This is a genomic window from Acidobacteriota bacterium (assembly GCA_033549365.1).
Taxonomy (GTDB): Bacteria; Acidobacteriota; Aminicenantia; order Aminicenantales; family Saccharicenantaceae; genus JAWSUF01.
On sequence record JAWSUF010000003.1, the window covers coordinates 57,672 to 113,024 of the forward strand.

Sequence of the window (55,353 nt, forward strand, 5' to 3'; positions counted from 1 at the left end):
AAGGGCGCTTCGACCACGTAGGTCAACGAGGCCTGCGGCAGCGCTCTTTTCAGAACTTCGACGGCGGGCGTCGTCAGGACGATGTCGCCGATTTTGCGCAGCCGGACAAGAAGGATCCTGTCCAGGGGCAAGGCGTCAGTCCTTGACGGGACGGTCCGGTTCGACGGCCGCTTCGTCGACAAGCATGACGGGGATGTCGTCCCGGACGGGATATACACGGAAACATTTCAGACACTTGAGCCCGCTGTCATCCGCGGTCAACCGGACCTCGGTTTTGCAGACGGGACAAGCCAAAATCTCGAGAAGCCGGGGATCAAGAGCCATGGTTTTCTCCTCGGTTGAATACTAACCGACCCGCCCTCCCCCCGTCAACTGCCGGCGCTATGACGCACACCCCCGGCGCCGGGGCTGTGCACATTTGGGAAGGACATGTTAAAATACGGCCTTGATGCGCGACGGAGCCTTCGGCCTGCCGGTGGAGTGCCCGCCCTACCGGGGACGGGTTCACCCGGACTTCGCCTTCCCCTCCTTCATCGACGCCGTGGCGTCCTTCACCCATTGTCATGCTTCCGATGCCCCTGGAGGGCGCATTCTGCTCGAAGGCCGCAACACGGTCGTCACCGTTCCGATCGAAGTGCCGCCCGGCCGGACGATCGAGACGGTGATCAAGACGTTCCGCACCGCCGGCCTGAAAAAACTCAGAACCTTATGGAGTTCCGGAAAAGCCGTTCGGGCCTGGCGGGGCGCCGTCGCCTGTCTCGCCGCCGGTGTGCCGACTCCGCTTCCCCTGGCCTATCTCGAGCGCCGGCGCCGCGGTCGGGTCGCCGAGTCTCTCTATGTCTCCGCCTTCATCCCTGACTCCGTCGAAATCCGCGGGCTTTTCCGCGAACTCGAACCACTGCGTCTTGCCGCCCTGATCGCATCGCTCGCGCCCTTCCTCGCCGCCTGTCACAATGCCGGAATTCTGCACCGGGACCTCTCCGACGGCAACATCCTCGTACGAGGCGCGCAAACCGGGGACTTCGAATTCTTTCTCATCGACACCAACCGGATCCGGCCCCGGTCGGGCCGGCCGCTTTCCTCTCTCTCCCGGGCCAGGAACCTCGTGCGCCTCGGCGTTCCCGCCGCATCCCGCGCCGCATTCCTCGATGCCTATCCGGCCAAGGGGCGGTCCCCGGGCCTTTTCCGCATTTGGTACCGCCTGAGCAAGGCGGCCTACGCCGGGTTGATCTCTTTCCGGAAAGCCCTCCGTCTGAAGCGAATCGCCGAAGCGTTGAAAATCCAATGAACAACGACGATTTTTCCTGGAACCCGTACGCCGACCAGCCGCACAATGTGGCCCCCAGGTGGGCCCGCCGCCGCCGCCACGTTCGGAACATCGGGGATTACTTCGAACTTGCGGTGAAAAACCTGGCCCGGACGCTCCCTGTCCTCTTCCGCACCCGGGCCCTGCTAAAGACCGTCCACACGCGGCCGGCGGATATCGGCACGGCCATCGGCTGCGCCGTTTCCGAAGCCGGCGGCCGGAGCGGCGAAGCGATCGCCCTGTTGCGCGAGACAGGCGTGCGCCTGACGCTTGTCCGCCTGGCCTCCTGGGAGCCTGAGCGGATGCCGCGGATCGAAGCCTTTATCCGCGATCTCCGGGCCGAGGGCTTTGAGGTCTGCCTGGCGCTACTCCAGCGCCGCCGCGACGTTCTCGATCCCCGAGGGTGGCGGATGTTTCTGGACGAGGCGCTGGGCCGCTTCGCTCCCCTCTGCCCTTACGTCGAGATCGGTCACGCTTGGAACCGGACGAAATGGGGCGTCTGGAGCCATAAAGAATATATCGCCCTGGCCGAACCGGCCTTCGATGCGGCCGCGCGGCATGGGACGCGTCTTGTCGGTCCCGCCGTGATCGACTTCGAATTTCATCTCTATCCCGCGGTCCTGCCGCGATTGCCGTTTGACGTCATCAGTTCCCTTCTCTATGTGGACCGAGTCGGAGCGCCGGAAAACGGACAGTTCGGCTGGGATGCAACGGCCAAGGCGGGACTGCTCCGGGCCGTCGTCGACAAATGCGGCGCGGCCGGGCGCAATCTCTGGGTGACCGAGGTCAACTGGCCGTTGGCCGGAACACACCCCTACTCGCCGGCTGAAGGGAAGCCCAATGTCGGCGAAAACGAACAGGCCGACTTCCTGGTGCGCTATGACGTGCCTCTTCTGGCTTCCGGTTTCGTGGAGCGGATCTACTGGTGGCAGCTTGTCGCTCCGGGCTACGGCCTGGTCGACAGCCGGGAGGAACCCTGGCGGCGGCGGCCGTCTTTCCGCGCCCTGCGGACCCTTGTCAGGCGGATTGATGGAGGGCGTTTCCTCGGAGTCATGGATATCATGAAAGACGGTGCGCGGAGTGATCCGCGGGATGTCCGGGCCTTCCTTTTCCGGAAAAACGGAGAAACCGTCGCCGTCTGTTGGACAACGGGACGTCCGGCGGAGGTGCGTTTCGACAGGGAGGTCGCCGGAATCGAGGACCGGGATGGAAACGCGACGGGCGTCCGGGACGGCGCCGTCCTTTTGGATGGGAGTCCGAAATATGTCCTCTTCAAAGATTAAATCGAAGTTTTTGCGGCCGCAGGTCGAGGATTTTGAGCGACGCCGGTATCGGGGTCTTGACCAGAGGATCGTCAATTGGAAGGAACGGCGCGCGGTGCGGCACTGCCTGCGCAGGATATTGGACGGCTGCGGGCCATTCGAAAACGGCGGCCCGGTCGTTCTGGATGCTCCCTGCGGTTACGGCCGGATGTTCGAAACCGCGGCCGCGGCGGCGGGCCCTGAAGGTCTTCTTCTCTGTGCCGACCTTTCCGAGGCCATGGTTGTGCGGACAATGGAGCGGGCGTTGTCTTCAGGCGGCGATACGGCGCGCTCGGCTCCGGACCGAGGCGGGCCGCAAACCGCGGGGCTCGTCGCCGACATCACGGCCGGTCTGCCCCTCAAGCCTGGCGCGGCGGATGTCGTCCTGTCCCTGCGCCTTTTTCACCATTTGCATCGGGCCGAAGACCGGGCCTCGGCCCTGGCCGAATTCTTCCGCGTGGCCCGATGCGGCGCCGTCGTTTCGTTCTATCGGGAAAACCGGCTTCACGCGCTTCAACGGAAGCTTCGGGCGCGGATCAAGGGAACCCGTTACGAAGTCCGCATGCTGGCGGGCCGGATGTTCGAGACGGAGGCCGAGGCGGCCGGATTCCGGATCGTTGCGGTCATGGCGCTTTTCCGGGGGATTCACGCCCAGCGATACGCCGTACTCGAAAAACGGTGAACTTCCGCGGCAACACAAAACAGGGAAATGGTGTATAATCAATTGCAGGTGCGCAGGGATGATCGCGAAAAGGACATCCGTTTTCATTTTTACCGGCGTCATCCTTCTGGCTTTCTCCGCCGCCGGGGCACAGACGACTGAAGATATCGCCGTCAAGGTGCGCGTTACGGCCGAACAGGCCAACATCCGCGAACTCCCCGACATCGGCAGCGCCATGCTCATCCAGTTGCCCGAAGGAACCGTTCTGGATGCCGAGGCCCGGGAAAAAGACTGGTACCGCGTCCGCTTTACGCGGCGGGACGGATCCGTCGGGACGGGCTGGATTCACGGCAGCCTGGTCAGACCCCTGGAACCGGACGCACTTCCTTCCCGAAAGCCGCCGATAGAAAAACGTCCGGATATTCCCGTCAAGGCACCGCCGCGGCTTGTGGAATCGAAAAGCCGGATCGGCATCGCGGCCGGAAAAACAGGTCTCCTGCTTTTCGGCGGCGGCTCCGTCCTGGCCATGGGGGATTGGAATGCCTCAATGAAGGGGCTTGCGGACTATTTCGGCGCCGCGTCCGGTGCCCGGCCGTCGTCCGATCCCGGTTCGCTGCGCCTGGCCTATGTCCTCGGTTTCGAGTTTTCTTTTCCGCTCACGGACGACCTGTTTCTGGGTCTGGGCGCCGACTATTTTCAGGCCCGGTCTTCGAGTGAGATTTTCTACAGACGAGCGGGGACCGAGGATCTTCTGAAGATCGATCCTCATGTTCGCGCCTTGCCCATAAAGGCGGGGCTCATCTTCTCTCCGATCCCCAACTTTTACGCAAAGGGCGCTCTCCAGGTCATCTACGCCAAGGCCGGATACGGCTATCGTTTCGAGGAAGAGGAGGCCTGGCGGGAATGGACGGGCGAGGCTTCGGCGCTTGGTCTTGGAGGCGAAGCTGCGGTGGGCGGGGAATGGACGATCTTCCCCGGGGCCGTCTTTGTCGTTGAAACGGGATATCGCCGAGCGAAGATCAGTGGTTTCAAAGGTTCGGACACCTTCATCGATTCCGAGGGATGGACGAACACGGAAAACGGCCGGCTCTATGTCTATCAGGCCGCCCTGCCGGGATTGGAACAGGAGCCGTTTCCTCTGATGTTCATCCGGGCCACGCGGCCGGCCGAGGCCGGCATTTCCGACGCCCGCGATGCCGTTGTCGATTTATCCGGCATCTCCCTCAAGATCGGCCTCAAGATCCTCTTCTAACCCTCAACGGATTCCTCGATGTCCCTGTATTCGTCCCAGTGCCTGATCTCGAGATCCCGAAAAGTCTTGGCCGTCAGCGACTGCACGAACAATTCGGCCACCTGGAGGTTCGTCAGCAGAGGAACGGAAAAATCGACCGCCAGGCGCCTCAGACGGTAATCGCCGTCAAGCTCGATCGTCTTTTCCGGGTTGGGGACCGAAAGGACGAAATCGATCCGGCCTTCCGTGATAAGTGTGCGGATGTTCGGTTCCCGCTTTGTCTGAATCTTGTGGAGCAAGGTATTGGGAAGCCGGTGTTTTCGCAGAAACAGCGATGTTTTCTCGGTGGCATAGAGCTTGTACCCTCCGGCCTTGAGTGCCCGGGCCGATTCGAGGAACCGCGTTTTCGCCTTGTCTCCGCCGAGGCTCAGAAGAAAGCTCCCTCCCGGTCCCGGCAGCCGGTATCCGGCCGCGATGAGAGACTTCAGAAAGGCCTCGTGGACATCCCGGCCCAGGCAGGCCGCTTCTCCCGTTGAAGCCATCTCGACGCCCAGCGCGGGATCCGCTCCTTTCAGCCGGGAAAATGAAAATTGGGGCGCCTTGACCCCGACATGGTTGAGATCCAGGGTTGATGGCAAACCCCGGGTCAGGGCCTTGATTTGGGCGGTCCTGTTCTTCGGATCTCCATTGGGGGCGCTTCCGGCATTCGGGGCGACCAGGCCGGCTTCCATCACCATCGCCCGCACGGCCAGGTCGATGAAATTCGTCCGGGAGACTTTCGAGACGAACGGAAACGACCGCGAGGCCCGAAGATTGCATTCGATGACCTTGAGGGCGTTGTCCCTGGCCAGAAACTGGATGTTGAACGGGCCGGTGATGCGGAGCGCCCGGGCGATCCGGGTTCCGATCTCGCGCACCCTGCGGATGGTCTCGATATAGAGTTTCTGAGGGGGCAGAACCATGGTGGCGTCGCCGGAGTGGACGCCCGCGTTTTCGATGTGCTCGACGATGGCCGAGATCACAATCTCGCCCGCCCAGGCAACGGCATCGAGCTCGATTTCCTTGGCGTTCATGATGAACTTGGAAATGACGACCGGATAGTCCGGCGTCACGCGGGAGGCCTTCTCCAGGTAACCGGCGAGATCGCGCTCGTTGAAGACGAGGCTCATGGCGGCCCCGCTCAGGACATAGGAGGGCCGGATGAGAACGGGAAAACCGATCGACCGGGCGAAAGCCCGGGCCCGGGCCGGGCTGGTCAGCTCGCGCCACTCCGGCTGGTCGATGCCCAGGCCGTCGAGGAGGCGGGAAAATTTGGTGCGGTTTTCGGCGCGGTCGATGCTGCGGACCGGGGTGCCCAGGATGCGCAGGCCCGCCCGGCCGCATTTCAGGGCGATGTTGTTCGGGATCTGCCCGCCCGTCGAGACGATGACGCCGTCCGGGTTTTCCTTGTCGTGGATGTCCATAACCCGTTCGAAGCTCAGCTCGTCGAAATACAGCCGGTCGCAGACGTCGTAGTCCGTCGAGACGGTTTCGGGATTGTAGTTGATCATGACGGTCCGGCATCCCGACCGGGCCAGGGTCCGGGCGGCATTGACGCAGCACCAGTCAAACTCGACGGACGAACCGATGCTGTAGGACCCCGAGCCAAGAACCATGACGGTCGGCCGTCCGGCGGCCGCTTCATCCGCCGCGTCGGCCTTCGGTCCGAAAGCGACGTCGTCTTCGGATCCGTGATAGGTCAGGTAGAGATAGTTCGTTTTTGCCGGATACTCGGCGGCCAGGGTGTCGATCTGCTTGACGACCGGCTCAATGCCCAGCCTTTTTCGGGCGCGCCGGACATCGGGCTCCCGCGATCGGGTCAGAAGGGAGATCTGCTTGTCGGAAAAGCCCGCCCTCTTGGCTTCGCGGAGGAGGTCCGGATCCAGACGCCCGAGCTTTTTTCCGTCCAGCCGGGCCTCGATGTCCACAATATTCTTGATCTTGTGAATGAACCAGGCGTCGATCCGCGTCAGGGATCGAATCCGCTCGACCGTCCATCCCTTACGCAGGGCTTCGGCGATGCCGAACAGACGCTCGTCGGTCGGGCGGCGGAGTTCCTTTTCCAGGTCCGCGAAGGAGTAATTGGCATTGCAGACGACGCCGTACATGCCGACCTGGAGCATGCGGGCCGCCTTCTGGAGGGCCTCTTCGAACGACCGTCCCAGGGCCATGACCTCGCCGACCGACTTCATTTCGGAACCGATTTTCTTCGACACCCGGGCGAACTTCTTGAGATCCCATCTCGGGATTTTTACGGCCAGGTAGTCGAGGGCCGGTTCGAAGCAGGCCGATGTCACCTGGGTGATCGAGTTGCGGATTTCCGGAAGTATCCGGCCCAGGCAGATCTTCGCGGCGACGGCGGCCAGCGGATAGCCTGTGGCCTTGCTGGCCAGGGCCGAGCTGCGCGACAGGCGGGCGTTGACCTCGATAATCCGGTAATCGCCGGTTTTCGGGTTCAGGGCGTATTGGATGTTGCACTCGCCGACGACGCCCAGGTGCCGCACCGCCCGGAGGGCGATTTCCCGGAGGCCGTGATATTCGGTGTTGCTGAGAGTTTGGGACGGGGCAACGACGATGCTTTCTCCGGTGTGGATGCCCATGGGGTCGAAGTTTTCCATGTTGCAAACGGCGATGGCGTTGTCGGCGGCGTCGCGGAGGATCTCGTATTCGATTTCCTTCCAGCCGTCGAGATATTCCTCGACGAGAACCTGGCGGGATGCGGAAAAGGCCCGGCGGAGGGCTTCGCTCAGCTCCCGGGAGGTGTGAGCCGGTCCGCTTCCGCGTCCCCCGAGGGCGAATGCCGCGCGGGCCATGACCGGATAACCGATCGCGTCCGCCGCCCGGAGCCCGGCTTCGACCGATCCGACGGCGATGCCCCGAGGTGTTTTGAGTCCGGCTTCGGCCAGGGCCGCGTTGAACAACGCCCGGTCCTCGGTTTTCTCGATGACCTCCATGGGGGAACCGAGAACTTCGACCCGGAAGCGCCGGAGAGTTCCCGATTTCCAGAGGGCCGCTCCGCAGTTGAGGGCGGTCTGCCCGCCGAAGGCGGCGAGGAGGCTGTCGGGCCGCTCCCGGCGGATGACTTCGGTTACGAATTCCGGTGTCACGGGGAGGAAATAGACTTTGTCGGCCAGGCCTTCGCTGGTCTGGATGGTGGCGATATTGGGATTGACGAGAACGACCTCGCAGCCTTCCTCTTTGAGCGTCTTGACGGCCTGGCTGCCCGAGTAGTCGAATTCGCCGGCCTCGCCGATCTTCAGGGCGCCGCTTCCGAGAACGAGGACCTTGCGGGCGATCGTCATCCCAGGCTCTCCAGAAATTCCGACAGAAATCGGGCGGCGTCCGTCGGGCCGGGGCAGGCTTCGGGGTGGAACTGGACGGAGGAGAAAGGCTTGCGGATGTGGCGGATCCCTTCGTTTGTCCCGTCGTTGGCGTTGGTGAACCAGGGCCGCCAGTTTCGCGGAAGTGTCCGGGTGTCGACGGCATAGCCGTGATTCTGGCTGGTGATGTGGCAGCGCCGTGTTCCTTCCTCGAAACAGGGCTGATTCTGGCTCCGATGGCCGAACTTCAGCTTGAAGGTCGAGGCACCGGCCGCAAGGGCCAGAATCTGGTTTCCGAAGCAGATGCCGAAGATCGGCAGCCCGGCGCCCATCAGACGTTTGACGGTCCGGATGACGGGTGCGGCGGTCATCGGATCTCCGGGGCCGTTGGAAATGATGATCCCCCGGGGGGAGAAATCCAGAAGGCGGGAGAAATCCGTCGCGGCGGGGACACGGACAACGGCAAATCCCCCGGCGGCGAGAGAGCGAACGATGTTCAGCTTCGTCCCGCAGTCGATGAGGACGACGGCGCGGCGCGCCCCGGGATTGGCGATGCGGATTTCGTGCGTCGAAACTTCGGAGGACAGGTCGCGGGCGTTCGGGTCGGGCAGGCGCCGGGCCCGGCGGACGAGGGTCCGTCCGTCAAGCGGGTCTTCGGTTGCATCCAGGAGGCCGGGCATGACGCCGCGGGCGCGGAGGCGCCGGGTCAGGGCCCGGGTGTCGATGCCGGCGATTCCGGGAATGCCGTTTTCCCGAAGCCAGGCCTCGAGCGTTTTGCGCGAGCGGATATGAGAAGGCGCCTCGCAGAATTCGGAGACGACATAACCGGCGATTCGGGGCCGGTCGGATTCGAAACTTTCGGGATCGACGCCGTAGTTCCCGATCAGGGGATAAGTTTGGCAGAGGATCTGGCCGTGGTAGGAAGGGTCGGTTATGGACTCCGGGTAACCCGTCATCCCGGTATTGAAAACGACTTCCCCCCCGATGCGCGCGGGCGCGCCGAATCCTATACCCTCCCAGACGCTTCCGTCGGAGAGGGCCAGCACCGCTTTTCGTATGGGGTGATCCTCCGGCACATTTTCGGCGAGTATAGCACAACGCCCCCGGCCCTGTCATCCCTCATTGCTTTTTTCCGAACGAACCCGCGGCGGCTTCCGCTTTTCGGGCTCGGGTGAATCCCTTCACAAGACGTGTCCGAGCCCCGGCGAGTCTCGTCCACTCCGGTTCCGGGTCTCGCTCCCCTCCGCCTTCGGCTTCGGATCCATGCCCGCTCGACCCTCCAACGGCTTGTTCCGGGATCCGCCCTGCGCCCCGCGGAAGCCTTCCGAACTCTGGCTGCTGGATCTCACTGAAAAATCAATCAAATCCAGCAGACAAAGCAGAAGAGGGTTGATGGGGCCGGGGGAATAATGTAGATTAAGGTGGCGAGGAGGCGAGGATGGCGAGAAAAACGAGCGCAATTGTTTTTGTCCTATTGTTTGCCGCGGCGGCGGCCGGCTGCGAAGCCGGCGAAGCCTCCGCGAACAAACCCGTGGCCCATTATCCCAAGACGACCCATGATTTCGGCAAGGTCACCCACGGAGATGTGTTGAATCATGAATTCGTGGTCGTCAATAAAGGGGATGCCCCCCTCATGATCGATCAGGTCCACACCTCCTGCGGCTGCACGGCGGTTGTCATCACGGAAAAATCCATCGCGCCCGGCAAGGAAGGCCGCGTCAAGACGACCTTCAACACACGCGGGTATTCCGGAAGAACCATCATGTACATCTTTGTCGAGACAAACGACCGGAGCAACCGGAGACAGGAACTCAATCTCGTGGCCCATGTCGAAACGCCGCCCCAGCCGAAAATCGAGCTGGATATCTACAACCTCGATCTGGGTTTGAGTCTCCAGGGCGAGGAGACCTCGTCCGTCGTCAGGGTCAGCAATCCCGGCGAGCTCGAGCTCCGGTTTGAGGCCGAGCATCAGGAGATCGAATTTTTCGTCGCGGGGAAGCGGGCGAAGTTTCCCCTGCGCATCCGGGCCGGAGGTTCGGTCGAAGTCGAATTGAAATTCCCGGGCTCGATGAAACGGGGCTCCATCCGGGACTATGTTCTCTTCAAATCGAACGACCCCATGCGTTCTTCCCTGTCCATCTTCGTCACGCGCTACATCGTCACCAAGAGCGAACTCAAGTCCCTCTTCGAAAAATACAAGGACGTCATTCGCTGAAACCCGCGGCCGCCCCCTCCGGACGCGGCGCGGCGAAAGATAGGGCTGCCATGTCCCGCATGTGTCCGAAAGGCAAGACCGCCGGCACCCCTGTTCTTTTTGACGTGACGGTTGTTCCGCGCGCGGGCCGGGCCGGCGTTGAAAAGACGGGGGATCGCGCCTACCGTGTCCGGGTGACGTCTCCCCCCGAGGGCGGCCGGGCCAACCGTGATGTCCTTCGTCTTCTGGCCGAGTTGTGGGGCGTTCCGCCGTCATCTCTGTCCGTCGTGCGCGGAGAGACGTCCCGCCGCAAAACCGTCGCCTGCCGCGATCCCCGCATGGCGGGATGAGGAGGATCGGAATGGACATTTACAATCTCGTCAGCCTGGCCGGGATTTTCATTCTGGTCGGTTTCGCCTGGATGTGTTCGTCGGCCCGCCGCTCCGTCAATTTCCGGGTCATTGTCTGGGGCATCGGACTGCAATTCCTGTTCGCCTTTTTCATTTTTGTGGTTCCGGCCGGGTCGCAATTTTTTCTGTTCGTCAACCGGGCGGTCGTGGCCGTGCTGGACAGCGCCACGGCCGGAACCCGGTTCGTCTTCGGACGTCTGGCCATGCCGCCCGGGGCGGTCAATGAAGCCGGCGAGACCTCGCTCGGCTATTTTCTGGCCTTTCAAGGTCTGCCGACCATTATTTTCTTCGCCGCCCTGGTCGCCGCGCTCTATCACCTCGGCATTCTGCCCGCCGTCATCCGTCTCTTCGCCCGGGTTTTCACCCGCCTGATGCGGGTCAGCGGCGCCGAGGCCCTGTGCGTCTCGAGCAACATTTTCGTCGGCGTCGAATCGGCCCTTGTCGTCAAGCCCCACTTGAAGGACATGACGCGCTCCGAGCTCGGCACCATTCTGACCGCCGGAATGGCCACCATCGCCTCGACCGTCCTGGCACTCTACGTCATGCTTCTTCAGAACCAGCTGCCGACCATTGCCGGCCACCTCGTGTCCGCCTCCTTCATTTCGGCCCCGGCGGCACTTGTCATGGCCAAGCTGATCATGCCCGAGATCGGAAAACCCGTGACACTCGGTCTGGACGTCCAACCCCATTACGAAAGAGAAGACAATGTCATTCTGGCCGTCATCAACGGCGCAACGAGCGGATTGAAGCTTCTGGGCGGAATTATCGCCCTCCTCATCGCCTTTCTCGGGCTTCTGGCTCTCCTCAACTTCATGCTCGGCGGCGCCGGCGGCCTTTTGAACAAGGCGTTCGGCTGGGAGACCGCCTGGACCTTCGAGTCGCTGCTCGGGATCGTGTTTTATCCCTTCACGCTGGCCATGGGCGTTCCGCCCGCCGATGCCGTCGAAGTGGCCCGGATCATCGGCGAGCGGACGGTGACGACCGAGGTCGTCGCCTACGGCCATCTCTCCGATCTCATGGCCCGCGGCGTTCTCCAGCACCCGCGGTCGGCCCTGATCGCATCCTACGCCCTGTGCGGTTTCGCTCATATTGCCTCGCTGGCCATCTTTATCGGAGGTTTGGGCGCCCTCGCTCCCGAGCGGACGGGCGATCTCTCGCGCCTCGGCTTTCGGGCGCTCCTGGCCGCAACGCTGGCCTGCCTCATGACGGGCGCCGTGGCCGGAGCCTTCACGACGGGCGGCTCCATTCTTCTCGGCCGCTGAACCCGCGTCGGCTTCCGCTTTTCGGGCTCGAAGGTGTGAGACATTCGGAAGGCGGCGCGCGTCTTGATTTATGGAGGTTCGGCCGGGGATGTGTTAGAATGACGGACAACAACTCCCCAGGAGGTCCATATGAAAGTCAAAATCATGCATATCCTTTGGGCGACGGATTTTTCCGACGAGGCCGGAAACGCACTCAAAATCGCCCAGGCCTTCGCCAAGGCCTTCGGCGCCCGGCTGACCGCCCTGCATGTCGTGCCGGATTATGCCCCCCTGCTCCACGAAGTGGTGGCGGCCCAGGTTGCGGATTTCAGCCGCCGGGTCCGGGAATTGAGAAAAGCGACGCGAAAAAAAATCGAGACCGAAGCCAAAAGACGCCGCATCACGTTCAAGGACATTCTGGTCGAAAGCGGCTCGGCGCCGAAAAAGATCGTGGAAACGGCCGAAAAAAAGAAGGCCGATCTCATCGTCATCGGTCGGAAGGGGCTTTCGGCCATGGAAAAAGTCTTTGTCGGCAGCGTGGCCAACCAGGTTCTGCGGGCCTCGTCCGTGCCCGTGCTCATGACCGGCGGCGGAAAACCCCGCGCTTCCTTCAAGAAAATTCTCGTGCCGACCGATTTTTCCGTCCAGGAGGAAATCGAGCGGGACTATGCCTGGGCGCTGGCCGGCGCCTTCGGGGCCGACTTGACCCTTCTTCACGTCCTGGAACTCCATGAGTACAGCTTCTCCCCAAGAGAGCTGCAGGCCGTTTTCGACGATGTCCTGGGACGGCTGAAGAAGAGGAAAGCCCGGACCAAGGGATCGTTCCAGGTCCGTGAAGACGTGACGCGGGCGGTGAACGCGGCCGGGGGCATCGTCGAATACGCCGAGAGAAAAAAATCCGATCTCATCGTCATGTCAACGTGCACCGAGGGATTCCTCCAGCGGTTTTTCCTGGGAAGCAATACCGAGAAGGTGATCGCCTATGCCGGGATTCCCGTCTTCGCCATCCCGGCGGCCTTCTGCAAGGTCTGACGCCGGGTGGACCGAAGAAGGATTTCCTGGCTGGCCCTCAACTCCGTTTTCCACGGCAGCCCGCGGCCGGCCTGGAGGATCCTTCAGATGGGGCGGGCCCCGGAAGACATCCTGAGCACGAGCAAAAAGGGGTTGCTGGCCCTCGGGCTGAAAGCGGAAACAGCCGGAGAAATCGCATCCGGAGATCCCCTGCAGGCCGCCCGGGCGGAGTTCGATCGGGCGGAAAAAAAAGGCCTGACCCTCCTGACGCCCGATGACGACGGCTACCCCCGGCTTTTGCGCGAAATCTACGATCCTCCGCTGGCCCTCTATGTCGCCGGAAATCCCGGGGTTCTCAATGAACCGGCTGTGGCGCTTGTCGGATCTCGCCGGGTCACACCCTACGGCCGGGCCGTCGCCGAGCGTCTAGCCGCCGATCTTGCCGAGCGGGGTCTTGTTGTTATCAGCGGTCTGGCCCGGGGCGCGGACACCGCGGCGCATCGCGGCGCTCTCGAAGGAGGGAAAACGGCGACCGTTCTGGGATCCGGTTTGGAGAGAGTTTATCCTCCGGAGAACCGGAAATTGTTCGAAGCCGTTATCGCAAACGGCGCGGCCGTCTCGGAATTCATGCTGGATGCCGACCCCCTGGGCTATCATTTTCCGCTGCGGAACAGAATCATCAGCGGATTGGCCCTGGGCGTTGTCGTCATCGAGGCCTCGGAGCGAAGCGGATCGCTCATCACGGCCCGACTGGCTCTCGATCAGGGCCGCGAGGTCATGGCCGTTCCGGGAAACGTCACGTCGCCGCTGAGCCGCGGCGCCCACGGACTGGTCAAAGCCGGCGCCCGGCTCGTCGAATCCTGGGAGGATGTCATCGAGGAATTGCCTCTTGAATCCAGGACCGCTCTTCTTGCGGGAACCCGGCGGGATAAAGAAAACGCTTGCCTCGACGGCGAGGAAAGTCTTATTATGGGAAGCCTTGTCGCGGATGGAACGGTTCACGTGGATGACATTGTGGATCGCACCGGGCTCTCTGTGCCGGTTCTTTTGTCCGCCCTGTTGAAACTGGAGCTGAAGAGTCTCGTTGTCCAGCATCCCGGAAAGCGTTATCAGAGGAGATTGTAAGTGGCAAAATCGTTGGTTATCGTGGAATCGCCGGCCAAGGCCAAAACCATCAATCGCTATCTCGGACCGGATTTTATCGTCAAGGCGTCCATGGGGCACGTCTGCGACCTCCCCAAGAGCAAGCTGGGCGTGGACATCGAAGACGGCTTCAAGCCGAGCTACCAGGTCATTCCCGAAAAAAAGAAGAATGTGACGGAAATTCAGAAGTCGGCCAAGACGAGCCAAACCGTCATCCTGGCCGCCGACCCGGACAGGGAAGGCGAGGCCATCTCCTGGCATCTCAGCCGCCTCATCGAAGAGGACAACCCCCGGATCTACCGGGCCATTTTCCACGAGATCACGGACGACGGCATCCGCCGGGCTTTCGATAATCTGGGGCAGTTGAACATGAACAAAGTTCAGGCCCAGCAAACCCGCCGGATTCTGGACCGCCTGGTCGGATACCTCATCAGCCCCCTCCTGTGGCGCAAGATCGGCAAGGGATTGAGTGCCGGCCGCGTCCAGTCCGTGGCTCTGCGGTTGATCTGCGAGCGGGAACAGGAGATCCGCGATTTCAAGCCTGAGGAGTACTGGTCCATTACGGCGCTGCTTGAGGCTTCGGAGGCGCCCCTGTTCAAGGCGGGGTTGGTGGCGATCGACGGCAAGAAAGTCCGGATCCGCAATGCCGACGAGGCCGGGGCGGCCGTTGAGGTCTGCCGAACCGCGCCTTTCGTTCTGGACAAGATCAAGATCCAGGAAAAGAAAAAGAACCCGAGCCCGCCGCACATCACCTCCACGCTTCAGCAGGAAGCCTTCCGGACGCTGCGTTTCCCCGTGAAAAAGACGATGTTCATCGCCCAGAAACTCTACGAAGGACTGGCCATCGGCGATCCGCAGGGGCCGACCTCTCTCATCACCTACATGAGGACGGATTCCTTCCGGGTTTCCGACGACGCCCGGGAGGCCGCGCGCGCCTTCATCGCCGCGGCCTTTTCTCCGGCCCATGTTCCGGCCAAGCCTCCCGTCTACAAGAACCGCAAAAAAGCCCAGGACGCTCATGAAGCCATCCGCCCGGTTCACTTCGACCTGACGCCGGAAAAGGTCAAGCCGCATCTCAAGAAAGAGGAATACGACGTCTATCGCCTGATCTGGAACCGCTTTATCGCCTCCCAGATGAGTCCGGCCGTCGTCGAGGAGACGGAGTTCACGATCAACGCCGGCCGTTACGGCTTCAAGGCCAAGGGCGAGGTCGTTCGCTTTTCCGGATTTCTGGCCCTGGCGCCCGACGGCAATGTCCGAAAGACCAAAGACAAAGCCGAGGATTCGGATGATGTCCAAACCGGCGAAACTCCGAATGTCCCCGAAGGAGCCCTTCCCCGAGCCGCCGAAGGCGAGACGCTCCGCCTGGCCGATCTCGAATCCAAACAGAATTTCACCCAGCCGCCTCCCCGTTTTTCCGAGGGCAGCCTGGTCCGGGAACTGGAAGCCCGGGGCATCGGGCGGCCCAGCACCTACGCACCGATCATCTCCACGCTTCAGGACCGGACCTATGTGATCAAGGAGAAAGGCCGGTTCATCCCCACCGACCTGGGAATGTTCGTCGTGGAATTTCTGATCCGGCATTTTGCCGACCTCATGGATATCGAGTTCACGGCCCGCATGGAGGAGGAGCTGGACCGAATCGGCGACGGGGAGGCGGACGGACTGGAGAGCCTGAAGAAGTATCATTCCCTGCTGGACGGATATCTCAAGCAGACCGACGTTGTCGAGGGGGTTCAAAAAACAGGGATTCCCACAGAGGGAATTTGTCCCCAGTGCGGCAAAAACCTGGTCATCAAGAGCGGGCGTTTCGGGCGGTTCAAATCCTGTTCCGGCTATCCGGACTGCCGTTTCCGGGAAAGCCTGGCCAAAAAGGAAACCAAGATGCTCGAGGACACCTGTCCCGAATGCCAGGCGCCTCTGGCCCTCAAGACGGGCCGTTACGGAGCCTTTGTGGCCTGTTCAAGCTATCCCAAGTGCAAATATATCCGGAAGGAAAACAAGGACACAGGAATCGCCTGCCCCCTGGGCTGCGGCGGGACCGTTCTGAGGAGAAAGACCCGGCGGGGAAAAATCTTCTTCGGTTGCGGGAATTATCCCAAGTGTACCTTCGCCAGTTGGGATGAAATCGTCAACCGTCCCTGCCCTCTCTGTGAAGAAAAGGTCCTTTATCGAAAAAATGTCATTCGGGGCGAACCCTATCTCTATTGCCGCAACGAAAAATGCACATTCAAGGAAACCGCTCCGCGCGAAAAAATATGGGATAAGCCGGACGGCCATGAAGGACAGGATCTCTGATTTTCTGGTCTATCTTCGCCACGAGCGCAATGCCTCCCCGCATACCATCGCCGCCTATGGACGGGACCTTAAGCAACTGGCCGAATATTTCCACAGGCACGGCGTCCTGTGGAAAAATGCCGACGTCCTCGTTCTGCGGGGATTCCTGGCCGAGCTTCATGCAAAACATCTGAAAAAAACGTCGATCGGCCGCAAGCTGGCCTCATTGAGGGCGTTTTTCGATTATGCTCGTCGGAAAGGCTGGGTTTCCGCCGACCCGGCCGCCGGATTGGCGACGCCGCGAACGGACAAAACCCTGCCGTCCTTTCTCTCCGAGGACGAGGCGGCCGTCCTTCTCGATCTTCCCGCATCAAACCGCCCGGGCGACCTCCGGGATATGGCCATCCTCGAGCTTCTTTATGCCACGGGCATCCGCGTCAGCGAACTCATCGGGCTGAATCTTGAGGACATCCACCCCGGCGAACGCCTGATCCGTGTTCTGGGAAAAGGCCGGAAGGAACGGATCGTTCCCTTCGGCGCCAAGGCCGCGGAGAGGCTTCAGGTCTACCTGCAGGCCAGGCGTTCCATGCCCATTCTCAGCGGCGACGGGGAGCGGGCCGTTTTTCTCAACCTGCGGGGAGGGAGACTGACGGCGCGGTCCGTACAGAGAATGGTCCGGAAGCTCATCACCCGGACGTCCGTCAACCGCCGCATCAGTCCCCATTCCCTTCGCCATTCTTTCGCCACCCATCTTCTCGGGAGAGGAGCCGACCTGAGGGCCATCCAGGAGCTCCTGGGACATGCCAGCCTGGCGACAACCCAGAAGTACACCCACATGGACCTCAGGCAGCTCCTCGACATCTATAAAAAGAGTCACCCGAGAAGCTGAGGGAAGGGGGATTGCTCCCCCTCCGCTCACTTGCTTTGGGGCTCGGCGCCGACCATGACCCGGTCCTTGATCTGGTCGAACAATTTTTCTCCGATGCCCTTGACCTTCATCAATTCCTCGACCCGCTTGAAGGGACCGTTCTGGGTCCGGAAATCGATGATCCTCTGGGCGATCTGGGGACCGATCCGGGGGAGCTTCTGAAAATCGGCCGCAGACGCCGTGTTGATGTTGATTTTCGGCGCCGCCGCCTGCGCCTCCGCGAGGGCCGCGGAGAACGAGACGAGAAGCAGTCCGAGAACCAGCCACGCCGCGGGTTTGAAACCCGTTCTGTTGAACATGATGACCTCCTTTTCGCCTCCGTTTATTGCGAACGGCGTGCCAGGCGGGCTGGAGATAAAAAACGATTGATAATCAAAGAGATGCGAATTGATGCCGGGCGTTAAGAGTTAATCACGGTTGACGAGCGGCGCAGGCCCGGTTTCCATCCGTTTCCATCTACTCGGTGACCGCTAGATGCCGTTCGAAGAAATGCCGGAGCTTCCTGAGCGCCCGGCCCCGGTGGCTGACGGCGGCTTTTTCCTCGAGCGTCAGTTCACCGAACGTTTTCTTCAGCCGAGGATAAAAAAAGACGGGGTCGTAACCGAATCCCCTCGCGCCCCGCGGAGCGTCGGCGATCCGGCCGCGGACCTCGCCCCGGATTTCGGCAATGATTTCGTCCGAAAACGACAGGGCCGTTTCGCAGACAAACCTTGCGCCGCGCCGCCCGGGCGGGATGCCCTCCAGCAGACGCAGAAGCTTGCGGTTGTTGCGGATATCGTCGGCCCGAGGCGCCGAGAAGCGGGCCGAACGAACGCCCGGATCGCCGTCCAGGGCGTCGACCTCCAGCCCGGAATCCTCGGCCAGAGTCAGACCGGGAAAATGCTTTCCGTAGACCAGGCTTTTCAGGCGGGCGTTGTCCCGGAACGTTCGTCCCGTCTCTCTGACGCCGGAAACCCCGGGCAGATCGTCGAGCGACAGCAGGCGGATCGGAAGACCCTTGAGGGCGGCCCGGATTTCTCGGAGTTTGTTCCTGTTGGATGTCGCGACGAGAATGGGGATGTTATTCAATTTTCAGTTCCTCGATGCCCTGCAGTTTCTGAATCTCCCCGGTGAAGGCTTGCTCTTTTTCCTCGGGAGTCTGGATGGAAAACGTCAGAATCTGCCGGATCTTGGTTTTTTTCACGACCAGCTCATCCATTCGGATACCGAAATGAAAGGCGAGCTTGCGCAAGCCGGACAGAAACTCAGGATTGTCTTTCACTTTGATCTGGAAGCGATAGGGCGATATTTTAAGATCGGCGTCTTCGATCTTGCGGAAGATGACGAGAACGACCATGACCGCTCCGGTGAACAGCACGGCGGGAATGGGGTATCCGGCTCCGATGACCAGCCCGAGGCCGGCCACGACCCAGATCGTGGCGGCCGTGGTCAGGCCGGTGGCTGCGCCGCGGGCCTGGATGATGGCTCCGGCGCCGAGAAAGCCGACCCCGGCGATGACCCCGGCGGCAAGCCGGATTAGAGAGTCGGGAAGCCCGTCCTGGTTTCGGATGATCAGAACGGCCAGGGTCATCATCATGGCCGCTCCGACGCAGACCAGCGTGTTGGTCCGCAACCCGGCGGCCTTGCGGCCGGATTCCCGCTCCAACCCGATGAGTCCGCCGAGAGACACCGCCAGGATGAGTTTGAAGGCGATTTCGAGCAGTTCCATGTTCATCCTCCCGTTCGGCGGTCACGGCCCGGTGTTTTTCAGAAAAGCCAGAAGAAAAAGCGCCGCCAGAAGGAGGGTATAGAGGGCGAATCCGGGACGGATCAAAAGGATTTCGGGCTCCTCCATCACCTCCGATTCGGACAGGGTTTTTCGAAAAAAAAGATAGAAATAGAAGGCCACGAATGGCGAAAGATAGAAAAACCAGACCATCCCGAAAGCGGCGGCGAAATATCCATAAGCGGCGAAAAACACGGCGGCGCTGGCGATCATGCCGATAAAAAGCGACGCTCGCGTGTATTTGCTCAGCGAGGCGCGGTAATCTCCGGCCCGGTCGCCGAGCAGCCGGTATTCCGAAAGTCTTTTGGCGACCATGAGAAAGTTCCCGAAAGCCCACCAGGCGATAAGCAGGGACCACGGCGGAAAAGCGGCGGGAGCGAGGGCATACCAGCCGATGCAGAAGCGAATGGGATTGTTGACGGATTCAGAGACGGAATCCAGGAAGGGGATGTCCTTGGTGCGGACGGGTTTGATATTGTAGACGAATCCGGCGGCGAGAAGGGCGGCCAACGAGAAAAAGAACGGCATATTAAAGAAATGAAAAGCCCCTCCGAGCGCGGCCGCGGCGAAGACCGCGCCCAAGCCGAGCAGGGGAAGCCGGGAGACTTCTCCGGCGGCCAGGGGACGGTTGCGTTTGGTGGGGTGATGGATATCGAAAGGAGCGTCGGCGACTTCGTTGACGGCGTAATTGGCGGTTGAAATCAACCAGGTCAGGAGGAAGGCGCCCGCCAGCCGCAGGGAGATTTCGACCGGGGAAAAGACGGAGAAAGCGCTTTTGTCGAGAAAGAGGAGAGCCGCCGTTCCGATATAAACGGCCGTGCTTCGCGGCCAGCGCTCCAGGCGCATGGCGCGCAGGTAGGCTTTTACGCCGATGGGATCCTCCGCGCGTAGATTTCGAACGAGTCGCCCAGGGCCAATTGTATCGGAATCTTTTCGAAAAAAGAAGCCGTCCGGGGGTTCCTCAAAAGGCCGCGCGTCCAGGCCAGGCGCGACAGGAGATAGCGGGCGCTGAACGTCCAGGCGTATCTTTTACGAAGAACGGGGGCGAAACCCGTGCGGCGGAACAGGGCGTCGAGACCGTGCCGCGAGAAATAAGCCAGGTGAGCCGGCCGGAAGTGCCACCAGCGGCGTCCGGCCAGCCGGGCGGCGAGACTGCGGATGTCCGGAGTCACCAGGCAGAGGATGCCGTCCGGCCTGAGAATGCGGGCCGCCTGTTCCAGGGCTTCGAAGGGCTGGGCGGTGTGTTCGATGAAATCGACCATGGTTACGGCGTCGCAGGATTCCGGCTCGAGAGGGACGGTTTCGAAGGCGCCCTGTTTCAGGGAAATGCCGTAGGTCCGGCGGGCGTGGTCGACGGCCCAGGCGCTGGGCTCGACGCCGTCGGGCATCCAGCCGCGTTCCCGGGCCAGATGCAACAGGATTCCGGTGGCGGCGCCGACGTCCATGAGACGGCCTTTGGCCGGCAGGAGCTTTTCCAGCCGGCGGAGGATGCGCAGGAAGTTTTTGCCGCGGCCGGCGGCTTCGGCGTCGTACAGCGGGTCCTCGATGGCGCCGTAAGTCGCATTGACCAGTTCGGGCGATGGACAGGGATCGGCGAAGATATGGCCGCAGTCGAGACAGGCGCTCAGGTCCCAGGTGATGCCGTAACGGCTGTCGGTGATCTTGAAATCCTCGGGCGTCAGGTCCGCGGCGCGGAAGGCTCCTTTTCGGTAAGGAGACAGACGGATGCCGCCGCAGGCCGCGCAGGCCGCGATGCGCCGGGGCTTTCGATCCTGGGAATCCACGGGTTCGCCTTTCGGCCTTTTGTAGCATTCCGCGGCCGAACCTGTCAATTCGAGATTTCCATCTTTTTGTCAGCGGGGCCGCGGGCATGATAAAATACGCCGAAAACGCGAGAGACAAGACAAAGGAGAGCGGACATGTCGACGAAGATCAAAAATATTCATGCCAGGGAGATCCTGGATTCGCGCGGCAATCCGACCGTCGAGGTCGATATCCTTCTGGAGAACGGCTCCAAGGGCCGGGCGGCCGTGCCGTCGGGCGCATCGACCGGAATTTTCGAGGCGCTGGAACTTCGCGACGGCGACAAGAGCCGTTACCTCGGAAAAGGCGTTCTCAAGGCTTGTGAGAACGTCAACACCGCAATCGCCGCGGCCGTCCGCGGCCTGGATGCGCTCGATCAGGCCGGTCTGGACCGGGCCATGATCGATCTGGACGGGACGGAAAACAAGAGCAAGCTCGGGGCCAACGCCATGCTCGGCGTCAGCCTGGCCGCGGCCCGGGCCGCCTCGGCTTCCCGGGGCATGTCCTTGTACCGTTACCTGGGCGGCGATGACGCCCGGCGGCTCCCGGTTCCCATGTTCAATATCCTGAACGGCGGTGTCCATGCCTATTGGCAGAGTACGGATCTTCAGGAATTCATGATCGCCCCGGTCGGCGCCCCGAGCTTCAGCGAGGCCCTCCGCTGGGGAGCCGAAACCTATCATGCCCTGCGCGGCGTGCTCAAGGACGGCGGATACTCGACGGGGATCGGCGACGAAGGCGGATTCGCCGCCGCCTTCAAGAAAAATGCCGAAGCCGTGGAAACCATTCTCCGGGCCGTCGAAAAGGCGGGCTACAAGCCGGGCGAGCACATCGGCATCGTCATCGACGCCGCGGCATCGGCGTTCTACGAAGACGGGATCTATCACCTGAGGACGGAAAAGCGCAAAGTCAAATCCGCCGAAATGGTCGAGTTGTATGCGGATTGGGTGAAAGCCTACCCCATCCTGTCCATCGAGGACGGATTGGACGAGGAGGACTGGGACGGCTGGGCGCTTCTTACGAAAACCATCGGGGACACGGTGCAGATCGTCGGCGACGACTTGCTTGTCACCAATGTCAATCGGATCCGTCGCGGCATCGAAGAAAAGGCGGCCAACTCGGTCCTCATCAAGCTCAATCAGATCGGGACGCTGACTGAAACGATCGCCGCCGTGGACATGGCCCGGAAAGCGGGCTGGACGGCGATGGTTTCGCACAGGAGCGGTGAGACTGTGGACAGCTTCATCGCCGATCTGACCGTGGCCCTGGGAACGGGGCAGCTCAAGACGGGCGCGCCCTGCCGCGGCGAGCGCGTCGAGAAATACAACCAGCTCCTGCGCATCGAGGAGGAGCTGGGGAAAAGCGCTGTTTATGCCGGTCGTTCGGCCTTTTAGCAAATCTTGCTTGGCTTTGGGAAGTTAATAAGCGCGCTCTAAGGCTTAAGCTTCTTCGAAAAACCGATAGAAACGGCCCTACAGTTTAAAGACATGATTGCAGAAGAGAAGGGATAAAGGAGTCATCGATGGAGAGGATGTTCAATTTGAAAACCACATCAGTGTTTCTTGCCGCGGTATTGGGTTTGCTTGTTTCGGCCCCCTCGGCCGTTTCAGCTTTGCCGGTTGACCCATTCCTGTTCCGGCCGCAAATGTTTTCCTGGGCCGGTCCGGAACCGGCGCCGCCCGTTTCCCCGTCTTTTGCGCAAGAGCCCGGAAGATCCGATTCGTCCGGCAAGGCCCAGTCCGGGGATTCCTCCCCGGCGGTGACGGCCTCCAAATCCGTGAAACTCTCCGGATACACCCAGGTCCAGTTCAATCACCTGGAGATCGGAAACGACACCTTCACCATCCGCCGGACGCGGGTGGCCCTGACAGGGGAGGCGTCCCGCGGCATCAAGTTCAAGTTTCAGACGGATATCGCCCGCACCCCCATCCTCCTCGACGCCAATGTCGATTTCGTCTGGTCCGGCGTTCTGAATCTCCGCGTCGGTCAGTTCCAGGTCCCCTTCAGCATGGAAAATCTGACGCCGAGTTCGAGCCTGGACACCATCAATCGTTCCCGGCCGGAAGAGACGCTTGTGCCCAGCCGGGACAACAAGGCCCTGGGCCGGGACATCGGCGCCATGCTCTTCGGATCGACCGGAATTGTTGAGTATGCTTTCGGCGTTTTCAACGGACCCGGCATCAATCAAAAGGATAACGACGACCATAAGGATCTGGCCGCCCGGCTCGTTCTGCGTCCGGCCGGGTTTCTGCATGTCGGGGTCTCCTATTACGATGGAAAGCGCCCGCTGACCGCCGGAGACGCCCTTGTGGACCGGGACCGCCTGGGTTTCGAAGGCGTCATCCGGCACGGCGGTTTGGCCCTCAAGGGGGAATACATCTCGGCGTGGGACGACGACATCCGCAGGAATGGATGGTATGTCCAGGGTGTCTATGACATCCTTCCCGGAAAGGCCCAGGCCGTCCTCAAATACGATGTGTTGGACGCTGAGGGCGGTTTGCCCGGACGAAGCACATCCCTATGGACGGCGGGCGTCAATGTCGTCCTGGCCGACAAGGCAAAATTTCAAATCAACTACGAATATTATCGGGGGGTGAACGGCGGGCGCGACAATTCGGCCGTCTTGGCGTTTTTACAGGCGGGCTTCTGAAGCTAGACTTCGATTTCCAGACGGTCGAGGAAGATGTCGCGGCCCTCGAGGATTTCGAGGTCGTTTCCGTCGCATCCCGTGCAGGCGAAGACGGGTTCCTCGAGTTCCATGATTATGCCGCAGGCGCGGCAGCGGACTTTGAGAGGAACGAGGATGACTTCAAGGGAGGCTTTTTCTGCGAAGGTCCCCTTCTTGTAGGCATCGAAGGCGGTTTCCAGGAGTTCGGGGACGACGCCCGAAAGCCGGCCCACCCTCAGCCGCACGAAAGTGACGCTCTTAGCGTCCTGTTCCCCGGCCTTTTCCTCGAGGATGGGGAAGAGCCCGGCGATGAGCGAGAGTTCATGCATGGCCGGATCTCAGCGCGGCGAGCGCGGAATCGAAATACCGGACAAGGTCGTCGATGCCCTGCCCGGTCACGGCCGATGTCACGAAGACCTGAAGCTTGGGATTGATTTCGAGGGCTTCCCGGGCGGCGCGCTCCGGATCGAAGGGCAGATAGGGAAGGAGATCGGCCTTGGTCAGAATCAAACAGTGCGACGAGAGGAAAGCCTCGGGGTATTTTTTCGGTTTGTCGTCGCCCTCGGGCGCGGAGAGGAGGACGCAGCGGACCGACTCTCCTAGGTCGTAGGCGGCCGGACAGACGAGATTGCCGACGTTTTCGATGAACAGGAAATCGAGCTCGGCGGGGACGTCGGCCAGGACGCGGCCGACCATCTTGGCGTCGAGGTGGCAGGCCCCGCTTGTCGTGATCTGCCAGGCGGGGATGCCCTGGGCCCGGATGCGCTCGGCGTCGCGCTCGGTTTCTAGGTCGCCTTCGATCACGGCCATCCGCCGGGTGTCCTTCATGGCCGCGGCCAGGCGTTCGAGAAGCGAGGTTTTCCCCGACCCGGGCGAACTCAGGAGATTGACCCCCAGGATGCCGCGCTCGACCATTTTACTCCGGATGGAAGCCGCGATTTTCTTGTTCGACCCGAGCAGGTCTTCGAGAACGAGGACGTCTTTTTTTTCCATGCCAAGCAACCTATTTTAAGAACTGGAGGAGGTGGTCGAGGGCGGCGCGGCAGTTCCGCTCGGTCTCCTCGCAGAGTCCCTCCCCGATTTCCCAGTCGGAACCGCCGATCGCCAGGACGTAAGCCCGAGGCAGGCGGCCGTAGAGTTCGCCGCAGAGGGCCAGCACCGCCTCGGGCAAAAGATGATGGGTGGTCACGGCCGCCTTGTATTCCGGCTGGATTTCCGTAAAGGTGAAGGGCGCGCCGAGATCGACGGCGGCGTCGACGAAGACGACCGTGTCGTGTTCGGAGCAGTCCAGGGCGTCCTCGATTCCGAGCTGGTAGTTGGCGTCGCAGACGACACCGGGGATCTTGTGCTCCTGAAGACGCTCGACAAGGACCGCCCCGGCGCCGTCGTCGCGGCGGCCGGGGTTGCCGATGCCGATGACCAGGGTTTTCCGGTTGTTCAGCGACTCTTCCTGTCGATGACCCGTCCGGCGGCGTCCTGGAATTCGATTTCGAGCGGCATTTTTCCGAGAGCGTGGGTGGCGCAGCTCAGGCAGGGGTCATAGGCCCGGATGGCCACCTCGACGCGGTTCAGCATGCCCTCCGTCACCTCTTTTTGACCGGAGATCACGTTGTCCGCAACCCAGGAGACGGCCCGGTTCATGGGCTCGTTGTTGTTCGTCGTCGAAACGATCAGGTTGGCCATGACGATCTGGTCGTCTTCGTTGATCCGGTAGTGGTGGAAAAGCGTTCCCCGCGGCGCCTCGATGAGGCCGATGCCCTCGGGGACCTTTTTGCCCTTCCGGACCAGATTCGTGCCGAGGACATCGGGGTCGTTCAGAAGATCGCGGATGACTTCGGCCGAATGGAGCAGCTCGATCAGACGGGCCCAGTGAGTGTGGAGCGACATGTTGTTGGGTTTTCCGGCGGTCACGGCCTTGAACGCCTCGAATTCCTTTTGGGCCAGCGGCGAGGGGATGAAGTCGCAGGTATTGAGCCGGGCCAGAGGTCCGACGCGGTACCAGCCATTCTCCTTGCCGAGCGACTTGAGATAGGGGAACTTCATGTAGCTCCAGGACCGGACCTCTTCGCCGATGTGTTCCAGATAGTCCATGTAATCGACGTCGTTGAGAACTTTCCGGCCTTCGGCGTCGACCGCCCTCAGCACGCCGTGGTAGAAATCCAGGGCGCCGTCCTTGCGGACGAGGCTGAGATGGTTGGAGGGGAAGGGGGCGAAGGTGTCGATCAGGTCCTTGTTGGCCTTGTAGTAGGACTTGAAGAAATCGACCGCTCCCTGGGACCACTCGACAATTTTGTCGGCATTCAGGGGGTCGGCGCCGTTCAGCAGCCGTTCCTTGTCCTCAGGGCTGAGATTACGGTTCATGCCGCCCGGGATGGCGCCGGTGCCGTGGATTTTCTTGCCGGCCGTGGCCAGGATGACTTCCTGCCCGTACTTGCGGAGCATCACGCCCTGCACGGCCAGGTCCTTGTGTTCGAGGGCGACGCCGATGACGTTGCGGATCTCCGGGTCGGCGTCCATGCCGAACAGAAAATCGGGCGAACAGAGATGGAAGAAATGGAGAGCGTGGGACTGGAGCATCTGGCCGTAATGCATGAGACGGCGCATTTTGTCGGCCGTCGGGGTCAGGTCGTCCGGTCCCGTGCCGACGATGACGTCCATGGCCTTGGCCGCCGCCAGGTGGTGGCTGACCGGGCAGATGCCGCACAATCTCTGAACGAGAACGGGCGCTTCCCAGTACGGACGTCCCTGGACGAAGCGTTCGAATCCTCGGAACTCCACGATGTGGAATCGCGACCGGGTGACGCGGCCGGCGTCGTCGACCAGCAGGGTGACCTTGCCGTGGCCTTCGACCCGGGTGACGGGTTCTATGACGATTTTTCGGCCCATAAGTTACCTTCCTTCAGTCATATTTTAGCATGTCGTAGGAAATGTTCAGGGGACGGCCTTCGAGGAGCGCGGTCAGCGCTTCCCAGATGATGTCGGCCGACGGCGGGCAGCCCGGCAGGAAGTGGTCGATCTTGACGACCTCGTGCAGGGGATAGACGCGGTCCAGGATGACCGGCAGGTCCTCGTCGTTGGGAATGAGCCGGTCCTCAGGGGCCACGGTCACGCTGTGGAGGTAAGCCTCCTCCAGACATTCCTTGATGGGGATGCCGTTCCGCATGGCCGGCAGCCCGCCCATGACGGCGCACTCGCCGACGGCGACGAGGATTTTGCAGTTCTTGCGGAATGAGCGGAGAACCTCGACGTTTTCAGTGTTGCAGCAGCCGCCCTCGATGAGGCCGACGTCGCAGGGCCGGGTGAACGTCTTGATGTCGTTGATCGGAGATTTGTTGAAGTCGACGAGCTCGATGAGCTTCAGAATCCTTTCGTCGATGTCCAGGACGGACATGTGACAACCGAAACATCCTGCCAGGGACGCGGTGGCGATTACGGGCTTGCTCATGACATTCTCCTCAGGCTTTCTCCGCGGTCTCGCTGCCGATGGGCGCCGCGTCGAATTTGCGTTTTCCGATGGGAACCGCGAACCCGACTTCCTTTTTCAGGATGGCCCCGACCGGACAGATGTCCATGGCCTTTTGGGCCGTCTCTTCCGTGAGCCGCGGGCCGAGTTCGGGGTCAAGGCCGATCCGGACTTTTCCGGACCGGTGGAGCAGGGCGAAGATCAGCTTGTCGTCCTTGGTCTTGACGGCCCGGACACAGCGCAGGCACTGGATGCAGCGGTTGTGATCCAGAAGAAGGTGGGGGCCGGCGGCTTCGATTTCGCGCCGGGGCCACAAGTAGGGGAAACGCGGCGCCAGGATCCCGTAGCGGTAGGCCAGGGCCTGGAGTTCGCAGTTGCCGCTCTTTTCGCAGGTCGGGCACATGTGGTTGCCCTCGACAAAGAGCATCTCGATCAGGGCGCGGCGCATGTCCTCGAGGTCGGGTGCGGTGTTTTCGATGATCATGTCTTTGCCGATGGGCTGGGTGCAGGCGGCCATGAGGCGCCCGTTGACCCGGACCGTGCAGATGCGGCAGGCGCCGACGGGTTTCAACCCGTCATAATGGCAGAGAACGGGGATATAGACGCCGTTGTCGCGGGCGGCTTCCCAGATGGTCTGCCCGGCTTTGGCCGTGCAGGGTTTGTCGTCGATCGTGAACCGGATCTCAGCCATGGTGGGTCTCCTCGCAAAACGTTCTGTCGGATGCCTCGCAGGCCTCCTGTGCGGCGGCCGTGAGATCGAAGTCCGGGGCGAATCCCGTGTCCTTGCGGATCTTCGCCTCGTAGAGAGGCCGGAAATTTTCCAGCGTGCTCAGGATGGGATTGGGCGATGTCTGGCCCAAGCCGCAGCGGCTGAGGGCCTTGACCAGGCGTCCCCACTCCTCGATATTTTTGAGGTCTTCGGCCGTCCCCATCCCTGCGACGATTTTTTCGAACATCTTCAGAAGGAGGACATTGCCGGCCCGGCAGGGGACGCACCAGCCGCAGGACTCCTCGACGAAGAATTCGAGGAAGTTGCGGACGATGTCGAAAATGTCCCGGTTCGGACCGAAGACAATGATCGATCCCCCGGTGGCCAGGTCGGCGAAACAGATCTTGCGGTCGAATCCGGTCCGGGAGATGCAGCAACCCGATGGTCCCCCGACCTGAACGGCCTGGGTGTCGGCCGCCCCGACAAGATCCAGGAGTTCGCGGACCGTCATCCCGTAGGTGATTTCGTAGATTCCCGGCCTCTCGCAGTCTCCGGAGACGCTGAGGAGCTTGGTTCCGGCCGAGGTGACCGTACCCATGGATTTGAACCAGGCTCCGCCTTGAACGATGATCTGGGCCGCGGCGCAGAGGGTTTCGACGTTGTTGACAGTGGTCGGTAACCCCATGTATCCGACCTGGACGGGGAAAGGCGGCCTGTCACGGGGTTCTCCTCTCTTGCCCTCCGCCGACTGGAGAAGGGCGGATTCCTCGCCGCAGATGTAGGCGCCGGCGCCGGTCTTGATGACGATATCGAAATCGAACCCCTTGCGTCCGGCGATGGATTTGCCCAGAATGTTGTCTTTCCGAAGTTCGTCCAGAACGGCTTCGAGATGGGCTTTGAGATAGGAATACTCCGAGCGAAGGTAAAGGATTCCCTCCATGGCGCCGGCGGCATAGCCGGCCACGGCCATGCCTTCGAACAGAAGCCGGGGAAGCTCGGTCAGAATGACCCGGTCCTTGAACGTGCCCGGTTCGCCTTCATCGGCGTTGCAGACGACGTAGCGGCGGGGGCCCTGTTCCTTCCGGCAGAACTCCCACTTGAGGCCTGTGGGGAATCCCGCACCGCCCCGGCCGAGAAGATTGGCCTTCTTGATCTCTTCGATGACCTGTTCGGGCGTCATTTCGGCGGCCTTGCGGACGGCCGAGCCCGGCGTAAAGGGACCGAAGAGGACCGGGCCCTTCACGCGGATGTTGTTCTGAACCATGGCCCGGACAAGGTCGGATTGATTGGCGCCGTCGCCCAAGGCTTCGACCATGTCTTCCACGGAACGGCCGGCTTTCATGCCTTCGACTAGCTCAGCGGCCTTTTCAGGCGTCAGCCGGGTGAAGATGACTCCGTTAATGACGGCGGCGGGCTCCTGGTCGTTCATTCCGATGCAGGACGTGTCGAAGAGTCCGATCCGGCCGTCGGGCGTCGTTTCTCCGAAACGGCAGCCGGCGGCCTTTTCAAAGGCTTGGGCCACGGCGGCCCGGCCGGCCATGACCGAGGTGATGGCATTGTTGAGATACACGGCGTACGCGCCCCGCGGAGAGGACGAAAAGAAGTGATAGAAGGACACGACGCCCTGCACGTCGATTTCGGACAGATTGAGATGTCGGGCGATTTCCCGGACGGCTTCAGGGGGGATATGGCCTTTGGGGGAATGAACCTCCCTGATGATATCCAGGAGTTTATCCCTGGCCTTCCCGTGCTTGAGGATGACGGACGTGATGTTTTCCATGTCTCGACCCCTTGACGATGAAAATTTGTGTTTTCAAAGAAAGGGATTAGTCTATCATAAAATCTTTTAGGGTCAAGCATTATTCCCCGGGGTACGAAAAAGACTTGCAAATCGCGGGTATTTTCCTTAATAATAACTTAGATCATGAGTGGAGGAGGTCCAATGAAAAAGAAGAGTCTAATCATCGTGGCCGCTTTTTTGGCCGTCTTTGTTCTTCAAGGATGTACAACAAAACCCGAACAGAGTCTTCTGAAAAGCTATTTCAACGCCGTTTCGCTCAAGGACAACACGACCATGGCTTCCATGGCGCTGGAGCCGATGGCGCTGGAAGCCGACAGCTGGGAGATCGTCCGCTCCAGTGAAGAATCCATCGAGCCCGCGTTTCTGCCGGAACTGGATCGGATCGAGGTGGAACTGAGAAAGACCATGGAGGCCAACATCGGTCCGACCGTCGACGCCAAGGACGAGCTCGACTTCGCCAAGGAGGACCTCGACGCCGCCCGGACTGCCGCCGCCCGCAATGCCGCCCGGAAGAAAGTCGAAGAGCTTCAGGCGAAATACGACGAGATCTACGAACGTCACCGGGCGCTTCAGAGGGAATACAACGATGCCCGGGCCGCCGCCGCCAGAGAAGAGGAGATCACCCGCTTCTCGCTGGGCGCCCGGGATCTTCCCAATGCCCGGAGCCTGACGGGCAGCGTCCATATGAAGGATGTCGATGTCAAGGTCGTCAAGGACGGCGTGGAGAGAACGCACCGGCTGAACCTGAGGAAATACGACCTCAGGGACGAGGCCATGGGTCTCCATCACCGGGGCCGTTGGATCATCGTCCGCTTCGAATCTCTCGACTGATCGAAAACAAAACTCTTGACGGCGGAGCGGGGTTCCGCTATAAATATTGCTTCATCTCCGGGCCGTTAGCTCAGAGGGAGAGCACCGGCCTTTTAAGCCGGGTGTCGCTGGTTCGAGTCCAGCACGGCTCACGGTTTGCGCCCCTGTCGTCTAGTCAGGCCCAGGACATCGCCCTTTCAAGGCGGTAACACGGGTTCGAATCCCGTCGGGGGCGCTTTTTTATTCCCCGCCTTCTTCCCAGGTTCCCGAGTCTGGAAGCGGCTTTGCCGCTTGATCTTCGCAATGAGGCGCGGTTTTTCGTCGCCGGCGACGCCACAACCAGAAGACCCAGGCGGCCGGAATCTGGTAGATGGCCAGGATGACGGGGGCGAGAATCAGGTCGTAGATATTGAAGCCGGGCAGAAAAAGGGCCAGATAAAGCGCGATTCCTCCGAGGGACAAAAGGACCGCCGCCGCCGGCATCAGGATATCGAACGCTTTTTTCATGCCTGGAAGGAAAACGTCCCGGTTCGAAATATCCGGAGGCAGGAGTCGACGACGTCGGCGTCGTAAAGTTTGCCCCGGTTTTCCTCGATTTCCGAAAGAGCCTTCTCAATGCCCTGAGCCGGCCGGCTGGGTCGATGAGAGGACATGGCTTCGACGGTGTCGGCCACGATCAGGATCAGCGCCTCGGGCAGGATGTCGTCGCCGGCGAGTCCCGAAGGATACCCCGAACCGTCCATCCGTTCATGGTGTTGAAGGACGATTTGGGCCAGCGGCCAGGGAAATTCGACGTCTTTCAGAATGTCGTAACCGACTTGGGGGTGGGTTCTGAGAATGGCATATTCGAGCTCCGTCAGTTGGCCGGGCTTGGTCAGGATTTCCACAGGGACGCAGATTTTCCCGATGTCGTGGATTTCTCCGGCCAGCCCGATGCCCTGTACCGTCTCGGGGGAGAAATTCATGTCGCGGGACATGGCCACCGCCAGCTGTTTGACCCGGCGCTGATGCCCGGCCGTATAGGGATCCCGAGTTTCCACGGTTCTCGAAACCACCTCGATAATGCCTTCCAGAGCCCGGCGGAATTTATTCCTGTTGTCCTTGATGTCCGCCTCGGTTTTTTTCCTCAGGCCGATATCCCTGAACGTGATGACTTGACCGACGGTTTCCCCCGAGTTGTCGATGATGGGGTCGACCGTACGTTCAATGGGAGTGCGCCGGCCGTCTCTTGTGGTGAGGATCCGCTCGTCCTCGAGAAGATCGGCGCCGGACGGAAAAAGGGCGTTCCCGGCGTTCGGACGGGCTTCGACGGGGGAAAAGACATTTTCGAGCGGGGCCTGCCAGGCTTCTTTGGTGCTCCAACCGGTGAGTTTTTCGGCCGGAGTATTCATGAACGTGATGTTCCCCGATTTGTCCGTGGCGATGAGTCCTTCCCCGATGCTCCGCAAAAGGGTGGACAGCCACTGCTCTCTCTCCCGCAGCCGGTTTTCCATCCGGGATTTGTAAAGCGCCATTTCGATGGTCGTCTGGAGTTCCCGGCTCTCAAAGGGCTTCAAGAGGTATCCGAATGGCTCGCTGAGCTTGGCGCGCTGAAAGATTGTATCGTCGGCATAGGCCGTCAGGTAAACAACAGGAATGCCCCAGGATTCCCAAATCCGCTCGGCCGCGGCAATGCCGTCGATTTTCCCTTTGAGCACGATGTCCATGAGGACGAGATCGGGCTGTTTATCCCGGGCGGTCTTGAGGGCTTCCTCGCCCGTGGTGACGATGCCGGAGACGCTGTGGCCGAGGCTGATCAGCATATGCTCAAGATCCCGGGCGACCAGGCTTTCGTCTTCGACGACAAGAATCCTGATGGGCATGTCTGTCTTCCGATCAGGTCGAAAGGACGGGCGGTTCCGTTTTGGCGATACGAATGGTGTTCCGGCCCGCTTCCTTGGCCTCGTACATGGCCAAATCGGCTTTTTTCTTGAGCGTTTCCGCGTCCAGGCCGTCGGCGGGATAAACGGCGATTCCGATGCTGACGGTGACGGCGATTTCCCGGGAATCGAGGATGAAGGCTTTCTGAACCGCCTTCAGGAGGCGGGCGGCTACCGTGTGGGCGAAACGGGGATGGGTCACTTCGGAGAGAAGAACCATGAATTCATCACCGCCCAGCCGGGCCACGGTATCGGTTTCCCGGATGCCCCGGGACAGGCGGCCGCCCACGTGCTTGAGAAGTTCATCTCCGGCGGCATGTCCGTAAGAATCGTTGACTTTCTTGAAATAATCGAGATCCAGCATGAACACGGCGAGCATGTGATTTCGCCTTCGGGCATTGGACAAAGCCAGATTCAACCGATCATCGAAAAGGGTGCGGTTGGGGAGATCCGTGAGGGGGTCGTGGATGGCCAGAAATTCCAGACGCTTTTCATTGATGAGTCTGTCGGTGATATCCCGGAAAACGATGACCGATCCGTCGAGATGTCCCCGGTCATCCCGAATCAAGGTCGTATGAAATTCGATGGGAACCTTTTGGTGCCCCCGCCACAGAAAAAAACTTCGGGTGTCCTGGTCGCGCAGGGTTCCGTCGCGGATTTTGGCAAAAACATCGCGCAGAGGCGGGGCGGATTTATCGGAAGAGATCATGAAAACCTCTTCCAGACCGCACCCCAGGTTGGAAACGATATCCCGTCCCGTCAGTTGTTCGGCCATGGTGTTCATGAAATTGATGCGGCCTTCGGCGTCCGTGGAAATGACTCCGTCGGCGATGTTCGTCAAAACGGTCGAAAGCCAACGTTCCTTCTCCATGCGCTCCTTGTCGATGGCGTGCTTGTAGAGGGCGATTTCGACTGCCGTGTAAAGATCCCTTTCTTCAAAAGGCTTGAGAACATAGCCGAACGGCTGGGTGATCTTGGCCCGCTTCAATGTGGATTCGTCGGCGAAGGCGGACATGTAGACCACGGGGATGCCGTATTTATTCCGGATTTCGGTTGCGGCGCCCACCCCATCCATGGTGCCTTTGAGCATGATGTCCATGAGAACGAGATCGGGATGGATGTCTTTGGCTTTGCGGATGGCCTCCTGGGCAGAGGACACGATGGCCGGAACCTCATAGCCCAGACCCGTCAGCATGTTATAGATGGATTTGGCGACGAGACTTTCATCTTCGACGACAAGAATTCTGGCTTTGCTCATTCCCAAACTTGCTGAAGAATCAAAGGTTCCACGTCTTTGCGCCTCATCATATCAATATCGAATGGCATTGTCAAAAACGGTCCCGCCGTTCGTTCTGGTGGGCGGTACTGGGTTCGAACCAGTGGCCCCCGGTTTGTAAGACCGATACTCTACCGCTGAGCTAACCGCCCGCCCGGCGTCTTCCGCCGCCGAACGGTCCTAAGGTAGAGAATTCCTCTTGAACTTGTCAAGTTCCGCGTTTTCACGCACAGCTTCGGTCCCGGGACTGTGCGCGTGTCGAGAACGCTGAGTCGGCTTCCGCTTTGCGGGCTCGGGGAGATCCCTTCTCAAGACGTGTCCGGTCCCCGGCTCTATCCTTCCACTCCGGCTCCGAAACCGTGCGTGAAAACTCCAAGATTTTTTTTCTTTCTTCTTATTTGGAGTTTTCCCCCTTCGGGCAAGCCAATCTGGCCATTCCGGCTTCGTCGCTGCCTGTTCGACGTAGTTCAACTACGCCCTCACAAACTGCATCCTTGCCGGAACGGCCATCTTGGCCTGCGCACAGTCCCGGTTCCCGGGTCTCGCTCTCCTCGACCTGTGGTCTCGGATCCGTGCCCGCTCGACCCTCCGACGGCTTGCTCAGGGATCTCCCCTGCGCCCCGCGAAAGCCTCCTTGCGGTGGAACTTAAAGGTGCGACGAAGCCGACGCGGCAAGATCGGCTTGCCCGGAGGGAAAAAAGCGCCTTAGAAAAAGAGAGAAATAAACAAGGCGCTTTTTTCGCACGGAACCGTCCCCGAAGCTGTACGCGTGGCGAGGTTGCCGTTTCGACAAGGAAGCAGTTCCCGAAGGCGTAGTGAGGCTACGTCGAGGGGGCTGCGACGCAGTCGGAATGGTGAGATCGGCACGCCCGAAGGGTGAAAAAAGCCGAATTGAGTTAAAAGAAAAACCCGGCTTTTTTCACGTACAGCTTCGGGAGGGAATTGACATGTGGGGGGGCGTTGTGCTAAATTTACGATCCCAGAACCTTATCTGAATGAAGGATTAAACCATGTATGCTGTCATCAAGACGGGCGGAAAGCAGCATCGCGTTACGGAAGGCGAAATGCTCTCTGTTGAAAAGATCGAGGCCGAAGAAGGCCGGTTGGTTGATTTCGACCAGGTTCTTTTGATTGAGAACGGAGATGACATCCAGGTCGGAGCCCCGATTTTAAGCGGCGCCGTAGTCCGTGCGGAGGTTGTCGAAAACTACAAGGACAAAAAAGTCATCGTTTTCAAGAAAAAGAGAAGAAAAGGATACAAAAAAACACGGGGGCATCGCCAGCATCTGACCAAGATCCGGGTGGAAAAAATCATCCCCGATGTGTCTCTCCTTGCCGAGGAAGAACGCGCCGCATCCATTCCGGCGGTCGAGGTCGTCGAAAAGAAAGCGGCGCCGGTGAAGGCCGCGAAAACCCGGAAAAGCCCGGCTCCGGCCGCCAAAAAGGCCAAGGCGGCTCCGAAAAAAACGGAGACATCCCCTTCCGAAAAGAAAGCGGTCGAGAAACCTGCGGCGAAAAAAGCCGCCAAGCCCCGGGCCGTGAAAACGGCGGCAAAGACAACGGCCAAGCCGGCCAAAAAGACACAGGAGTAACCGATGGCTCAGAAGAAAGCAGGCGGCAGCGCGAAAAACGGCCGGGACAGCATCGGCAAGAGACTCGGCGTCAAGCGTTTTGGAGGCCAGTCCGTTTCGGCGGGGAGCATTCTCGTCCGCCAGAGAGGGACGCCCATCAAGGCCGGACTGAATGTCGGCCGTGGAAAAGACGACACGTTGTTCGCTTACATATCCGGGGTCGTTCAATTCGAGGACAGGGGGAGACGAGGCAAGTTTGTATCCGTCCTTCCTTCCTGACAGGCCGGGAGATTCCGACAGGCGGTCGGTCGTCTTCGGGACAAGCGAAAGGGCGCATCCGGGGGTGAGGCCGACCGTTGTTTGTTGACCAAGTCAGCGTTCATCTTCGCGCCGGCAAGGGTGGGAATGGTTGTGTGAGCTTTCGGCGGGAATACCGCGTGCCCAAGGGGGGGCCGGACGGCGGGCGCGGCGGCGACGGAGGCAGCGTCTTTCTGGAATCGGATCCGAATCTCAACACCCTGGCTTTTTTCCGTTTTCATCCCATCAACAAGGCCCGAAACGGCGCCCATGGAGAGGGCGGAAACCGATCCGGAAAAAGGGGGGAGGACCTCATCCTCAGGGTTCCCGTGGGAACCGTTGTCAGAGAGAAATCCGACGGCGCGGTGCTTTTCGATTTTCTCGAGGCCGGCTCCTCCTGGTGCGCCGCCCGGGGGGGAAAAGGCGGCCGGGGCAATGCCTCCTACGCGACATCCACCCGTCAGGCGCCCCGTGTATGGCAGCCCGGCGCACCGGGAGAGGAAAAGGACCTGATTCTCGAACTCAAGCTGATCGCCGATGTCGGCCTGGTGGGTTTTCCCAACGTCGGAAAATCCACTCTGATTTCGCGCATTTCCGCCGCCCGACCGGTTGTCGCGGATTATCCCTTCACAACTCTCATCCCCCATCTCGGCGTGGTCGATATCGGCAGATTCCGGAGCTTTGTCGTGGCGGACATCCCCGGTCTTGTCGAGGGGGCTCACATGGGGCACGGCCTGGGCACCCGTTTCCTGAAGCATGTGGAACGGACAAAAATTCTGGTTCATCTTGTGGATGTGTCGCCGCTTTCAGGCCGGGATCCCGTTGAAGATTTTCATGTCGTGATGCGTGAACTCGAATCCTTCAATCCCGAACTCGCCCGAAGACGCCAGATTCTGGCGGCCAACAAAATCGATCTGGCCGATGACCCGAAGCATCTCGATGCGGTCCGCAATCTGGCCGTCCGGACCGGGCTTCAGTTTTTCCCCATCTCGGCCCTGAAGAAACAGGGACTCCGGAGGCTGGTTTCGGCCATGGCCCGGGAGCTGGAGGACGACTGAGTCGATGGCGAAAACGTCCGGAAAAAAAACAGGGCTGTTCGGAGGAACGTTCAATCCCGTTCACACCGGCCACCTCCAGGCCGCCCGGGAAATCCTGGGCCGGTTTGCCCTGGAGCGCATTCTTTTCATTCCATCGAACATTCCCCCTCACAAGTCGCTTCGTGATATCGCCTCGGCCGCGGACAGGATGGAAATGGTCCGGCTGGCCTGTGGCGCGGATCCACGATTCGTGGCATCCGACATCGAAGTTGCGGCCGGCGAGACTTCCTACTCCATTGTGACGCTCGAAAAGCTCCGGCGGATCTATCCGGACACGGAGTTTTTCTTTCTTCTCGGCGCCGATGCCTTTCGCGACATCAGGACCTGGCGGGAGCACGACCGGGTGATGGAGGTCTGTCGCTTCATTGTGATGACGCGGCCGGGCACGGATTTGTCGGCCGCCGAAAATGTTCTTCAGGGGAAATGGAGGGAATGGACCCGGCGCCTGGCCCCTGAAGAATGCCCGGAAGACGCCGATTTGACCGGGTTTCGGATATTTTTAACGCCCATCCGGGCCCTCGATATATCCGCCACGGAAATCCGGCGATGCATCCGAAAGGGCGGCGATGTTCGCGACAGGCTTCCCGGCCCCGTCGCCGCCTATATTCAAAGCCGGGGACTCTACAGGGAGAGTGGAAACGCATGACAGAAAAACCAACCCGGAAATTGACCAAACGGAGTCTGCCGATCGAGGTCCGATCGGCCGTGAAGGCCGGCCAGGAAAAGAAGGGCGAAGACATTGTCGTTCTCGATCTCCGGGGGCTTTCGTCATTTACCGACTTTTTTGTCATCATGACCGGACATTCCGCCCGGCAGAACGTCGCCATGGGCGATCAGATCCGTGTTGAACTCAAAAAAAAGAATCTCCTTCCGCTGGGAGTTGAGAAAGGCGCCAAGGCCGATTGGTTCCTGATGGACTACGGGTTCTTCATCGTCCATATCTTCACCCCGGCTTCAAGGGAATACTATGCCCTGGAAAAACTTTGGGGGGATGCTCTCCGGCTTTCCTATCACGCGTGAGTCGACAACTCGCCAATCTCCCGTCTTGACTTGACAACGGCGGTCCGGCACCGTATCTTGTATGAACTTTGCCCATGAGAATCAGGTTCGTCTGGCCGGGAAAAACCAAGTCCAACGATCTCCGATCCCTGGAAGCGGCGTACCTGAAGAAGATCCGTCTCCGGGCCGAATGCGAGATTGTGGAAACGCGGGCGGCTCGGGGGATGGATGAAAAGCGGCCGGACCGGATTCGGGAATTCGAAGCCGGGGGACTTGAAAAACAGGTCGGGGGAGATTATATTATCTGCCTCTTTCACGAGGGTCGGGAAATGACATCCGATGAATTCGCCGGGTTCCTGGATCGAACCGGAGCGGCCGGAGGACGCCGCTTGGCCTTTGTCGTTGGAGGGTTCCTGGGTCTTGACGAAAATTTCATGAAAAAATCGGATTTTCGATTGTCGCTTTCCAAGATGACGTTTTCTCACGAGTTGTCGAGAATTCTTTTGATGGAACAGGTCTATCGAGCCATGACCGTTTTGAAAGGACAGAACTATGCCAAGTAAAAAAGAGTTGAAGACGGCCAAAAAGATGACGAAGAAGGAAAAAGACGGCATCCTGCGCGATCTCAAGGAAAAAAAAGCTTCCATCGTCAAGAGAATCAGCCAATTCTATAACGAAAGCAAAGAGATGGAAACGAACACCGCGCAAGACCTTGTCGACAAGGCCGAAAGTTCCTATACCAAAGAGTTTCTGCTGAGCCTTTCGGATGCCGACAGAGAAAACCTGGAATTGATCGACGCGGCCATCAAGAGGCTGGAGAGCGGCGATTTCGGCGACTGTCAACTCTGTGGAAATGTCATCGGAAGCAAGCGTCTGAACGCCCTTCCCTGGACCCCCTATTGCATCGATTGTCAGGAAAAAGTCGAAAACGAAACCCAAAACACTTGAGATCCCGGATCCTGAAGATCCCGGCCGCGGTTCTGCGAGCCGCCGGCCTTCTTGTCTTCCCTTCCGTATGTAAAAGATGTTCCCGCTTTCTGGAACGCCCCGAAGAAAAGGTTGTCTGCACGGAATGCCTGGCCGGGCTTCGTCCATGGCCGGGCGCCGTGTGCGGGAGCTGCGGGCGTTTTCTCGATTCCGCGGAATCCCGGCCGATCTGCCTTTCCTGCCTGACGGATCCGCCGTCCTGCCGGATTCATCGTTCGTTCGGCGCTTACACCGGCATTCTCAAGGATCTCATTCTGCTTCTCAAGTATAAAGACTATGCGGTGCTGGGCCCGGCATTGGCCGGATGCCTTTACGACAGCCTCCGGGATGACGCCGAGCTGTGGTGCGATGCGGATGTCCTGATTCCGGTGCCCCTGCACCCGAAAAGAGAAAGGGAACGCGGATTCAACCAGTCCCTGATCATCGCCCGGGAGCTCGGCAGAAAGACGGGAATTCCCGTGGACAAAGGCTGTCTTGTCAAAACACGAAATGCTCCGCCGCAGACCTCCCTGGAGGCCAAGGCGAGGGCCGGGAATGTCCGGGGAGCCTTCCGGGTGAAAAAGCCGGCACGGATCGCCGGAAAATCGGTTGTTCTTGTCGACGATGTCTGCACGACGGGGTCCACCCTCCGGGCCTGCGGCGAAGCACTTTTGGAGGCGGGGGTACAGGAAGTGCGGGCCATCACCCTCGCCCGCACCCTCTAGTTTCGGGCGCGGGCGGAAAAAGCGCCAAGTTTTCTTTCTCTTCTTCAAGGCGCTTTTTCCCCTACGGGCGAGCCGATCTCACCACATCGATTTCGTCCCGGCCTGCTCGACGTAGCTCAACTACGCCTGCGCAGTCCGCAACTCATCGCTGCGGCAACCTCGACTCGCGCCCGCACCCTCTAGTTTCGGGTGCAGGAGAAAAAAAAGCCCCGGCCGTCAAGCCGGGGCTTTTTCAATGGCTGAGGCGCGTTACTTCTTTTCGGCCTGCTGGGTCTTGAGAATCTTCACCTTGCGGGGCTTCAACTCGGGCTTCTTGGGCATGTGGATCTTCAGGAGTCCGTTTTCATGAGCGGCCTTGATGTTTTCCTGATCGACATACTGGGGCAGCGTGAACGACCTGACAAACGTCCCATAAGCGCGCTCGATCCGGTGATAGTTTTCCTCTTTTGTCTCGTGCTCGAACTTGCGCTCGCCTTTCAAGGTCAGAACATTGTCCTCGATGCTGAGCTCGACATCCTTCTCATCCACCCCGGGGATCTCGGCGCTGAGAATGAGCTCGTTGTCTTTCTCGTAAATGTCCACGGACGGAGACCAGGATCCGCTGATCATGTCCCTCTCATCCCCACGGGAAGCCGCAGCATCCTCGAAAAGCCGGTTCATTTTTTCCCTCAGGGTCATCATATCCCTGAAAGGATCCCATCTGATGATAGCCATTTTTTAACCTCCTTATATCTTAGTGTGATAATAATATAATATCTAAGTGCAAAAATGTCAAGTATTATATAAATAATATTATAGGTATTTAATCAAAGAGTTTTTTTGGTAAGAGAAAGGCTGCCTATTCCCGGGCTGAACGTCCGGCGCCGCCGATCAGCACGACGGTTTCGCCTTTGAGTTGACCGAGCCGGGATTCTTCGGCCAGGCTTTCGGCGGACCCTCTGATGAATTCCTCATGGATTTTGGTCAATTCCCTGGCGATAACGACCGGCCTGTCGCCGAGGACGTCTCGAACGGCCTCGAGAAAATTCGCCGCTTTTCTTGCGGGAAGATAGAAAACGAGGGTTCCTTTTTCCCCGGCCAGGGATTCGAGAAGCTTTTTTTGACCGGCCGCCTTTGGGGGCGGAAAGCCGAGGAAAAGAAAACGGTGAGCCGGCAGTCCCGAAGCCGAAATCGCGGCGGTCAGCGCGCACGGACCCGGGATGGGAATGACTTCGATCCCCCGGTCAAGGGCGTCTCTCAAAAGGGGGTAGCCGGGGTCGGATATCGCCGGAGTTCCCGCGTCCGTCACAAGGGCGATGTCGCGGCCGGATTCGAGGAGGGACAGGATTTGGGGGATCCGCCGGCTTTCGTGTGGCTGGTAGTAGCTGATCAGTCTTTTTTTGATTCCGTGGCTGTTGAAGATTTTAACCGTTCGGCGCGTGTCTTCACAGGCGACGGCTTCGACATCCCTGAGGATGCGAAGCGCCCGCAAGGTGATGTCCTCGAGGTTGCCGATGGGAGTGGCGACGACGAACAGGCGGCCTTTTTTCGGGGACGGACGATCGTCCGGGGCCATGGTTCAGTCCTCCCGGTCGTGGGCGTAGAGAAAATCGTGGCCGATCGTCCGGAAGGAGATTTTGGCGATGGGCGGAAGTTTTCTCTTGAACTCCGATTTTTTCATCATGGAGACGATGCGGTCGATGTCCGCCGGGTTGAGGCCGGATGCGGCGGCTTCCGTTCGGGATTTGCGACGATCGACAAGTTCGTAAAGTATGCGATCGATGGTTTCGTAGGTCAATCCGATTTCATCCTCATCCGTCTGGCCCGGCCAGAGTCCGGCCGTCGGGCGTTTGGACAGACAGCGATCCGGAACGCCGAGCCGGCGGGCCAGGGCTCGGACCTGAGTCTTGTAGAGATCGCCGATGGGATTGAAGGCACTGGCCATGTCGCCGTGCAGGGTTCCGTAGCCGATCAGGAGTTCGGTTTTATTGCTCGTTCCCAGGACAAGGGCCTTTTCCCGGGCCGAATGGTCGTAGAGAATGGACATTCGTTCCCGGGCCATCTTGTTGCCCTTCAGAACCCGGTTTGTCGTCGGGTGCGCGGCGAAATAGGCCTCGATCTGGGGTGAGATGTCGATCGTTTTTGTCCGGATTCCGAAGGTTGCCGCAACGTCCCGGGCGTCGGCGACCTCTTCGGGAAAGGCTTGGCCCATGGGGAGGATCAAGCCCAAAACGTTGCGCGGACCGAGGGCGCGGGAGGCCAGCCCGGCGCAGACCGAAGAGTCCAAACCCCCACTCAAGCCGAGGACGGCTTTGCGGAAACCGGCCCGCCTCCATTCGTCCTTGATGAAACGCGTCAGGACCTTTTCGACGAATTCTGGATCAATCTTCATCCGTGCGGAGAATCCTTTCGAGGGACCGGGCCACGGCATCGGGCCGGTCTTCTCTTTTAAAACTCCGGGACCGGCGGGCCGAAGCGACGGCGTCAAGCGATATGTCGTGAAGGAGAAAGTCGTCGTCGAGATAGGCGGCCCGGGCCTCGAGATTTCCGTCGGGACCGTAAATGAACGAACCGCCGGCGAATGTCATGCCGTCCTCGACGCCCGTCCGATTGCAATAGACGACGAAGGCCGTGGAAAAAAACGCCTGGGCCTCGCCCATGAGTTCCCACATCCGGCTGGTCGTGAAGGCGCCCTTTCCGGATGACCCCCGGCCCGGTGCGGCGGATATGGCGATCATGATTTCGGCTCCGTCCGCAAACAGGGAATAGCCGGAACCGGCACTCAGAAAATCCCGGCAGATCATAAGTCCCGTCCGGCCGAAAGGCGCCGATAAAGCGGAAAACGAGCGTCCGGCGGCGAAAAACCGGGCTTCCTCGAACATCCCGCCGGTCGGGAGAAAAACCTTGCGGTGAATATGAAGAAGCTTTCCTCCGGCCAGGCAGGCGGCCGCATTGTAAACCAGACCCCGGGCCCGCGGGGTTTCTTCGACGAAGCCGAAGATGACGGCGATTCGACGGCTTTCGTTTCGCAGTTTGCGGAAAACCGGGCTGCGGTCGGGATTCAACGCCACCTCAGCGGCGAGATCCCGAAGATGATATCCGGTCAGGCTCAATTCCGGAAAAACAATCAAATCGGCGCCCTCTTCGGCGGCCGTTTCAATGTGTTCCAGATGGGTCTCGAGATTTTTCGGGATATTTCCAAGAGCCGGAGCGAATTGAGAAAGAGCGATTTTCATGATCTCAAGTTATCACAGGCGGCCGGCCATTTTCAAACCCGCCGAAAAGAACAATTCCGGTCCTTGAAAAAAGCGTCGGCTTGGGATATAAAAAGGCAGATCGAATGAAATCCGGACAGGGTTGATATGAATCATATCTCCATTTGGCTCAGGAATATTTATTTCAACGGGAAAACCGGGCTTCTGATTTTCAAATCGGGCGAGATCTCCAAGAAGTTCTTTTTTCAAAAGGGCCGCCTGGTTCATGTGAAAACCAATCTGGCGGAGGAGAGACTGGGAAACATCCTGTTCCGGCTGGGCATGATCACTCGGGAAAAACAGGAGACGCTCGACCGGGATCTTTCGCCCAACCGGGCGCTCGGCGAGGTTCTTGTCGGCAGCGGGGTGATTACACCCAGGGATCTCGATGAAGCGTTGGTCGCTCAGATGAAAGAAGTGGTGATGAATACCTTTCCTTTCTATGATGCGGATTTTGTGTTTCATCCTCAGGACATTTCTCCCACGGATGGGGAAGAGTCCGGGCCGGATATGCCCGGTCTGATCGAGTCCGGGATCCGAGGTATGCCTTATCATGAAGCTTTGCCGGCGTTTTTAGCCGGAAAAGTTTTTTCCGTGAAAAGCCGGGACTTGGCCCGTCTGCTCCCGCCGGAAGACATCGGGCTTCTGGACCTTTTCAACGGACAGGCAACCGCTGAAACCGTCAGAGCCGGAACCGGCATGGATCCGGAACTTTTCTGGCGTCGGCTTTTGATCTTCTATTGTCTCGATCTGGTCGACGCTCAGAAGGGAGAGACGACATTCTTCCAGACCGCGGATTTCGAGCCGCCCGCTCCTGAAGTCCGAGAATCCTCAAATGACAGAGATCTGATCGCCGAAATCCTGGCTTTCCGCGGCAAGATTGCGGCCCTGAATTATTACCGGATTCTCGGAGTTCCCCGAAACGCCACGGAACAGGACATCAAAAAAGCCTATTTCCACCTGGCCCGGAAGTATCATCCGGATCGCCTGGGTCCGGAGCTGTCGGCCGATTACCGGCGCCAGATCGACGACATCTTCCAAACGATCACCACGGCCTATAAAACGCTTGTCGGGCGGGACACCCGCCGGGCCTACGACGGCAAGATGAACATCCCGGCCTCGGAAACCGAGGATGTCCAGGCCGGCCAGAAGCGGGCGGATGTCAAGTTCCGCCAGGGAAAAACCCTCTACAACCAGGGGCGCTATGAAGAGGCGGCGATTCTTCTTGAAGAGGCGGTGAGGCTGAAAAAGGACAAGGGCGATTTTTTCCTGCTGCTGGCGCTGACTCAGAACCGCCTGCCCGGACAAGGCCGGAAAGCCGAAGTCAATTTTCTGAAAGCCATCGCCCTCGAACCCTGGAATCCCGAAGGCTATGTCGGCCTGGGATATCTCTACAAAAAGGAAGACATGACGATCAAGGCTCTGCGACAGTTTCAGAAGGCCGTTGAGCTGGATCCCGATCACAGAACGGCCGTTCACGAAGTGGAATTTCTTGGCGGCAATCAGCGAAAAAAGAAGCTGTTCGGAGTCCTGCCGCTGGATCTCTTCAAGAAATCCGGAAAAACCCCCTAGCCGGCGAATTATTTCGGAATTTGGAGGAGTTCCAGAAACTCCGCCTCGCCGATCACCGGAATGCCGAGACGGCGCGCCTTGTCCAGCTTCGATCCCGGGGATTCTCCCGCAACGACGCGGGTCGTTTTCGCCGTGACGGCTGAGGCCGTCTCTCCCCCCCGTTTGCGGATGGCTGCCGCGGCTTCTTCCCGGGTCATATCGCTCAAAGTTCCGGTCAGGACGAAGATTTCTCCGTCCAGGGGACCCGGCTGCCTTTCCCCAAGGGATGTCTGAGAGGAAAAATTGACACCGGCCGAACGAAGTCTTTCGATCAGCTCCCGGTTTTCCGGCTGCCGGAAGAAAAAACGCACGCTTTCCGCAACTTTCGGTCCGATATCCTCGACGGCCTCGAGATCCGCGGTTTCGGCTGCAATCAGAGTATCGAGGGTTCCGAATCGGCAAGCCAGGATCTGAGCCAGCCTTTCGCCCACGTGGCGGATCCCCAGGCCGAAAATCAGCCGGGGCAGGTCCCGCGTCGTGGAAGTGCGGATTCCGGCGAGGAGATTTTCCGAACTCCGCGGTCCCATGCGTTCGAGGCCGGTCAGATCGTCCAACTCCAGGCGATAGAGGTCGGGAAGAGACTTGACCATCCCTGCGGCGAGGAGCTGGTCGACCAGAGCTTCGCCGAGTCCTTCGATATCCATGGCCCGACGCGAAGCGTAATGCAGAATGGACTCGCGAAGCCTGGCCGGGCATGAAGGATTGATGCAGCGGGAGATGATTTCGCCCTCGGGCTTGAAAATTTCCGTTTCGCAGACCGGGCAGAGGGACGGCCAGGAAAAAGGCCTCTCTCCGCCCGTTCGTCTCTCCCGCATGACCGAAACGACGCGGGGGATGACGTCGCCGCTTCTCTCGACGAGAACGACGTCGTTGACGCGGATGTCTTTCCGGCGGAGTTCCTCCTCGTTGTGAAGCGTGGATCGGGAGACCGTCGTCCCTGAAATGACGACGGGTTCCAACAGGGCGACCGGCGTCAGGGCACCCGTGCGTCCGACCTGGACGACGATGTCGAGGACTCGGGTTGTGGCCTGGCGGGCCGGAAATTTGTAGGAGACGGCCCACCGCGGAGACTTGGCCGTTGTCCCGAGCTTCCGTCTCTGATCGGCCGAGTCGACTTTGACCACAATGCCGTCGGATTCGTAATCGAGGTCGTCCCGCCGGTCCGTCCACTCCCGATAGAAGGCGATGACCTCGTCGATTCCCGGACAAAAGCTGGAGTGGGGGTTGGTCTTGAATCCGAGATCCCGGAGACGCTGCAGACTGTCCCTTTGGAATGGGGGTTCGCCGCCGTCTGTAAAAAGGGTGTAAGTGAAGATGTCGAGCCCCCGGGCCGCCGTTTCCCGGGGGTCGAGAAGACGCACCGATCCCGCAGCGGCATTCCTCGGATTGGCGAACGCAGGCTCTCCCCTGTCTTCCCGCTCACGGTTGATTTTGCGGAAGGCGGCGAAGGACAGGAAAACCTCCCCTCGGACTTCGAGGGGATGGTGTTCGGAGACGGACAGGGGAAGGGATCGGATGGTCCGGATGCCGGCCGTCACATCATCGCCGCGGGTTCCGTCGCCGCGGGTTACGGCGCGGAGAAAGCGCCCGGAGTCATAGATCAGCGATATCCCGATGCCGTCGATCTTGAGTTCGCAGACATAGGCCACGGTCTCTCCGGGAAGGAGCTTCTTGACCCGTTCGTCGAAGTCGCGCAACCCCTGCTCTTCATAGCAGTTTTCGATGCTGAGCATGGGCCGTGCATGGGCCACGGTGGGAAAGCCGTCCACGGGCTTTTCGCCGATCCGGCGGGTGGGAGATTCGGGATCGGCGTGCTCGGGATGGCGCTCCTCCAGATCCCGGAGTTCCTTCATCAGGGCATCGAACTCGGTATCCGAGATCTGGGGATCGTTGTCGACGTAGTATTTTTTCTCGTGGTAGGAGATCATCCGGCGCAACTCGGCGATACGCTCGGCGGTCTGGCGCGGCGAGGGATTCGTCTTCACGGCCCTTTCCGGGCGCCGGCTCGCCCTGTCAGGCTACTTGACGCCCAATCTCTTTTTTGTGTCCGCGATCAATGAGTTGAACTTGTCGACGGCCGCCTTCTGGGCCGCTTCCAACTTCTGGATGGCCGCTTTCTGGGCCTCGATGTTTTCCGTAATGTTTTGGATGGCCCTTTTGTCGGCCGCCGTCAGCTCTTCATCGGACTTATCTCCGAACCTCTTGTTGTAATCCGCGGTGATCTCGTTCAGATAGGCGACCTTCTCCTGCATTTCCTTGATGTTTTCGTTGTAACGCAGGTCCTTGTTGGCCGTGAAAAACAGGCTTTCCGCGAGACTCATGGCCTGTTTGGACTGGGAAGGATAGAGGAAACTGGCTTCCAGGAGATAGCGGACGGCCTCTTCGGCCTGGCGGGAGTCGGTTTTGGCTTTCCGGGCCAGGATGATGCCGATGTTGTAGGCCAGCTCTCCGGTTCTCTTCTTGGCGTAGGATTCCTTGAACAGGGGCAGGGCTTCGTCCTGCTTGCCGGCCCGGAGGAGAGTCAGGGCCAGCATGGTTCCGGCTTCATGATCCTTGGAGACGGAATACGCGGCGCGAAAAGCTCTTTCGGCATCGGCATAGTTTTTGCCGTCGTAAAGGATCTTGGCGGTCTTCTTGAGCGCGGCCAGGATCTGGGGGTTTTTGAGGAGTCCGTAGGCGTTGACGTAGGCGTCGACGGCGCCTTTGAAGTCCTTGGCTTTCTCCATGGCCTGACCCTGGGCGAAATGACCGGCGCCCATAATGGCCGTCCACTGGGCGGCCTCGGAAGGCTCCTTGTCCTTGTTGGCGCGTCCAACGGCGACGGCCGCACCGGCATGAGCCTGAGCTTTGTCCAGATTTTGTCCCGACTCGCTATAAAGCCCGGACAGGGTCAGCAGAACCTGGACCTTGGTCAGGTCGTCGAGTCCCTTGAATGTCAGGGCTTTTTCGCCGTACTCGATGCTTTCCTTGGCCGACTTGGTCGGGCAGGGCGTCAGACAAAGGTGAGCATAGGCGAAATTTTCGTATTGGGAGCCCTTACCGCCGTGTTTGGCGATAAAATCTTTAAGGCCCTGAACCTTTTTGCAGGGATCACTTTCCGTCATGGCCTTGATGTAGTCTTCGTCGGCCTGGTTCTGGGCACTGAGAAAAGGCGCCGCCGCAAGTGCCAGGACTATGAGGGTCACGATCGTTTTTTTCATACGCCACCTCGCGCGAATATTTCAGGCATGATAGCCTGTAAAAAAGCAAATGTCAACATGCCCTTTACCATTATACAGCAAGAGCCATGCCAACATCACTAAAACGATTTTGCATATCCGATGCTTCCTGTCCTATAATGGCCGGCGATGAGGGGTCTTGAGCTTCTGGAAGCCCTGTTGAAGAACAAGGCGGGACTTCGGCCTCGCCGCAACGTGCCGCTCTGCCGATATTCATGGTTCCGCATCGGAGGCAAAGCGGATCTTTTTCTCGAGGCCGGGTCGATCTCGGAATTGACTCATGCCGTCGTGTCGGCGCGCCGAGCGGGTGTCCCTTATTACATTATCGGATCGGGGAGCAATATGCTTTTCGACGACCGGGGATACCGGGGCCTTGTCGTTCAGAACTCCGCATGCAGCATCCGGTTCGGAGCGGACGAGGAAAGTCTGGAGATCGAGTCCGGAGCGCCGCTGGCCGGGATTCTTCAATGGGCGGCGAAACATAACCTGGCCGGCCTGGAGTTCCTGGCCGGAATCCCCGGAACCGCCGGAGGGGCTTTCTATTCCAATGCCGGAGCTTTCGGCCGGTGCATCGCTGAGGTGGTCGAATACGGAGAGGTTTTGGATCTTCAGGGGGAAAAGGGGAGAATGTCTCCGGAGGCGTTCTCTTTCGGATACCGGTTTTCCGCCCTCCAGAAGCATCATGCCGTGCTTCTCGGCGCCGGGCTCCGCCTAGCCAAAGGCGACGGAAAAAGCATCCGTGCCGCCTTAACCGGCCATATGCGGGAGCGCCGGGCGAAACATCCGCCACGGGGAACGGCCTGTGCCGGAAGCTATTTCAAGAACCCGCCGGGAGATGCCGGCCGACGGGTTCCGGCCGGACAACTTCTCGAAAGATCCGGCGCCCGCGGCCTCAAAGTCGGGGATGCGGCGGTTTCCGACATCCACTGCAATTTCATCGTCAATCTCGGCCGGGCGAAAGCCGGAGATGTCCTCATACTCGCCGAGGAACTCCGGGACAGAGTGTTCCGGACCTGTGGGATTCTTCTCGAGGAAGAGGTCATTTATCTTCGAGAAGACGCATCAATGCCCTGACCGTCCGGACGGGAAGCTGTGCCTTCGCCGTGCGGTCAAGGCCGCGAAGCGCCAGGCCGATATAGAGATCGCGGATGCCGGGTTCGCGGACAAGGGCGGCCAGATGGGCTTCGACGGTTCGGATATCGCCGCGGACGACGGGTCCTGTCAGGGCCTCGCGGGGGCCAATTTTTTTTACATTCTGTAAAGTTCTTTCGGCCAGGGGAAAAAGAATATCGGCCGCCTGTCGCGGATTGAACCCGGCTTCCTGCATCAAAACGGCGGCGGCGTCCAGGAGCGACGTCATTCCCCCCGAAGCCAGGTGACAGGCGGCATGGTAGAGGGCCTTGTGCTTCGGTTGTAGCGTCAAGATCCTGCCGCCGAGCCGCCGGGCGATTCGGCGGCCGAGATCGACGGCGGCGGCGTCTCCCTCCAAGACGAACGTGACGCCGCGAAAAGAGCCCGGTGCGGCGTCTTTTCTTGGGAAAGTCTGGGCCGGGTGAAACGAGGCCGTCAGCGCGCCCTTGGCCTTGAGGGGAGCCAGGACATCGGCGGCAAGAAGCCCGCTTGTATGAAAAACGGTTTTGCCCTTCCAATCGGAGAGGGTTGAGGCGAGCTTCCTAACCTGAGGGGCCAGAGCGTCGTCCGGAAGACAGAGAAAAACGACCTCGGCTGCGGCCGCGGCCCGGGCCGGCGAGGTCGTCGCCCGGGCGCCCCCGATGAGCCGGGCGCTTTCCCGGGCCGAGGGCCGGTTCCGGCAGGACACCGCGGCTACATCGAATCCTTTGGCGGCTATGGCGACACCCAGTGTCGTGCCGAGGCGGCCCGCGCCGACAACGGCGACCCGTGTCATGACGATTTCCTTTTTCTCGAGAAAAGCTCTTCCCAAAGCCGCTGTTCAACCGGTGTCGGCGGCGTTTCGGTTTTTTCGAGTTCCCGGGCCTTGCGGCCTTCCTTGAGCGCGGCGCGGACGAGCCGGATAAACTCGGGTGCGGTCAGTCCGGCGAAGCCTCGATTTCGTGCCGTGTCCCGAATTTCGCGGTCGGAGCTGACGACCACAAACCCCTTCTTGTCCTTTTCCCGGGAAATGAGGTTGTTGATCAGGGAATCGGCATCGGCGTCGTCTCCCGGATGGAGAACGAGAAACCGGGCATTGATTTCCCGGCGCAGCGGGAAGACGGCCGGCCGGTCGTCGAAGACCAGAACGATTTTCTTGCGCCTGATTTTTTGAAACATCAGCAGCCGGCCGATCAGGGCCTCGCGACTTGAAGGGTCGTGGAGATCGAGATCGGGCCACTGGCCGATGAGATTGTTTCCGTCGATGAGAAAAGCCATGATCCCCGGGGTTTTCAACCCGGAGGCCAGGTCATCCGCCGGCCGCCGAGGATGTGGAAGTGGATATGAAAGACGTCCTGGCCCGAATCCCGGGCCGTGTTGAGGACGATCCTGAACCCGGATTCGCCGACGCCTCGATCCCGGGCGATGTCGCGTGCCCGGAGAAGAAGGGCGCCGAGAAGTGACATTTTGTCTTCGGGAATGTCGTTGAGCGAGGCATAGTGCGTCTTCGGAATGACCAGGACATGGACGGGGGCCTGAGGACGAATATCTTCGAAGGCCAGAATATCGGAGTCCTCATAGAGAATGCGGGCCGGGATCTTCCTCTCGATGATTTTACAGAAGATGCACGCGTCCATGACATCCTCCCTTTTCAGGATTTGATTCTCTCGATGCGGGCGCCGAGACGGCGCAGCTTGTCCTCGATTTTTTCGTAGCCGCGGTCGAGATGCTCGATTTCGTTGATGCGGGTTTCCCCGCCGGCGATCAGGCCGGCCAGAATCAGTGAAGCGGAAGCCCTGAGATCGGTGGCGATGACCTCGGCGCCCGACAGAGGAGTTTTTCCCTTGACGGTCGCCTTGTCTCCGTGGACCTCGATATTGGCGCCCAACCGGAGAAGCTCGTTGACGTGGGAAAACCTCCGGTCGAAAATGGTTTCGGTGATGATGGACGTTCCCTGGGCCTGAGTCATCAGAACCATGAACTGGGCCTGCATGTCGGTCGGAAATCCCGGATAGGGAGATGTCGTGACGTCCTGAGGTTTGATGGATGCGTTTCCGGCGACATGGAGGCCGTTGGCTTTGACCGGTTCGATGATCGTCCCCGAGGTGCGGAGTTTTTCGATGACGGTCGTCATATGGCGGGGATCGACGCCCGTCAGCAGAATGTCGCCCTGAGTCAAAGCTCCGGCGACGAGAAATGTCCCCGTTTCGATGCGGTCAGGGATGATGTCGTGGACGGCGCCGCCGAGTTCCCGGACCCCCTGAATGCGGAAAGTCTCCTCTTCGGGCCGGTCGATTCTGGCCCCCATTTTTACCAGAAGTTCCGCCAGGCTGACGACTTCCGGCTCGAGGGCGCAGTTCATCAGGATGGTTTCGCCCTTGGCCAGTGCGGCGGCCATGAGCAGGTTCTCCGTCCCGCCGACGGTCTTGCGCTCGAATTTGATGACGGCGCCGTGAAGGCGGTCGGCCCGGGCTTTGATGTAGCCGTGCTCGAGACTGATGGATGCGCCCATTTTTTGAAGTCCGGAGATATGGAGATCGATGGGCCGGGAACCGATGGCGCAGCCTCCGGGAAGCGCGACGACGGCTTTCCCATACCGGGCGAGAAGGGGTCCGAGAACAAGAATGGAGGCCCGCATGGCCCGGACGAGCTCATAGGCCGCTTCATCGGAGGAGATGTCGCGGACCTGAATGGTCAGGTCATTGCGGCGGATACCGGAACTTGCGCCCAGCTGTTTCATCAGAGTCAGGATTGTGGTGACGTCGGTCACCAGCGGGATGTTCCGAAGCCGGACTTTTTCGCTCGTCAACAGGCTGGCGGCGATTGCCGGCAGGACGGCGTTTTTCGAGCCGCTGATCCGGATTTTTCCCTTGAGACGGAGGTCCTGACGGCCGAAGATTCTGATGGATTCCACGGGGGCATTGTATGCCACCCGCCCCCCAAAATCAATCCACCGGGGCTGTGCGTGAAAAGAGCCGGGATTTTTGCCTTCTTTACTATACCCGGCTCTTTTCACCCTACGGGCGAGCCGATCTCACCATTCCGGCTTCGTTGCACCTTTATGTCCCCCGCAAGGAGGCTTCCGCGGGGCGCACGTGTTTTAGAGTGCGTTGAGGGCCTGGTCGAGATCGGCGATGATGTCGTCGGGATCCTCGCCGCCCACGCAGAGCCGGATGAGCTGAGGCGGCACATCGGCCATCCTCCGGGCCTCCTCGCCCTGCTGGGAATGGGTGGAAATGGCGGGGATCGTGGCCACGCTCTTGATCCGGCCCAGATCAGTCGCCCGGTAGATGATCTTAAAGTTGTCGAAGGTCCGGCGGGCGTTTTCCGGCGGACCATCCACCCGGAAACTCATCAGGTGCCCGTAGCGGTTGACTTCGGGGCCGCCGCCCTCTCCGGAATCGACGAGTTTCAGGTAGTCCTTGGCGACGCCGTGCAGGGGAAAGCTCGGCAGGCCCAGGTAGTCCACCTGGTAGACCTTGGGATGGGTCTGGAGAAACTCGGCCACTTTCTGGCAGTTCCGGCTGACGAGGTCCATGCGGGACCGCAGGGTGCGCAGGTCGTTCAGGGCCAAAAAGGCATTGAACGGCGATGCCGCCGGCCCGTTGTCCCGGTAGGGCCAGAATTTGACATATTCGGCGAAGCTCTCCTTGAACATCGGGTCGTCGTTCTTCACCCGGGTCGTGATCGGTTTCCGGCTGATGAGGGCTCCCCCGATGGCCGTTCCTCCCGAGGTGACCGATTTGGTCAGGGAGTGGACGACGATGTCGGCGCCGTGAGCGATGGGCCGCATGAGGGCCGGCGTGGCGCAGGTGGCGTCGACGATCAGAGGAATGCCGTGGCTGTGGGCGAGTTCGGCCAGGGAGCGGATGTCGCAGAACGACTGCTGAGGATTGCTCGGCGCTTCCATGTAAAGAAACCGCGTGTCGTCGTCGATCCGGGCCGCCCACTCGGACAGGTCTTCGGGATTAAGGATCCAGCGGACCTCGATGCCCCGTTCCTTCATTTTGCGAACGGCGAACTGCATGTAAGTGCCGCCGTATACTTGGATGGAGGAGACGAAATTGATCCGTTCGGGTCCCTCCTTCTGTTTGACCAGAAGAGGATCGACGGCGGCCTGGATGGCTCCCATCCCGGAGGCGGTGACCACGCAGGACGTGTCCTGCCCGGTTCCGTATCCTTCCAGAAGAGCCAGAAGCCATTCCAGGTAATACGTTGTGGGATTGGCGATGCGGGTGTAGCACCAAGTCGGGATGAGATAGGTGAGCGCCGCTTCGAGTTCATCGGCGTCGCGGTAGCCCTGGGATGTCGACAGGTAAAGAGGCTCGATGATCGCCCCCTGATTGAGCTCCAAGGCTTCTTCGACGGTATAGAGACCGTGGACGGCGATGGTGTCGAATTTCATGCCTTTCATGCGCTGCAGTGCGGCGGCCTTGCGCTCCAGAATCTTTTTGGCATCCTCAACGTACTTCTGGACTCCGGGCTTTCGCCGGGGGCTGGATGTCATGATGGTCCTCCCTTGGGATTGTGTTTATGGATAGGCCGGATTTGGCTGGAGACATGATGATTATCAGCCGGAAATCCAGGATACATGGAACGGCGGCGTGGAGTCAAGGTCGCCGGATTCATTTGGAAACGGGGCAGCGATGGATGGTCAACATGTCCGAGAGAAGAGAGAAGCCCGTCTCGAGCCGTCCGGCGCCCGCACCCTGAATGGTGACCTGACCCAGGATATCCGTTTCGACGGTCAGGGCATTCCGGGCGCCCATGACGCCCGTCAAGGGATCGGATAGGGGAAGTTTGACCGGCGAGACTCCGGCGGTCACGCGGCCGTTTTCTTTTTTCGCCCGGGCGATGAGCTTGTATCGGAATCCCTCGGCTTTCGCGGCGGCGACGGCCTCACGCGTGATTTTGGAAATGCCCTCGCAGTCCACGTCGTCGATTTTCAGGTCTCCGCCGAGAATGACATTGGAAAGGATGACGATTTTGGCCAGGGCATCGTGTCCCTCGACGTCGGCCGTGGGGTCGGCCTCGGCGTAACCGGCGTCCTGGGCGAGTTTGAGGGCCGGAGCATAATCCATGCCCTCGTCCTCCATTTTGCTCAGGATAAAATTTGTGGTGCCGTTCAGGATGCCCCGGACTTCGAGAACGCGGTTTCCGGCCAGTCCGCCTTCAAAGAGATTGAAAACCGGAGTTCCGCTCATGACGGTGCCTTCGATCCGGAAATGAATGCGGTTTTTTGCGGCGAGATCGGCCAGTTCTCGGTAATGCAAAGCCGCGGGGCCCTTGTTCGATGTGACGACGTGTTTCCCGGTGCGAAGAGCTTTTTTAATGTAGCTCGTCGCGGGCTCGGCCGTGCGGATATCCGTATAGGTGATTTCCGCGATGATATCGGCCTCAACCTGTTCGATCATGTCCAGGGGTTCCCGGCTGTCTTCGGATATTTTCCCGCCGTTTTTCAGGGTTTCCAGCAGAGAGGGGATGTCGAGGCCTTCGGGATCGACCGCCGATCCCTTCAGCTTGTCCGTGACGGCGACCAACCGGGGCTCGAAGTCGAAAACGTCCCGAAGATGGTCCTTCCGGGTACTGAGAATCTCGAGAAGACCTTGTCCGACCGTGCCGCAACCGATGAGTCCGATCTTGTATTCCATCGTTTCAACTCCTCCCTGGTCGATTTGCGATTTGCCTTATCAATATAACCCAAGTCCCGGCGGGAGGCAATCGCGGAAACAGCCTGAAAAAATCTTCAGATATCGCTTGAGTCGGGCGGCTTTTCGGCATTAAGATAAAGCCATCAGGTTTGCGGATAGGAGGAATGTCATGAAGAGAAGAACTGCCGTCCTTACGGCCCTTGCCTTTGTCCTGGCTTTCGGATCGGCCGCCGTGCCGGCGGCGATGGAGACGCCGAAGAAACTCAAGGTTTTCATTTCCGTCGATATGGAAGGGGTGGCCGGTGTCATCCACTGGGACGATGTGAGCCGCGACGGTCAGGATTACGGCCTGTTCCGCCGTCTGATGACGTTGGAAACCAACGCCGCCGTGGAAGGGGCTCTGGCGGCCGGAGCGACCGAGATCGTTGTCCGCGACGCCCACGGCTCAGCCCGGAATATCCTGCCCGATCTCCTGCACCCCGAGGCCCGGCTCATTCGGGATTGGTCGGGGGGGCCTTTGAGCATGATGGAAGGCATCGACGACTCGTTTGATGCCGTCGTTTTTATCGGCTATCACGCCCGGGCCGGAACTCCGGACGCCGTTTTGAAGCACACCATGACCGGAACGCTCTTTGATGTCATTCTCAATGGAACAAGGATGCCCGAGGCGGGAATCAATGCCGCGATCGCCGGACATTTCGGAGTACCCGTTGTCCTGGTCGCCGGCGACACCGCCATCTGCCGGGAGGCGCGGGAGATCATCGGGCCCGTTGAAACCGTCGCCGTCAAGGAGGGCATCGGCACGGCCGCCCGCATGCTTCACCCGCAGAAGGCCCAGGAATTGATCAGGGAGAAAACGGCGGAGGCTCTCGGGCGCCGGGGTGAATTCCGGCCTTTCCGTCCCAAACCGCCCTACACCTTGGAGCTCGTTTTCACCAATGAGAATCTGGCCGCCAAAGCCGCCTGGATTCCCGGAGTGAAGAGAACGGCAGAAAGAGCGGTGGCCTTCACCTCCTCCGATTTGATGGAGATCCTGAAGTTCTTCCGCCTGGCTCGCCTCTAGCGATAGCGAGTCATGGAAGACTTGAGACACAGGTCCTGAAGAAAAGAAAAGGCCGCCCCTCCCGAAGGAAGGGCGGCCTTTGACGTTTTTCCCGATAAAGGGGGTTAGGCCGGCGGGTTCTTCTTGACGAACTCCTCAAGCCATCCCGTGGTGACGGATTTCGGCCTTTCGATGGGCAGGCCGAGGGCGCGGTCCCAGATGAGCTGGGCCAGGACGCCGAGGGCGCGGGACACGCCGAAGAACACCGTGTAGAAATCGAACTGCACGGCTCCGTAGTGATTGAGGAGAACGCCGGAGTGGGCATCGACGTTCGGCCAGGGGTTCTTGGTCTTGCCGTGCTTGGTCAGGACGTCGGGAGCGACTTCGTAAACCAGGCTGACGATCTTGAAGAGGTCATCATCGGGCAGGTGCTTCTGGGCGAATTCTCTCTGGGCGACATAGCGGGGGTCGGTCTTCCGGAGAACGGCGTGGCCGTAGCCGGGGATGACGCGTCCGCTGTTCAGAGTATCCCACATATACTTTTCGAGCTGGTCCTT

General features: G+C 60.1%; 58 protein-coding genes and 3 tRNA genes (2 of these 61 running past the window's edge). 27 read left to right on the forward strand and 34 right to left on the reverse strand.

What is annotated here, in order from left to right; all coding sequences use genetic code 11:
- Both SCM96_05505 and SCM96_05510 read right to left on the reverse strand, forming a co-directional pair.
- Positions 1-131, reverse strand: partial view of a glycosyltransferase family 9 protein gene (locus SCM96_05505; GenBank protein ID MDW7760079.1) — the 5' portion only. It extends 895 nt beyond the left edge of the window; only the first 131 of its 1,026 coding nucleotides appear in the window; the start codon lies at positions 129-131; its stop codon lies off the left edge, out of view.
- A 4-nt stretch (positions 132-135) separates the two neighbouring features.
- On the reverse strand, positions 136-324 hold the full coding sequence (locus SCM96_05510; protein MDW7760080.1) for a Trm112 family protein: 189 nt from the start codon (positions 322-324) through the stop codon (positions 136-138).
- A 124-nt stretch (positions 325-448) separates the two neighbouring features.
- On the opposite strand from SCM96_05510, the gene SCM96_05515 reads away from it, so the two are divergent.
- From SCM96_05515 to SCM96_05530, 4 genes are read left to right on the forward strand one after another with little or no spacing between them, the layout of a single operon-like run.
- Positions 449-1,288 (forward strand): lipopolysaccharide kinase InaA family protein, encoded by an 840-nt coding sequence (locus tag SCM96_05515; protein ID MDW7760081.1) that lies wholly within the window; start codon positions 449-451, stop codon positions 1,286-1,288.
- Complete coding sequence (locus SCM96_05520; protein MDW7760082.1) at positions 1,285-2,589, forward strand: hypothetical protein; 1,305 nt, start codon at positions 1,285-1,287, stop codon at positions 2,587-2,589. Before SCM96_05515 ends, SCM96_05520 begins: the two co-directional genes overlap by 4 nt.
- A complete protein-coding gene (locus SCM96_05525) occupies positions 2,570-3,289 on the forward strand; it encodes a class I SAM-dependent methyltransferase (protein MDW7760083.1) in 720 nt (239 codons plus the stop codon). The genes SCM96_05520 and SCM96_05525 overlap by 20 nt, the downstream gene beginning before the upstream one ends.
- 58 nt (positions 3,290-3,347) lie before the next feature.
- Positions 3,348-4,520: an SH3 domain-containing protein gene (locus SCM96_05530; protein MDW7760084.1), complete on the forward strand. Its 1,173-nt coding sequence runs from the start codon at positions 3,348-3,350 to the stop codon at positions 4,518-4,520.
- Here the strand turns inward: SCM96_05530 and carB are convergent.
- Positions 4,517-7,840, reverse strand: coding sequence for a carbamoyl-phosphate synthase (glutamine-hydrolyzing) large subunit (gene carB, locus SCM96_05535; protein ID MDW7760085.1), 3,324 nt, complete (start codon positions 7,838-7,840; stop codon positions 4,517-4,519). The genes SCM96_05530 and carB overlap by 4 nt on opposite strands.
- On the reverse strand, positions 7,837-8,904 hold the full coding sequence (gene carA, locus SCM96_05540; protein ID MDW7760086.1) for a glutamine-hydrolyzing carbamoyl-phosphate synthase small subunit: 1,068 nt from the start codon (positions 8,902-8,904) through the stop codon (positions 7,837-7,839). Before carA ends, carB begins: the two co-directional genes overlap by 4 nt.
- A 392-nt stretch (positions 8,905-9,296) precedes the next feature.
- On the opposite strand from carA, the gene SCM96_05545 reads away from it, so the two are divergent.
- The 7 genes from SCM96_05545 to xerC all read left to right on the forward strand — a co-directional run bounded on the left by SCM96_05545 (position 9,297) and on the right by xerC (position 17,023).
- Complete coding sequence (locus SCM96_05545; GenBank protein MDW7760087.1) at positions 9,297-10,073, forward strand: DUF1573 domain-containing protein; 777 nt, start codon at positions 9,297-9,299, stop codon at positions 10,071-10,073.
- Positions 10,074-10,123: 50 nt separating this feature from the next.
- Positions 10,124-10,402 (forward strand): DUF167 domain-containing protein, encoded by a 279-nt coding sequence (locus tag SCM96_05550; GenBank protein ID MDW7760088.1) that lies wholly within the window; start codon positions 10,124-10,126, stop codon positions 10,400-10,402.
- An 11-nt stretch (positions 10,403-10,413) separates the two neighbouring features.
- Positions 10,414-11,724, forward strand: a complete 1,311-nt coding sequence (locus tag SCM96_05555) for a nucleoside transporter C-terminal domain-containing protein (GenBank protein ID MDW7760089.1) — start codon at positions 10,414-10,416, stop codon at positions 11,722-11,724.
- A 129-nt stretch (positions 11,725-11,853) separates the two neighbouring features.
- Positions 11,854-12,735: a universal stress protein gene (locus tag SCM96_05560; protein ID MDW7760090.1), complete on the forward strand. Its 882-nt coding sequence runs from the start codon at positions 11,854-11,856 to the stop codon at positions 12,733-12,735.
- A 6-nt stretch (positions 12,736-12,741) separates the two neighbouring features.
- A complete protein-coding gene (gene dprA, locus SCM96_05565) occupies positions 12,742-13,839 on the forward strand; it encodes a DNA-processing protein DprA (protein MDW7760091.1) in 1,098 nt (365 codons plus the stop codon).
- The gene (topA, locus tag SCM96_05570; GenBank protein ID MDW7760092.1) at positions 13,840-16,155 is read left to right on the forward strand and encodes a type I DNA topoisomerase; all 2,316 of its coding nucleotides are present in this window, start codon (positions 13,840-13,842) and stop codon (positions 16,153-16,155) included.
- Positions 16,136-17,023 (forward strand): tyrosine recombinase XerC, encoded by an 888-nt coding sequence (gene xerC, locus SCM96_05575; GenBank protein ID MDW7760093.1) that lies wholly within the window; start codon positions 16,136-16,138, stop codon positions 17,021-17,023. The genes topA and xerC overlap by 20 nt, the downstream gene beginning before the upstream one ends.
- Before the next feature lie 26 nt (positions 17,024-17,049).
- Here xerC and SCM96_05580 read toward each other — a convergent pair whose 3' ends face one another.
- From SCM96_05580 to SCM96_05600, 5 genes are all read right to left on the reverse strand, one after another.
- Positions 17,050-17,361: a helix-hairpin-helix domain-containing protein gene (locus SCM96_05580; GenBank protein MDW7760094.1), complete on the reverse strand. Its 312-nt coding sequence runs from the start codon at positions 17,359-17,361 to the stop codon at positions 17,050-17,052.
- A 157-nt stretch (positions 17,362-17,518) separates the two neighbouring features.
- Positions 17,519-18,130 (reverse strand): RdgB/HAM1 family non-canonical purine NTP pyrophosphatase, encoded by a 612-nt coding sequence (gene rdgB, locus SCM96_05585; protein MDW7760095.1) that lies wholly within the window; start codon positions 18,128-18,130, stop codon positions 17,519-17,521.
- Positions 18,123-18,770: an MgtC/SapB family protein gene (locus tag SCM96_05590; protein ID MDW7760096.1), complete on the reverse strand. Its 648-nt coding sequence runs from the start codon at positions 18,768-18,770 to the stop codon at positions 18,123-18,125. The genes rdgB and SCM96_05590 overlap by 8 nt, the downstream gene beginning before the upstream one ends.
- Before the next feature lie 21 nt (positions 18,771-18,791).
- Positions 18,792-19,673 carry a UbiA family prenyltransferase gene (locus SCM96_05595; protein MDW7760097.1) on the reverse strand — a complete coding sequence of 294 codons (882 nt, stop codon included), beginning with the start codon at positions 19,671-19,673 and terminating at the stop codon, positions 18,792-18,794.
- A 17-nt stretch (positions 19,674-19,690) separates the two neighbouring features.
- The gene (locus SCM96_05600) at positions 19,691-20,659 is read right to left on the reverse strand and encodes a class I SAM-dependent methyltransferase (GenBank protein ID MDW7760098.1); all 969 of its coding nucleotides are present in this window, start codon (positions 20,657-20,659) and stop codon (positions 19,691-19,693) included.
- Between the two features lie 87 nt (positions 20,660-20,746).
- On the opposite strand from SCM96_05600, the gene eno reads away from it, so the two are divergent.
- Positions 20,747-22,024, forward strand: coding sequence for a phosphopyruvate hydratase (eno, locus tag SCM96_05605; protein ID MDW7760099.1), 1,278 nt, complete (start codon positions 20,747-20,749; stop codon positions 22,022-22,024).
- Between the two features lie 146 nt (positions 22,025-22,170).
- On the forward strand, positions 22,171-23,280 hold the full coding sequence (locus tag SCM96_05610; GenBank protein MDW7760100.1) for a porin: 1,110 nt from the start codon (positions 22,171-22,173) through the stop codon (positions 23,278-23,280).
- A 2-nt stretch (positions 23,281-23,282) separates the two neighbouring features.
- Here the strand turns inward: SCM96_05610 and hypA are convergent, their stop codons facing one another.
- From hypA to SCM96_05645, 7 genes are read right to left on the reverse strand one after another with little or no spacing between them, the layout of a single operon-like run.
- Entirely contained in the window at positions 23,283-23,627 is a 345-nt protein-coding gene (gene hypA, locus SCM96_05615) for a hydrogenase maturation nickel metallochaperone HypA (protein MDW7760101.1), read from the reverse strand.
- On the reverse strand, positions 23,620-24,291 hold the full coding sequence (gene hypB, locus SCM96_05620; GenBank protein ID MDW7760102.1) for a hydrogenase nickel incorporation protein HypB: 672 nt from the start codon (positions 24,289-24,291) through the stop codon (positions 23,620-23,622). The genes hypA and hypB overlap by 8 nt, the downstream gene beginning before the upstream one ends.
- A 10-nt stretch (positions 24,292-24,301) precedes the next feature.
- The gene (locus SCM96_05625; GenBank protein MDW7760103.1) at positions 24,302-24,832 is read right to left on the reverse strand and encodes a hydrogenase maturation protease; all 531 of its coding nucleotides are present in this window, start codon (positions 24,830-24,832) and stop codon (positions 24,302-24,304) included.
- A complete protein-coding gene (locus tag SCM96_05630; GenBank protein ID MDW7760104.1) occupies positions 24,736-26,184 on the reverse strand; it encodes a Ni/Fe hydrogenase subunit alpha in 1,449 nt (482 codons plus the stop codon). The genes SCM96_05625 and SCM96_05630 overlap by 97 nt, the downstream gene beginning before the upstream one ends.
- A gap of 13 nt (positions 26,185-26,197) precedes the next feature.
- Positions 26,198-26,743, reverse strand: coding sequence for an NADP oxidoreductase (locus SCM96_05635; protein MDW7760105.1), 546 nt, complete (start codon positions 26,741-26,743; stop codon positions 26,198-26,200).
- A 10-nt stretch (positions 26,744-26,753) separates the two neighbouring features.
- Positions 26,754-27,452: a 2Fe-2S iron-sulfur cluster-binding protein gene (locus SCM96_05640; protein ID MDW7760106.1), complete on the reverse strand. Its 699-nt coding sequence runs from the start codon at positions 27,450-27,452 to the stop codon at positions 26,754-26,756.
- Positions 27,445-29,250 carry an NAD(P)H-dependent oxidoreductase subunit E gene (locus tag SCM96_05645; GenBank protein MDW7760107.1) on the reverse strand — a complete coding sequence of 602 codons (1,806 nt, stop codon included), beginning with the start codon at positions 29,248-29,250 and terminating at the stop codon, positions 27,445-27,447. The genes SCM96_05640 and SCM96_05645 overlap by 8 nt, the downstream gene beginning before the upstream one ends.
- Before the next feature lie 162 nt (positions 29,251-29,412).
- Here SCM96_05645 and SCM96_05650 point away from each other — a divergent pair, with 162 nt between their 5' ends.
- From SCM96_05650 to SCM96_05660, 3 genes are all read left to right on the forward strand, one after another.
- Complete coding sequence (locus SCM96_05650) at positions 29,413-30,102, forward strand: hypothetical protein (GenBank protein ID MDW7760108.1); 690 nt, start codon at positions 29,413-29,415, stop codon at positions 30,100-30,102.
- Positions 30,103-30,161: 59 nt separating this feature from the next.
- Positions 30,162-30,233, forward strand: a tRNA-Lys gene (locus SCM96_05655).
- A gap of 8 nt (positions 30,234-30,241) precedes the next feature.
- Positions 30,242-30,316, forward strand: a tRNA-Glu gene (locus SCM96_05660).
- A 5-nt stretch (positions 30,317-30,321) separates the two neighbouring features.
- Here SCM96_05660 and SCM96_05665 read toward each other — a convergent pair.
- The 4 genes from SCM96_05665 to SCM96_05680 form a co-directional block, all read right to left on the reverse strand.
- Positions 30,322-30,588 (reverse strand): hypothetical protein, encoded by a 267-nt coding sequence (locus SCM96_05665; GenBank protein MDW7760109.1) that lies wholly within the window; start codon positions 30,586-30,588, stop codon positions 30,322-30,324.
- Positions 30,585-31,943 (reverse strand): response regulator, encoded by a 1,359-nt coding sequence (locus SCM96_05670; protein ID MDW7760110.1) that lies wholly within the window; start codon positions 31,941-31,943, stop codon positions 30,585-30,587. Before SCM96_05670 ends, SCM96_05665 begins: the two co-directional genes overlap by 4 nt.
- 13 nt (positions 31,944-31,956) lie before the next feature.
- Positions 31,957-33,258: a diguanylate cyclase gene (locus SCM96_05675; GenBank protein MDW7760111.1), complete on the reverse strand. Its 1,302-nt coding sequence runs from the start codon at positions 33,256-33,258 to the stop codon at positions 31,957-31,959.
- 95 nt (positions 33,259-33,353) lie between these two features.
- Positions 33,354-33,428 (reverse strand) — tRNA-Val (locus SCM96_05680).
- 858 nt (positions 33,429-34,286) lie between these two features.
- On the opposite strand from SCM96_05680, the gene rplU reads away from it, so the two are divergent.
- The 8 genes from rplU to SCM96_05720 all read left to right on the forward strand — a co-directional run bounded on the left by rplU (position 34,287) and on the right by SCM96_05720 (position 38,931).
- Positions 34,287-34,868, forward strand: a complete 582-nt coding sequence (gene rplU, locus SCM96_05685) for a 50S ribosomal protein L21 (protein MDW7760112.1) — start codon at positions 34,287-34,289, stop codon at positions 34,866-34,868.
- 3 nt (positions 34,869-34,871) lie between these two features.
- Positions 34,872-35,126 (forward strand): 50S ribosomal protein L27, encoded by a 255-nt coding sequence (gene rpmA, locus SCM96_05690; protein ID MDW7760113.1) that lies wholly within the window; start codon positions 34,872-34,874, stop codon positions 35,124-35,126.
- Positions 35,127-35,203: 77 nt separating this feature from the next.
- Positions 35,204-36,202 (forward strand): GTPase ObgE, encoded by a 999-nt coding sequence (gene obgE / locus SCM96_05695; GenBank protein ID MDW7760114.1) that lies wholly within the window; start codon positions 35,204-35,206, stop codon positions 36,200-36,202.
- A gap of 4 nt (positions 36,203-36,206) precedes the next feature.
- Complete coding sequence (gene nadD, locus SCM96_05700; GenBank protein ID MDW7760115.1) at positions 36,207-36,887, forward strand: nicotinate-nucleotide adenylyltransferase; 681 nt, start codon at positions 36,207-36,209, stop codon at positions 36,885-36,887.
- Positions 36,884-37,261: a ribosome silencing factor gene (rsfS, locus tag SCM96_05705; protein ID MDW7760116.1), complete on the forward strand. Its 378-nt coding sequence runs from the start codon at positions 36,884-36,886 to the stop codon at positions 37,259-37,261. Before nadD ends, rsfS begins: the two co-directional genes overlap by 4 nt.
- Positions 37,262-37,335: 74 nt before the next feature.
- Positions 37,336-37,803, forward strand: coding sequence for a 23S rRNA (pseudouridine(1915)-N(3))-methyltransferase RlmH (locus tag SCM96_05710; protein MDW7760117.1), 468 nt, complete (start codon positions 37,336-37,338; stop codon positions 37,801-37,803).
- Positions 37,793-38,188 (forward strand): TraR/DksA family transcriptional regulator, encoded by a 396-nt coding sequence (locus SCM96_05715; protein MDW7760118.1) that lies wholly within the window; start codon positions 37,793-37,795, stop codon positions 38,186-38,188. The genes SCM96_05710 and SCM96_05715 overlap by 11 nt, the downstream gene beginning before the upstream one ends.
- Positions 38,185-38,931: a ComF family protein gene (locus SCM96_05720; GenBank protein ID MDW7760119.1), complete on the forward strand. Its 747-nt coding sequence runs from the start codon at positions 38,185-38,187 to the stop codon at positions 38,929-38,931. The genes SCM96_05715 and SCM96_05720 overlap by 4 nt, the downstream gene beginning before the upstream one ends.
- A gap of 249 nt (positions 38,932-39,180) precedes the next feature.
- On the opposite strand, the gene SCM96_05725 is transcribed toward SCM96_05720, so the two are convergent.
- The 5 genes from SCM96_05725 to SCM96_05745 form a co-directional block, all read right to left on the reverse strand.
- Positions 39,181-39,645, reverse strand: a complete 465-nt coding sequence (locus SCM96_05725; protein ID MDW7760120.1) for an Hsp20/alpha crystallin family protein — start codon at positions 39,643-39,645, stop codon at positions 39,181-39,183.
- Positions 39,646-39,769: 124 nt separating this feature from the next.
- On the reverse strand, positions 39,770-40,486 hold the full coding sequence (gene rsmI / locus SCM96_05730; GenBank protein ID MDW7760121.1) for a 16S rRNA (cytidine(1402)-2'-O)-methyltransferase: 717 nt from the start codon (positions 40,484-40,486) through the stop codon (positions 39,770-39,772).
- Positions 40,487-40,489: 3 nt separating this feature from the next.
- Entirely contained in the window at positions 40,490-41,302 is an 813-nt protein-coding gene (locus SCM96_05735; GenBank protein ID MDW7760122.1) for an NAD+ synthase, read from the reverse strand.
- The gene (locus SCM96_05740) at positions 41,292-42,146 is read right to left on the reverse strand and encodes a nitrilase-related carbon-nitrogen hydrolase (GenBank protein ID MDW7760123.1); all 855 of its coding nucleotides are present in this window, start codon (positions 42,144-42,146) and stop codon (positions 41,292-41,294) included. Before SCM96_05740 ends, SCM96_05735 begins: the two co-directional genes overlap by 11 nt.
- A 12-nt stretch (positions 42,147-42,158) precedes the next feature.
- Positions 42,159-42,629, reverse strand: coding sequence for a hypothetical protein (locus SCM96_05745; GenBank protein ID MDW7760124.1), 471 nt, complete (start codon positions 42,627-42,629; stop codon positions 42,159-42,161).
- Between the two features lie 78 nt (positions 42,630-42,707).
- Here SCM96_05745 and SCM96_05750 point away from each other — a divergent pair, with 78 nt between their 5' ends.
- A complete protein-coding gene (locus SCM96_05750) occupies positions 42,708-43,736 on the forward strand; it encodes a J domain-containing protein (protein MDW7760125.1) in 1,029 nt (342 codons plus the stop codon).
- Between the two features lie 8 nt (positions 43,737-43,744).
- Here SCM96_05750 and ligA read toward each other — a convergent pair whose 3' ends face one another.
- Positions 43,745-45,760: an NAD-dependent DNA ligase LigA gene (gene ligA / locus SCM96_05755; GenBank protein ID MDW7760126.1), complete on the reverse strand. Its 2,016-nt coding sequence runs from the start codon at positions 45,758-45,760 to the stop codon at positions 43,745-43,747.
- Positions 45,761-45,793: 33 nt separating this feature from the next.
- Complete coding sequence (locus SCM96_05760) at positions 45,794-46,975, reverse strand: hypothetical protein (protein MDW7760127.1); 1,182 nt, start codon at positions 46,973-46,975, stop codon at positions 45,794-45,796.
- 147 nt (positions 46,976-47,122) lie between these two features.
- On the opposite strand from SCM96_05760, the gene murB reads away from it, so the two are divergent.
- Positions 47,123-48,067, forward strand: a complete 945-nt coding sequence (gene murB / locus SCM96_05765; protein MDW7760128.1) for a UDP-N-acetylmuramate dehydrogenase — start codon at positions 47,123-47,125, stop codon at positions 48,065-48,067.
- Here murB and SCM96_05770 read toward each other — a convergent pair.
- The 6 genes from SCM96_05770 to SCM96_05795 form a co-directional block, all read right to left on the reverse strand.
- Positions 48,033-48,899 (reverse strand): Rossmann-like and DUF2520 domain-containing protein, encoded by an 867-nt coding sequence (locus tag SCM96_05770; protein MDW7760129.1) that lies wholly within the window; start codon positions 48,897-48,899, stop codon positions 48,033-48,035. The genes murB and SCM96_05770 overlap by 35 nt on opposite strands.
- Positions 48,896-49,399: an NYN domain-containing protein gene (locus SCM96_05775; GenBank protein ID MDW7760130.1), complete on the reverse strand. Its 504-nt coding sequence runs from the start codon at positions 49,397-49,399 to the stop codon at positions 48,896-48,898. The genes SCM96_05770 and SCM96_05775 overlap by 4 nt, the downstream gene beginning before the upstream one ends.
- On the reverse strand, positions 49,396-49,740 hold the full coding sequence (locus SCM96_05780) for a histidine triad nucleotide-binding protein (protein MDW7760131.1): 345 nt from the start codon (positions 49,738-49,740) through the stop codon (positions 49,396-49,398). The genes SCM96_05775 and SCM96_05780 overlap by 4 nt, the downstream gene beginning before the upstream one ends.
- A gap of 14 nt (positions 49,741-49,754) precedes the next feature.
- Positions 49,755-51,017: a UDP-N-acetylglucosamine 1-carboxyvinyltransferase gene (gene murA / locus SCM96_05785; GenBank protein ID MDW7760132.1), complete on the reverse strand. Its 1,263-nt coding sequence runs from the start codon at positions 51,015-51,017 to the stop codon at positions 49,755-49,757.
- A gap of 186 nt (positions 51,018-51,203) precedes the next feature.
- Positions 51,204-52,610 (reverse strand): PLP-dependent transferase, encoded by a 1,407-nt coding sequence (locus SCM96_05790; protein MDW7760133.1) that lies wholly within the window; start codon positions 52,608-52,610, stop codon positions 51,204-51,206.
- A 118-nt stretch (positions 52,611-52,728) separates the two neighbouring features.
- A complete protein-coding gene (locus SCM96_05795) occupies positions 52,729-53,754 on the reverse strand; it encodes a homoserine dehydrogenase (protein ID MDW7760134.1) in 1,026 nt (341 codons plus the stop codon).
- Between the two features lie 169 nt (positions 53,755-53,923).
- Between SCM96_05795 and SCM96_05800 the strand changes: the two genes are divergently transcribed.
- On the forward strand, positions 53,924-54,817 hold the full coding sequence (locus SCM96_05800) for a M55 family metallopeptidase (GenBank protein MDW7760135.1): 894 nt from the start codon (positions 53,924-53,926) through the stop codon (positions 54,815-54,817).
- A 104-nt stretch (positions 54,818-54,921) separates the two neighbouring features.
- On the opposite strand, the gene SCM96_05805 is transcribed toward SCM96_05800, so the two are convergent.
- A protein-coding gene (locus tag SCM96_05805; protein MDW7760136.1) for a citrate (Si)-synthase, eukaryotic crosses the window boundary here: on the reverse strand, positions 54,922-55,353 show its final stretch. Its footprint extends 885 nt past the window's final position; the window shows 432 of its 1,317 coding nt (coding positions 886-1,317); its start codon lies off the right edge, out of view — the gene reads right to left on this strand; its stop codon occupies positions 54,922-54,924.

What these genes read in the sequence shown, in the direction of transcription:
- SCM96_05510 (MDW7760080.1), bottom strand. Translation starts at nt 324, where the DNA reads ATGGCTCTTGATCCCCGGCTTCTCGAGATTTTGGCTTGTCCCGTCTGC.
- SCM96_05515 (MDW7760081.1), top strand. Translation starts at nt 449, where the DNA reads ATGCGCGACGGAGCCTTCGGCCTGCCGGTGGAGTGCCCGCCCTACCGG.
- SCM96_05520 (MDW7760082.1), top strand. Translation starts at nt 1,285, where the DNA reads ATGAACAACGACGATTTTTCCTGGAACCCGTACGCCGACCAGCCGCAC.
- SCM96_05525 (MDW7760083.1), top strand. Translation starts at nt 2,570, where the DNA reads ATGTCCTCTTCAAAGATTAAATCGAAGTTTTTGCGGCCGCAGGTCGAG.
- SCM96_05530 (MDW7760084.1), top strand. Translation starts at nt 3,348, where the DNA reads ATGATCGCGAAAAGGACATCCGTTTTCATTTTTACCGGCGTCATCCTT.
- carB (MDW7760085.1), bottom strand. Translation starts at nt 7,840, where the DNA reads ATGACGATCGCCCGCAAGGTCCTCGTTCTCGGAAGCGGCGCCCTGAAG.
- SCM96_05545 (MDW7760087.1), top strand. Translation starts at nt 9,297, where the DNA reads ATGGCGAGAAAAACGAGCGCAATTGTTTTTGTCCTATTGTTTGCCGCG.
- SCM96_05550 (MDW7760088.1), top strand. Translation starts at nt 10,124, where the DNA reads ATGTCCCGCATGTGTCCGAAAGGCAAGACCGCCGGCACCCCTGTTCTT.
- SCM96_05555 (MDW7760089.1), top strand. Translation starts at nt 10,414, where the DNA reads ATGGACATTTACAATCTCGTCAGCCTGGCCGGGATTTTCATTCTGGTC.
- SCM96_05560 (MDW7760090.1), top strand. Translation starts at nt 11,854, where the DNA reads ATGAAAGTCAAAATCATGCATATCCTTTGGGCGACGGATTTTTCCGAC.
- xerC (MDW7760093.1), top strand. Translation starts at nt 16,136, where the DNA reads ATGAAGGACAGGATCTCTGATTTTCTGGTCTATCTTCGCCACGAGCGC.
- SCM96_05580 (MDW7760094.1), bottom strand. Translation starts at nt 17,361, where the DNA reads ATGTTCAACAGAACGGGTTTCAAACCCGCGGCGTGGCTGGTTCTCGGA.
- SCM96_05590 (MDW7760096.1), bottom strand. Translation starts at nt 18,770, where the DNA reads ATGGAACTGCTCGAAATCGCCTTCAAACTCATCCTGGCGGTGTCTCTC.
- SCM96_05595 (MDW7760097.1), bottom strand. Translation starts at nt 19,673, where the DNA reads ATGCGCCTGGAGCGCTGGCCGCGAAGCACGGCCGTTTATATCGGAACG.
- eno (MDW7760099.1), top strand. Translation starts at nt 20,747, where the DNA reads ATGTCGACGAAGATCAAAAATATTCATGCCAGGGAGATCCTGGATTCG.
- hypA (MDW7760101.1), bottom strand. Translation starts at nt 23,627, where the DNA reads ATGCATGAACTCTCGCTCATCGCCGGGCTCTTCCCCATCCTCGAGGAA.
- hypB (MDW7760102.1), bottom strand. Translation starts at nt 24,291, where the DNA reads ATGGAAAAAAAAGACGTCCTCGTTCTCGAAGACCTGCTCGGGTCGAAC.
- SCM96_05630 (MDW7760104.1), bottom strand. Translation starts at nt 26,184, where the DNA reads ATGGGCCGAAAAATCGTCATAGAACCCGTCACCCGGGTCGAAGGCCAC.
- SCM96_05635 (MDW7760105.1), bottom strand. Translation starts at nt 26,743, where the DNA reads ATGAGCAAGCCCGTAATCGCCACCGCGTCCCTGGCAGGATGTTTCGGT.
- SCM96_05640 (MDW7760106.1), bottom strand. Translation starts at nt 27,452, where the DNA reads ATGGCTGAGATCCGGTTCACGATCGACGACAAACCCTGCACGGCCAAA.
- SCM96_05645 (MDW7760107.1), bottom strand. Translation starts at nt 29,250, where the DNA reads ATGGAAAACATCACGTCCGTCATCCTCAAGCACGGGAAGGCCAGGGAT.
- SCM96_05650 (MDW7760108.1), top strand. Translation starts at nt 29,413, where the DNA reads ATGAAAAAGAAGAGTCTAATCATCGTGGCCGCTTTTTTGGCCGTCTTT.
- SCM96_05665 (MDW7760109.1), bottom strand. Translation starts at nt 30,588, where the DNA reads ATGAAAAAAGCGTTCGATATCCTGATGCCGGCGGCGGCGGTCCTTTTG.
- SCM96_05670 (MDW7760110.1), bottom strand. Translation starts at nt 31,943, where the DNA reads ATGCCCATCAGGATTCTTGTCGTCGAAGACGAAAGCCTGGTCGCCCGG.
- SCM96_05675 (MDW7760111.1), bottom strand. Translation starts at nt 33,258, where the DNA reads ATGAGCAAAGCCAGAATTCTTGTCGTCGAAGATGAAAGTCTCGTCGCC.
- rplU (MDW7760112.1), top strand. Translation starts at nt 34,287, where the DNA reads ATGTATGCTGTCATCAAGACGGGCGGAAAGCAGCATCGCGTTACGGAA.
- rpmA (MDW7760113.1), top strand. Translation starts at nt 34,872, where the DNA reads ATGGCTCAGAAGAAAGCAGGCGGCAGCGCGAAAAACGGCCGGGACAGC.
- nadD (MDW7760115.1), top strand. Translation starts at nt 36,207, where the DNA reads ATGGCGAAAACGTCCGGAAAAAAAACAGGGCTGTTCGGAGGAACGTTC.
- rsfS (MDW7760116.1), top strand. Translation starts at nt 36,884, where the DNA reads ATGACAGAAAAACCAACCCGGAAATTGACCAAACGGAGTCTGCCGATC.
- SCM96_05710 (MDW7760117.1), top strand. Translation starts at nt 37,336, where the DNA reads ATGAGAATCAGGTTCGTCTGGCCGGGAAAAACCAAGTCCAACGATCTC.
- SCM96_05715 (MDW7760118.1), top strand. Translation starts at nt 37,793, where the DNA reads ATGCCAAGTAAAAAAGAGTTGAAGACGGCCAAAAAGATGACGAAGAAG.
- SCM96_05725 (MDW7760120.1), bottom strand. Translation starts at nt 39,645, where the DNA reads ATGGCTATCATCAGATGGGATCCTTTCAGGGATATGATGACCCTGAGG.
- rsmI (MDW7760121.1), bottom strand. Translation starts at nt 40,486, where the DNA reads ATGGCCCCGGACGATCGTCCGTCCCCGAAAAAAGGCCGCCTGTTCGTC.
- SCM96_05735 (MDW7760122.1), bottom strand. Translation starts at nt 41,302, where the DNA reads ATGAAGATTGATCCAGAATTCGTCGAAAAGGTCCTGACGCGTTTCATC.
- SCM96_05740 (MDW7760123.1), bottom strand. Translation starts at nt 42,146, where the DNA reads ATGAAAATCGCTCTTTCTCAATTCGCTCCGGCTCTTGGAAATATCCCG.
- SCM96_05745 (MDW7760124.1), bottom strand. Translation starts at nt 42,629, where the DNA reads ATGAAACACAAAATCCGCATCATAGAAAGGAAAGGTATTCATCACCAC.
- SCM96_05750 (MDW7760125.1), top strand. Translation starts at nt 42,708, where the DNA reads ATGCCTTATCATGAAGCTTTGCCGGCGTTTTTAGCCGGAAAAGTTTTT.
- SCM96_05760 (MDW7760127.1), bottom strand. Translation starts at nt 46,975, where the DNA reads ATGAAAAAAACGATCGTGACCCTCATAGTCCTGGCACTTGCGGCGGCG.
- murB (MDW7760128.1), top strand. Translation starts at nt 47,123, where the DNA reads ATGAGGGGTCTTGAGCTTCTGGAAGCCCTGTTGAAGAACAAGGCGGGA.
- SCM96_05770 (MDW7760129.1), bottom strand. Translation starts at nt 48,899, where the DNA reads ATGACACGGGTCGCCGTTGTCGGCGCGGGCCGCCTCGGCACGACACTG.
- SCM96_05780 (MDW7760131.1), bottom strand. Translation starts at nt 49,740, where the DNA reads ATGGACGCGTGCATCTTCTGTAAAATCATCGAGAGGAAGATCCCGGCC.
- SCM96_05790 (MDW7760133.1), bottom strand. Translation starts at nt 52,610, where the DNA reads ATGACATCCAGCCCCCGGCGAAAGCCCGGAGTCCAGAAGTACGTTGAG.
- SCM96_05795 (MDW7760134.1), bottom strand. Translation starts at nt 53,754, where the DNA reads ATGGAATACAAGATCGGACTCATCGGTTGCGGCACGGTCGGACAAGGT.
- SCM96_05800 (MDW7760135.1), top strand. Translation starts at nt 53,924, where the DNA reads ATGAAGAGAAGAACTGCCGTCCTTACGGCCCTTGCCTTTGTCCTGGCT.